General features: G+C 61.4%; 55 protein-coding genes and 3 tRNA genes (1 of these 58 only partly in view). 19 read left to right on the top strand and 39 right to left on the bottom strand.

Annotation, left to right across the window (positions count from 1 at the left end):
- Positions 1–264, top strand: a 264-nt coding sequence (locus IEV38_RS15135; protein WP_188397545.1) for a 4Fe-4S dicluster domain-containing protein, incomplete at its 5' end; no start/stop codon positions are given.
- A gap of 61 nt (positions 265–325) precedes the next feature.
- Here IEV38_RS15135 and IEV38_RS15130 read toward each other — a convergent pair.
- The 21 genes from IEV38_RS15130 to rpsO form a co-directional block, all read right to left on the bottom strand.
- A complete protein-coding gene (locus tag IEV38_RS15130) occupies positions 326–895 on the bottom strand; it encodes an NUDIX domain-containing protein (protein ID WP_229729073.1) in 570 nt (189 codons plus the stop codon).
- 17 nt (positions 896–912) lie between these two features.
- Entirely contained in the window at positions 913–1218 is a 306-nt protein-coding gene (locus IEV38_RS15125; RefSeq protein WP_188397543.1) for a DUF2818 family protein, read from the bottom strand.
- A gap of 18 nt (positions 1219–1236) precedes the next feature.
- A complete protein-coding gene (nuoN, locus tag IEV38_RS15120; RefSeq protein WP_188397541.1) occupies positions 1237–2721 on the bottom strand; it encodes an NADH-quinone oxidoreductase subunit NuoN in 1485 nt (494 codons plus the stop codon).
- 61 nt (positions 2722–2782) lie between these two features.
- The gene (locus IEV38_RS15115; RefSeq protein ID WP_188397538.1) at positions 2783–4273 is read right to left on the bottom strand and encodes an NADH-quinone oxidoreductase subunit M; all 1491 of its coding nucleotides are present in this window, start codon (positions 4271–4273) and stop codon (positions 2783–2785) included.
- 21 nt (positions 4274–4294) lie between these two features.
- Complete coding sequence (nuoL, locus tag IEV38_RS15110; protein WP_188397537.1) at positions 4295–6397, bottom strand: NADH-quinone oxidoreductase subunit L; 2103 nt, start codon at positions 6395–6397, stop codon at positions 4295–4297.
- A gap of 29 nt (positions 6398–6426) precedes the next feature.
- Positions 6427–6735 (bottom strand): NADH-quinone oxidoreductase subunit NuoK, encoded by a 309-nt coding sequence (gene nuoK / locus IEV38_RS15105; protein WP_188397585.1) that lies wholly within the window; start codon positions 6733–6735, stop codon positions 6427–6429.
- 10 nt (positions 6736–6745) lie between these two features.
- Entirely contained in the window at positions 6746–7390 is a 645-nt protein-coding gene (locus IEV38_RS15100) for an NADH-quinone oxidoreductase subunit J (protein ID WP_188397535.1), read from the bottom strand.
- 40 nt (positions 7391–7430) lie between these two features.
- Positions 7431–7919, bottom strand: a complete 489-nt coding sequence (gene nuoI / locus IEV38_RS15095; protein ID WP_188397533.1) for an NADH-quinone oxidoreductase subunit NuoI — start codon at positions 7917–7919, stop codon at positions 7431–7433.
- A 28-nt stretch (positions 7920–7947) separates the two neighbouring features.
- On the bottom strand, positions 7948–9021 hold the full coding sequence (gene nuoH / locus IEV38_RS15090) for an NADH-quinone oxidoreductase subunit NuoH (protein WP_188397531.1): 1074 nt from the start codon (positions 9019–9021) through the stop codon (positions 7948–7950).
- Positions 9021–11360, bottom strand: a complete 2340-nt coding sequence (nuoG, locus tag IEV38_RS15085; RefSeq protein ID WP_188397529.1) for an NADH-quinone oxidoreductase subunit NuoG — start codon at positions 11358–11360, stop codon at positions 9021–9023. The genes nuoH and nuoG overlap by 1 nt, the downstream gene beginning before the upstream one ends.
- Positions 11361–11417: 57 nt before the next feature.
- Entirely contained in the window at positions 11418–12713 is a 1296-nt protein-coding gene (gene nuoF / locus IEV38_RS15080; protein ID WP_188397526.1) for an NADH-quinone oxidoreductase subunit NuoF, read from the bottom strand.
- On the bottom strand, positions 12710–13189 hold the full coding sequence (gene nuoE / locus IEV38_RS15075) for an NADH-quinone oxidoreductase subunit NuoE (protein ID WP_188397524.1): 480 nt from the start codon (positions 13187–13189) through the stop codon (positions 12710–12712). The genes nuoF and nuoE overlap by 4 nt, the downstream gene beginning before the upstream one ends.
- A 27-nt stretch (positions 13190–13216) precedes the next feature.
- Entirely contained in the window at positions 13217–14470 is a 1254-nt protein-coding gene (locus IEV38_RS15070) for an NADH-quinone oxidoreductase subunit D (RefSeq protein ID WP_188397522.1), read from the bottom strand.
- Positions 14470–15066: an NADH-quinone oxidoreductase subunit C gene (locus IEV38_RS15065; protein ID WP_188397520.1), complete on the bottom strand. Its 597-nt coding sequence runs from the start codon at positions 15064–15066 to the stop codon at positions 14470–14472. The genes IEV38_RS15070 and IEV38_RS15065 overlap by 1 nt, the downstream gene beginning before the upstream one ends.
- Positions 15067–15084: 18 nt before the next feature.
- The gene (locus IEV38_RS15060) at positions 15085–15561 is read right to left on the bottom strand and encodes a NuoB/complex I 20 kDa subunit family protein (RefSeq protein WP_188397518.1); all 477 of its coding nucleotides are present in this window, start codon (positions 15559–15561) and stop codon (positions 15085–15087) included.
- A gap of 3 nt (positions 15562–15564) precedes the next feature.
- Positions 15565–15924, bottom strand: coding sequence for an NADH-quinone oxidoreductase subunit A (locus tag IEV38_RS15055; protein WP_188397516.1), 360 nt, complete (start codon positions 15922–15924; stop codon positions 15565–15567).
- 122 nt (positions 15925–16046) lie between these two features.
- Positions 16047–16131: transfer RNA gene (locus IEV38_RS15050), tRNA-Leu, on the bottom strand.
- A gap of 72 nt (positions 16132–16203) precedes the next feature.
- Positions 16204–16581 carry a preprotein translocase subunit SecG gene (gene secG, locus IEV38_RS15045; protein WP_188397514.1) on the bottom strand — a complete coding sequence of 126 codons (378 nt, stop codon included), beginning with the start codon at positions 16579–16581 and terminating at the stop codon, positions 16204–16206.
- Positions 16582–16629: 48 nt separating this feature from the next.
- Complete coding sequence (gene tpiA, locus IEV38_RS15040) at positions 16630–17376, bottom strand: triose-phosphate isomerase (protein ID WP_188397512.1); 747 nt, start codon at positions 17374–17376, stop codon at positions 16630–16632.
- A gap of 133 nt (positions 17377–17509) precedes the next feature.
- A complete protein-coding gene (gene pnp, locus IEV38_RS15035; protein ID WP_188397511.1) occupies positions 17510–19651 on the bottom strand; it encodes a polyribonucleotide nucleotidyltransferase in 2142 nt (713 codons plus the stop codon).
- 222 nt (positions 19652–19873) lie between these two features.
- Entirely contained in the window at positions 19874–20143 is a 270-nt protein-coding gene (rpsO, locus tag IEV38_RS15030; RefSeq protein WP_188397506.1) for a 30S ribosomal protein S15, read from the bottom strand.
- 168 nt (positions 20144–20311) lie between these two features.
- On the opposite strand from rpsO, the gene IEV38_RS15025 reads away from it, so the two are divergent.
- From IEV38_RS15025 to IEV38_RS15010, 4 genes are all read left to right on the top strand, one after another.
- Positions 20312–20824, top strand: coding sequence for a hypothetical protein (locus IEV38_RS15025; RefSeq protein WP_188397504.1), 513 nt, complete (start codon positions 20312–20314; stop codon positions 20822–20824).
- 119 nt (positions 20825–20943) lie between these two features.
- Positions 20944–21612, top strand: a complete 669-nt coding sequence (locus tag IEV38_RS15020) for a response regulator transcription factor (RefSeq protein WP_188397502.1) — start codon at positions 20944–20946, stop codon at positions 21610–21612.
- Positions 21609–23000 carry a sensor histidine kinase gene (locus IEV38_RS15015; protein WP_188397499.1) on the top strand — a complete coding sequence of 464 codons (1392 nt, stop codon included), beginning with the start codon at positions 21609–21611 and terminating at the stop codon, positions 22998–23000. The genes IEV38_RS15020 and IEV38_RS15015 overlap by 4 nt, the downstream gene beginning before the upstream one ends.
- 94 nt (positions 23001–23094) lie before the next feature.
- A complete protein-coding gene (locus IEV38_RS15010; protein WP_188397497.1) occupies positions 23095–23505 on the top strand; it encodes a YgiW/YdeI family stress tolerance OB fold protein in 411 nt (136 codons plus the stop codon).
- An 89-nt stretch (positions 23506–23594) separates the two neighbouring features.
- Here IEV38_RS15010 and oxlT read toward each other — a convergent pair whose 3' ends face one another.
- Positions 23595–24902, bottom strand: a complete 1308-nt coding sequence (gene oxlT / locus IEV38_RS15005; protein WP_188397495.1) for an oxalate/formate MFS antiporter — start codon at positions 24900–24902, stop codon at positions 23595–23597.
- A 166-nt stretch (positions 24903–25068) separates the two neighbouring features.
- Here oxlT and IEV38_RS15000 point away from each other — a divergent pair, with 166 nt between their 5' ends.
- A complete protein-coding gene (locus IEV38_RS15000; RefSeq protein WP_188397493.1) occupies positions 25069–25425 on the top strand; it encodes a hypothetical protein in 357 nt (118 codons plus the stop codon).
- A 284-nt stretch (positions 25426–25709) separates the two neighbouring features.
- Here the strand turns inward: IEV38_RS15000 and IEV38_RS14995 are convergent, their stop codons facing one another.
- A complete protein-coding gene (locus tag IEV38_RS14995; protein ID WP_188397491.1) occupies positions 25710–26432 on the bottom strand; it encodes a pseudouridine synthase in 723 nt (240 codons plus the stop codon).
- A 148-nt stretch (positions 26433–26580) separates the two neighbouring features.
- Between IEV38_RS14995 and hisC the strand changes: the two genes are divergently transcribed.
- The 3 genes from hisC (at position 26581) to IEV38_RS14980 (ending at position 28705) form a co-directional block, all read left to right on the top strand.
- Positions 26581–27642, top strand: coding sequence for a histidinol-phosphate transaminase (gene hisC, locus IEV38_RS14990; RefSeq protein ID WP_188397488.1), 1062 nt, complete (start codon positions 26581–26583; stop codon positions 27640–27642).
- Between the two features lie 307 nt (positions 27643–27949).
- Positions 27950–28168, top strand: coding sequence for a DUF2970 domain-containing protein (locus IEV38_RS14985; RefSeq protein WP_188397486.1), 219 nt, complete (start codon positions 27950–27952; stop codon positions 28166–28168).
- A gap of 81 nt (positions 28169–28249) precedes the next feature.
- Positions 28250–28705 carry a PPC domain-containing DNA-binding protein gene (locus IEV38_RS14980; protein WP_188397484.1) on the top strand — a complete coding sequence of 152 codons (456 nt, stop codon included), beginning with the start codon at positions 28250–28252 and terminating at the stop codon, positions 28703–28705.
- A gap of 9 nt (positions 28706–28714) precedes the next feature.
- Here IEV38_RS14980 and IEV38_RS14975 read toward each other — a convergent pair whose 3' ends face one another.
- A complete protein-coding gene (locus IEV38_RS14975) occupies positions 28715–29533 on the bottom strand; it encodes a fused MFS/spermidine synthase (protein WP_188397482.1) in 819 nt (272 codons plus the stop codon).
- 107 nt (positions 29534–29640) lie between these two features.
- Between IEV38_RS14975 and IEV38_RS14970 the strand changes: the two genes are divergently transcribed.
- The 7 genes from IEV38_RS14970 to IEV38_RS14940 all read left to right on the top strand — a co-directional run bounded on the left by IEV38_RS14970 (position 29641) and on the right by IEV38_RS14940 (position 38403).
- Positions 29641–30456 carry an MlaE family ABC transporter permease gene (locus IEV38_RS14970; protein ID WP_188397583.1) on the top strand — a complete coding sequence of 272 codons (816 nt, stop codon included), beginning with the start codon at positions 29641–29643 and terminating at the stop codon, positions 30454–30456.
- Between the two features lie 16 nt (positions 30457–30472).
- Positions 30473–31474 (top strand): MlaD family protein, encoded by a 1002-nt coding sequence (locus IEV38_RS14965; RefSeq protein WP_188397480.1) that lies wholly within the window; start codon positions 30473–30475, stop codon positions 31472–31474.
- Positions 31471–32142, top strand: a complete 672-nt coding sequence (locus tag IEV38_RS14960) for a hypothetical protein (protein ID WP_308633634.1) — start codon at positions 31471–31473, stop codon at positions 32140–32142. The genes IEV38_RS14965 and IEV38_RS14960 overlap by 4 nt, the downstream gene beginning before the upstream one ends.
- Positions 32143–32254: 112 nt before the next feature.
- Positions 32255–32788, top strand: a complete 534-nt coding sequence (locus tag IEV38_RS14955; RefSeq protein ID WP_188397478.1) for a DUF4410 domain-containing protein — start codon at positions 32255–32257, stop codon at positions 32786–32788.
- A 140-nt stretch (positions 32789–32928) separates the two neighbouring features.
- Complete coding sequence (gene imuA, locus IEV38_RS14950) at positions 32929–33708, top strand: translesion DNA synthesis-associated protein ImuA (protein WP_188397475.1); 780 nt, start codon at positions 32929–32931, stop codon at positions 33706–33708.
- Positions 33644–35125 (top strand): Y-family DNA polymerase, encoded by a 1482-nt coding sequence (locus IEV38_RS14945; protein WP_229729072.1) that lies wholly within the window; start codon positions 33644–33646, stop codon positions 35123–35125. Before imuA ends, IEV38_RS14945 begins: the two co-directional genes overlap by 65 nt.
- Positions 35126–35244: 119 nt before the next feature.
- Positions 35245–38403 (top strand): error-prone DNA polymerase, encoded by a 3159-nt coding sequence (locus IEV38_RS14940; protein WP_188397474.1) that lies wholly within the window; start codon positions 35245–35247, stop codon positions 38401–38403.
- A gap of 74 nt (positions 38404–38477) precedes the next feature.
- Here the strand turns inward: IEV38_RS14940 and gdhA are convergent, their stop codons facing one another.
- Positions 38478–39824: an NADP-specific glutamate dehydrogenase gene (gene gdhA / locus IEV38_RS14935; protein ID WP_371869897.1), complete on the bottom strand. Its 1347-nt coding sequence runs from the start codon at positions 39822–39824 to the stop codon at positions 38478–38480.
- A 447-nt stretch (positions 39825–40271) separates the two neighbouring features.
- On the opposite strand from gdhA, the gene IEV38_RS14930 reads away from it, so the two are divergent.
- On the top strand, positions 40272–43214 hold the full coding sequence (locus IEV38_RS14930; protein ID WP_188397472.1) for an MHYT domain-containing protein: 2943 nt from the start codon (positions 40272–40274) through the stop codon (positions 43212–43214).
- A 13-nt stretch (positions 43215–43227) separates the two neighbouring features.
- Positions 43228–44259, top strand: a complete 1032-nt coding sequence (locus IEV38_RS14925) for a response regulator (protein ID WP_188397471.1) — start codon at positions 43228–43230, stop codon at positions 44257–44259.
- An 80-nt stretch (positions 44260–44339) separates the two neighbouring features.
- Here the strand turns inward: IEV38_RS14925 and IEV38_RS14920 are convergent, their stop codons facing one another.
- Positions 44340–44738: a pyridoxamine 5'-phosphate oxidase family protein gene (locus IEV38_RS14920; protein ID WP_188397469.1), complete on the bottom strand. Its 399-nt coding sequence runs from the start codon at positions 44736–44738 to the stop codon at positions 44340–44342.
- A gap of 237 nt (positions 44739–44975) precedes the next feature.
- On the opposite strand from IEV38_RS14920, the gene IEV38_RS14915 reads away from it, so the two are divergent.
- A complete protein-coding gene (locus tag IEV38_RS14915; protein ID WP_188397467.1) occupies positions 44976–45458 on the top strand; it encodes a flavin reductase family protein in 483 nt (160 codons plus the stop codon).
- 148 nt (positions 45459–45606) lie between these two features.
- On the opposite strand, the gene IEV38_RS14910 is transcribed toward IEV38_RS14915, so the two are convergent.
- The 13 genes from IEV38_RS14910 to lepA all read right to left on the bottom strand — a co-directional run.
- Positions 45607–45682 (bottom strand) — tRNA-Gly (locus tag IEV38_RS14910).
- 82 nt (positions 45683–45764) lie between these two features.
- Positions 45765–45840: transfer RNA gene (locus tag IEV38_RS14905), tRNA-Gly, on the bottom strand.
- A 62-nt stretch (positions 45841–45902) separates the two neighbouring features.
- The gene (gene pgsA, locus IEV38_RS14900; protein ID WP_188397465.1) at positions 45903–46490 is read right to left on the bottom strand and encodes a CDP-diacylglycerol--glycerol-3-phosphate 3-phosphatidyltransferase; all 588 of its coding nucleotides are present in this window, start codon (positions 46488–46490) and stop codon (positions 45903–45905) included.
- A 60-nt stretch (positions 46491–46550) separates the two neighbouring features.
- Positions 46551–48416, bottom strand: a complete 1866-nt coding sequence (uvrC, locus tag IEV38_RS14895) for an excinuclease ABC subunit UvrC (RefSeq protein ID WP_188397464.1) — start codon at positions 48414–48416, stop codon at positions 46551–46553.
- A 14-nt stretch (positions 48417–48430) separates the two neighbouring features.
- Entirely contained in the window at positions 48431–49495 is a 1065-nt protein-coding gene (gene nagZ / locus IEV38_RS14890; protein ID WP_188397462.1) for a beta-N-acetylhexosaminidase, read from the bottom strand.
- Entirely contained in the window at positions 49492–49884 is a 393-nt protein-coding gene (acpS, locus tag IEV38_RS14885; protein WP_188397459.1) for a holo-ACP synthase, read from the bottom strand. Before acpS ends, nagZ begins: the two co-directional genes overlap by 4 nt.
- A complete protein-coding gene (pdxJ, locus tag IEV38_RS14880) occupies positions 49881–50657 on the bottom strand; it encodes a pyridoxine 5'-phosphate synthase (protein WP_188397457.1) in 777 nt (258 codons plus the stop codon). Before pdxJ ends, acpS begins: the two co-directional genes overlap by 4 nt.
- 10 nt (positions 50658–50667) lie before the next feature.
- Entirely contained in the window at positions 50668–51474 is an 807-nt protein-coding gene (gene recO, locus IEV38_RS14875; RefSeq protein WP_188397455.1) for a DNA repair protein RecO, read from the bottom strand.
- A gap of 10 nt (positions 51475–51484) precedes the next feature.
- The gene (era, locus tag IEV38_RS14870; protein ID WP_188397453.1) at positions 51485–52387 is read right to left on the bottom strand and encodes a GTPase Era; all 903 of its coding nucleotides are present in this window, start codon (positions 52385–52387) and stop codon (positions 51485–51487) included.
- Positions 52384–53370 (bottom strand): ribonuclease III, encoded by a 987-nt coding sequence (gene rnc, locus IEV38_RS14865; RefSeq protein ID WP_188397451.1) that lies wholly within the window; start codon positions 53368–53370, stop codon positions 52384–52386. Before rnc ends, era begins: the two co-directional genes overlap by 4 nt.
- Positions 53371–53413: 43 nt before the next feature.
- Positions 53414–53806 (bottom strand): DUF4845 domain-containing protein, encoded by a 393-nt coding sequence (locus IEV38_RS14860; protein WP_188397449.1) that lies wholly within the window; start codon positions 53804–53806, stop codon positions 53414–53416.
- Between the two features lie 22 nt (positions 53807–53828).
- On the bottom strand, positions 53829–54740 hold the full coding sequence (gene lepB, locus IEV38_RS14855) for a signal peptidase I (RefSeq protein ID WP_188397448.1): 912 nt from the start codon (positions 54738–54740) through the stop codon (positions 53829–53831).
- On the bottom strand, positions 54737–55666 hold the 3' portion of the coding sequence (gene lepA / locus IEV38_RS14850) for a translation elongation factor 4 (protein WP_188397446.1). The gene runs 864 nt beyond the window's last position; the window shows 930 of its 1794 coding nt (coding positions 865–1794); its start codon lies off the right edge, out of view — the gene reads right to left on this strand; it ends in the stop codon at positions 54737–54739. Before lepA ends, lepB begins: the two co-directional genes overlap by 4 nt.

Below are 55666 nucleotides of genomic sequence, written 5' to 3'. Positions count from 1 at the left end.
GCGGAGAACGAGCCAATCCACCTGACACTGAAGGATCCGACGATCCCGGTGACGGTGAACCTGGCAACCTATGCTGGTCCGGAGGCGCGCTACTGCCCGGCGGCGGTCTATGAGTTCGTGAAGACCGAGACCAACGAGGACAGATTGCAGATCAATGCGCAGAACTGCGTGCATTGCAAGACCTGCGACATCAAGGATCCGCTGCAGAACATCGTGTGGGTCACGCCCGAGGGCGGCGATGGGCCGAATTATCCGAATATGTAAGGTTCCGCCCCACAAACAAAAAGCCGCTGACAAGCGGCTTTTTTATTGGAATGCTCAGACATCAGGCAGGCTGCCATTCTCCCGACAGAATCTTCTCGATCCAGAATGCGCCGATGATAGTCTTCACGTCGGTGACTTCACCCTTGTTGACCCAGGTCAGCAGATCGTCGTTGGATGCGGTGAAGGTATCGAGGAATTCCTCGTCGTCGAGCTTGCGTTCGCCCGCCGTCAGACCGCGCGCCAGATAGATGTCGAGAAATTCGTCCGAGTACGCGATCGCGTTGTGGATCTTGCAGACGAACTGCCAGTCGCTCGCCGTGTAACCGGTCTCTTCCAGCAACTCCCTTTTCGCGCAGGCCAGCGGGTCTTCGCCCGGATCGATTTTCCCGGCCGGAAACTCGATGAAGACGCGTCCCAGCGGATAACGGAACTGCCGCTCCAGCAGCACCCTGCCGTCGTCGAACAGCGGCAGGATCACCACCGCACCCGGATGCGGGATGTATTCGCGCGTGGCAGATTTGCCATTCGGCAGCCGTACCGTGTCCTTGATGACTTTCAGGAAGGAGCCGTCGTAGGCAACGCCGCCGTCGATGCGACTTTCGTTGAGATGATCGTCACTGGCCATGTTCATTTCTCACTCAAGCAGATTCAGCGTCGCTTCCTGCGCAGGTAGCGCAGGACGAAACCGGGATAGGCAAATACCAGGAACAGGCAGCCGGTCACTGCATAGAACTCCCAGCCCTGCGCAAACACGCTGCCGATACGGGATTCCATCAGACGCGCAACGACGCCAACAAACAAGTAAAGCGCCAGCAATTCAAGCAGGCGCCACCAGACGGGCTTGACGGCCCGCCTGACAGGAATCACGGCGAACAGCCGCTCATTGAAGAAAGGAAGGTTGGCGCAGAACAGCGCCAACAGAATCACGAACCAGCTTGCGAGGGAAACATCCACTGCAACCGGTTATCCGGATCAGGCTGCCAGCGTACCGGCAATCGCGACCACGCAGGCGCTCATCAGCGGCCCCGGCAGCAGGCCCAGCACCAGCACCGAGATACCGTTGATGCTCAATGCCACGCGCACGTCCGGGCTGGCCTCGATGACCGTCGTATCGGCAGCCTCATCGAAGTACATGACCTTGACGATGCGCAGGTAGTAGTAGGCACCGATCAGCGAGAACAGCACCGCAAAGATCGCCAACCAGATCTGGCCGGTTGCCAGCACGCCCTGCAGGACCGACAGCTTGGCGTAGAAACCGACGACCGGTGGCACGCCAGCCAGCGAGAACATGAACAGCAGCATGACGAAGGCAAACCACGGGCTGCGCTGGTTGAGACCCTTGAAGTCGTCGATGTTCTCGGCTTCGAAACCGGCGCGCGACAGCAGCATGATCACGCCGAACACGCCCAGCGTGGTCAGCACGTACGTGATCGAATAGAACAACGCAGCGCCGTAGCCGTTGGTGACGGAACCGTCTTCCGCCGTCACCACGCCCGACAGCAGGCCCAGCAGCACGAAGCCCATCTGCGAGATCGTCGAATAGGCCAGCATGCGCTTGATGTTGGTCTGCATGATCGCGGTGACGTTACCGATTGCCATCGACAGCACGGCCAGAATGGTCAGCATCTGCTGCCAGTCGATCGACAAGGCAGGCAATGCTTCCACCAGCAGGCGGATCGTGATCGCGAACGTCGCCAGCTTGGGCGCACCGCCCAGCAACAGCGTGACGGCGGTCGGCGCGCCCTGATAGACGTCCGGTACCCACATGTGGAACGGCACCACACCCAGCTTGAAGGCCAGACCGGCAACCACGAACACCACGCCCAGTACCAGCACCGGCTTGTTGACGGCGCCGGAAGCGATGGCAGCGGCCACTTCGGTCAGGCCGAGCGAACCGGTCGCGCCGTACAGCATGGAGATACCGTAGAGCAGGAAGCCGGACGCCAGTGCACCGAGGATGAAGTACTTCATCGCGGCTTCGGTCGAGACCGCGTGATCGCGACGGATCGCCACCAGGGCGTACAGCGACAGCGACATCATCTCCAGACCGAGGTAGATGATCAGGAAATTATTGGCCGAGATCATGACCATCTGGCCCAGCAGCGAGAACAGCGCCAGCAGGTAGAACTCGCCGCCCTTGAAGCCGCCGACCATCTCGCGCTCGGCCGCATAGCGACGCGAATAGACCAGCGTCAGCGCCACGGCGAGGTAGGAGAACAGCTTCAGGATGTTCGACATCGGGTCCGACACGAACATGTTGTTGAACGAATAGGACGTCTCGCCATTGCCCAGCCCGCCGAACGTGATGAGTCCGCACACGCCCATCGCGACAATCGAGAGGACGTAGGTGACGTTGCGTTTGGCATCCTTCGCAAACAGATCGATCAGCAGGATCACGGAAATCGCAATCGCCAGAAAGATTTCGGGAAAAGCCGGTGTCAGATTCAAGTTATTCATGTTTCGCGATGGTTATGCGTTCAGTTGGCGGCCCCTGCGACCGCCGTTACTTCACCGTTCGTTAGTTGAGTTTCGAGATCGAAACGTGCTGCAACAGGTCGGAAACCGAGGTTTGCATGACATCCGTGAACGGCGCCGGCCACAGGCCCATGCCCAGCGTGCAGATGGCGAGCACGCCCAGCATCAGGAATTCGCGCTTGTTCAGGTCCGTCATCTCGGCCACGTGATGATTGGTGATTTCACCGAAGATCACGCGCTTGGCCAGCCACAGCGAATAGGCTGCGCCCAGGATCAGGGCGGTAGCCGCCAGGATGCCGATCCAGAAGTTGTACTCGACTGCGCCCAGGATCACCATGAACTCGCCGATGAAGCCCGAGGTTGCAGGCAGGCCGGCGTTGGCCATGGAGAACAGGATGAAGAACGCGGCAAAACGCGGCATCACATTGACCACACCACCGTACTGCGCGATTTCACGCGTATGCATGCGGTCGTACAGTACGCCGATGCAAAGGAACATCGCGCCGGAGACGAAGCCGTGCGAGATCATCTGCACGATGGCGCCCTGCACTGCCATGTCGTTGAACATGAAGAAGCCCAGCGTGACGAAGCCCATGTGCGCGATCGACGAATAGGCGACCAGTTTTTTCATGTCGGCCTGCACCAGCGCCACCAGACCGATGTAGATCACCGCCACCAGCGACAGCGTGATGACGAAGCCCGACAGGTAATGGCTGGCGTCCGGCGTGATCGGCAGCGAGAAACGCAGGAAACCATAGGCGCCAAGCTTCAGCATGATCGCGGCCAGCACCACGGAACCACCGGTCGGCGCTTCCACGTGGGCATCCGGCAGCCAGGTATGCACCGGCCACATCGGCACCTTGACCGCGAACGCCATCAGGAATGCCAGGAAGATCAGGATCTGCTCGTTCATCTGCAGCGGCAGGACATGCCATTTCAGGATGTCGAAGCTCTTGCCCGATGCGAAATACAGATACAGCATCGCCACCAGCATCAGCAGCGAACCCATGAAGGTATAAAGGAACAGCTTGATCGAGGCATAGACACGATTGGCACCGCCCCACACGCCGATGATGATGAACATCGGGATCAGGGTCGATTCGAAGAACACGTAGAACAGCATGCCGTCGAGCGCGCAGAACACGCCGATCATGATGCCCGACAGGATCAGGAACGAACCCAGGTACTGCGACACGCGCTTCTCGATCACTTCCCATGCCGCGATCACGACGAAGATCGTGATGAAGGCCGTCAGCACCACGAACCACATCGACAGGCCGTCAACGCCGAGCGAGTAGTTGATGTTGAAGAGTTCGATCCACTTGCTCTTCTCGACGAACTGCATGCCGTGAGCGGCCTTGTCGAAACCGCAGATCAGCGGCAGCGTAACGAGGAAGCTGACGATGGAACCGACCAGCGAAACCCAGCGCGACAGCCCCGGATTGTCATCGCGGCCGATCGCCAGAACAAGTGCGCCAAACGCAATCGGCAACCAGATCGCGAGACTCAAAATAGGAAATGTTGACTGCATCATATTTTTATTTGCTTCGCTAACTTATTTGGCGAACGATGGGAATGGCAGGAAGTAAATCAGGAAACCCAGCACACCGAGGATCATGACAAACGCGTAGTGATAGATGTAGCCCGTCTGCAGCACGCGAATGACACGCGAGAACCAGCCCACCAGCTTGGCGCTGCCGTTGACGATCAGGCCATCGATCAGCGTCTTATCGCCGACATTGGACAAGCCGCCGCCGAGCAGACGCGCACCGCCCGCCCAGAAGAACTCGTTGAACTTGTCCATGTAGTACTTGTTCTCCAGCAGCGTATGGATGGCGCGGAACTTGTTGTAGAACCAGGCCGGAACGCGCGGGTTGATCATGTAGCAGTAGTACGCGGCCACCACACCACCCAGCGCCAGCCAGAACGGTGCGGTCTGCAGGCCGTGAATCGCCATTGCCATCGCGCCGTGGAAGATCTCGTTGAGTTCGGCCATTGCGCCGTGCTTCGGATCGACGAAGATCACGTCCTTGAAGAAATCGCCGTGCAGCATCGGCTCGATCGCGAAGTAGCCGATCAGGACCGAAGGAATTGCCAGCAGGATCAGCGGCAGCGTCACCACCCACGGCGACTCGTGCGGCTTCTGGCCCGGTGCCAGACCATGGTGCTCTTCGTCATGCGCGTGATCGTCGTGCGCATCGTGGGCATGGTCGTCGTGGTGATCGGCCTTGGCATGCGCATTGTCATGATCATGCGCGTCATGGTGCGCATGTTCCTTGCCGAAACGCTCTTCGCCGTGGAACACCAGGAAATACATGCGGAACGAATAGAACGCCGTCACGAAAACGCCGGCCAGCACCGCGAAGTTGGCGAAGCCCGAACCCCAGATATGCGTTGCGTGCACCGCTTCGATGATGCTGTCCTTCGAATAGAAACCCGAGAACAGCGGCGTGCCGATCAGCGCCAGCGAACCCAGCAGCGAGGTGATCCAGGTGATCGGCATGTACTTGCGCAGGCCGCCCATGTTGCGGATGTCCTGATCGTGGTGCATGCCGATGATGACCGAACCCGCGGCCAGGAACAGCAGCGCCTTGAAGAATGCGTGGGTCATCAGGTGGAACACCGCGACCGAGTAGGCCGATGCGCCGAGCGCGACCGTCATGTAGCCGAGCTGCGACAGCGTCGAGTACGCAACCACGCGCTTGATGTCGTTCTGGATGATGCCGAGGAAGCCCATGAACAGCGCCGTGATCGAACCGATGACGAGGATGAACGACAAGGCAGTGTCCGACAGCTCGAACAGCGGCGACATGCGCGACACCATGAAGATACCCGCCGTCACCATGGTTGCGGCGTGGATCAGCGCGGAGATCGGGGTCGGACCTTCCATCGAATCCGGCAGCCAGACGTGCAGCGGGAACTGCGCCGATTTACCCATGGCGCCGATGAACAGGCAGATGCAGGCAACGGTCAGCAGCGCCCAGTCGGTGCCAGGCAGCGACAGTTGCGCGAGCTCGCCCTTCTTGGCGAACACTTCCGCGTAGTCCATCGAACCCGCATAGGCCAGCAGCAGGCCGATGCCGAGAATGAAGCCGAAGTCGCCGACACGGTTGACCAGGAACGCCTTCATGTTGGCGAAGATCGCGGTCGGCTTCTTGTACCAGAAGCCGATCAGCAGGTACGACACCAGACCCACCGCTTCCCAGCCGAAGAACAGTTGCAGGAAGTTGTTGCTCATGACGAGCATCAGCATCGAGAACGTGAACAGCGAGATGTACGAGAAGAAGCGGTTGTAGCCTTCGTCCTCTTCCATGTAACCGATCGTGTAGATGTGCACCATCAGCGACACGAAGGTCACCACGCACATCATCATCGCCGTCAGGCTGTCGACCAGGAAGCCGACTTCCATCTTCATGCCTGCCACCGTCAGCCAGGTATAGACGCTGCCGTTGTAGGTCGCGCCGTCCTGCACCAGCATGAAGGTGTGCGCCGACAGGATGAAGGCGATCAGCACGCCCATGATCGTCACGGTATGCGACGTCTTGCGGCCAATCAGATTGCCGAAAAATTTGGTACCAAACAGCCCTGCGATCATGGAGCCGACGAGCGGCGCCAGTGGTACGGCCAGAAGGAGGTGTGGGTTAAGTTGCCCCGCCATGATCAACCTTATTCGTTATTGTTCGGAAATCAGCCCTTGAGGCTATCGAGATCTTCCACATTGATGGTATCCAGCGTACGGAACAGGGACACCAGAATGGCAAGACCAATTGCAGCTTCAGCAGCAGCCACGGTCAGAATGAAGAAGACGAAAATCTGACCTGCCGCATCTCCGAGGAAATAGGAAAAAGCCACGAAATTCATGTTCACCGCCAACAGCATCAGTTCGATGGCCATCAGCAGGATGATGATGTTCTTGCGATTCAGAAAAATGCCGACGATCGAGATCGCGAACAGGATCGCGCCGAGAATCAGATAATGAACGAGCGATAACTCCACAACACTCCCCTTATTTTTGTTCTGCCGACGGGGCAGCGGATTGATTGTCGCCACTGTCGCGGTTCGACTCTGCCTTCATCTTCACGATGCGCACGCGATCGGAAGCGCGCACACGCACTGCATCACCCGGCGCGTAGTACTTGCTGTCCTTGCGCTTGCGCATGGTCAGCGCAACGGCCGCCACCATGCCCAGCAGCAGCAGCAGGCCTGCGAGTTCGAATGCGTACAGATATTCGGTATAGATGAGCTTGCCGAGTTCGCGCGTGTTGCCGATCATGTCGGCACCTGCCGGCACGGCGACGTCGGCAGTCCAGAAGGCCTGGAACAGGACGGCTGCCATTTCGAGCACGATGATCACACCCACCGTCGCCGCCAGCGGCAGATAGCCCCAGAAGCCTTCACGCAGCTTGCTGAGCTTGATATCCACCATCATCACGACGAACAGGAACAGCACCATGACGGCGCCCACATAGACGAGCACCAGCACGATCGACAGGAACTCGGCCTTGATCAGCATCCACAGGGCGGATGCCGATGCGAAGGAAAGCACCAGAAACAGTGCCGCGTGAACCGGATTGCGGTCGGTGATGACGCGAATCGCCGCGAACACCAGGATCGCTGCAAACGCGTAGAACAAGACAGTTGTAAATTCCATAGTCAGCCAGAAAGTCAGCGCAACGCCGCCAAATGATTAATCAACGATAGGCCGCGTCGGCGGCACGCGCAGCGGCGATCTCGGGTTCGAAGCGATCGCCGACGGCCAGCAGCATTTCCTTGGTGTAGTACAGATCGCCGCGCTTTTCGCCGTGGTACTCGAGAATGTGCGTCTCGACGATCGAGTCAACCGGGCACGACTCTTCGCAGAAACCGCAGAAAATGCACTTGGTCAGGTCGATGTCATAGCGCGTGGTGCGGCGGGTACCGTCGGCACGCTGGTCCGACTCGATCGAGATCGCCATTGCCGGGCAGACTGCCTCGCACAACTTGCAGGCGATGCAGCGCTCTTCTCCATTCGGATAACGGCGCAGCGCGTGCAGACCGCGAAAACGTATCGATTGCGGGGTCTTCTCTTCCGGATACTGGACAGTGACCTTGCGCGCGAACATGTAGCGGCCGGTGAGCGCCATGCCCTTGAAGAGCTCGCGCAGCATCAGGCTACCGAAAAAATCCTTAATTGCTTCCATCTTGGCTTCCTCTTTGCTCAGCCTTGCATTAGTTCCAGATGTTCCATGGCGTCTTCATCCAGATCGCGACAACCAGGAACCAGACCAGGGTCAGCGGGATGAACACTTTCCAGCCCAGACGCATGATCTGGTCATAGCGATAACGCGGGAACGAAGCACGGAACCAGACAAACAGCGTGATCACGAACAGGGTCTTCAGGCCCAGCCAGATCCATCCCGGAATCCAGGTGAACGGCGCGAATTCGAACGGCGCGGCCCAGCCACCGAGGAACATCAGCGCGGTCAGGATCGAGATCAGCCACATGTTGGCGTACTCGGCCAGGAAGAACATCGCGAACGACATGCCCGAATACTCGACCATGTGACCGGCAACGATCTCCGATTCGCCCTCCACCACGTCGAACGGGTGACGATTCAGTTCGGCGGTGCCGGACACCACGTAAATGATGAACAGCGGCAGCAGCGGCAGCCAGTTCCACGACAGGAAGTTCACGCCCATCTCGGCGAAACGGCCTGCGGTCTGCGTCATCACGACATCGGTCAGGTTCATGGAACCGGTGATCATCAGGATCGTCACCAGCACGAAGCCCATCGCGATCTCGTACGAGATCATCTGTGCCGAGGCGCGCATCGCGCCAAGGAACGCATACTTCGAGTTCGAGGCCCAGCCGGCGATGATGACGCCATAGACTTCGAGCGAGGTGATCGCCATCACGAACAGCAGCCCGGCATTGACGTTGGCCAGTGCAACCTCGGGACCGAACGGAATCACGGCCCAGGCAACCAGCGATGGCATGATGGTCATGACCGGTGCGATCACGAACAGCGCCTTGTTCGATTTGGCCGGAACGACGATTTCCTTCAGCAGCAGCTTGACGCCGTCGGCGATCGGCTGCAGCAGACCGGCCGGACCGGTACGGTTGGGGCCATGACGCACGTGCATCCAGCCGATGACTTTACGTTCCCACAAGGTCATGTAGGCAACCGCGCCCATCAGGGGAGCGACCACGGCAATGATCTTGACGAGGTTCCAGACCAGCGGCCAGTAGTAGCCGAAAATTGAGTCACCCGTTGCGTGGATGGACAGTAATACTTGATCCATTACGCTTTCTCCACGCTGATAGGACCGAACATTGCGCCGAGGCCGGCAGTGGACGGATGTCCGGCAGCCACGCGCACTACATTGACCGGCAGGGTCTTGTCGATGGCGGCCGCCAGCACCGCGCTGCCGCTACCCTGCACTACCTTGACCTGATCACCGGCCGCAACGCCCAACTTGGCAGCCAGATCGGCCGACAGCCATGCCTTCGGCTCTGCGCCGTCGCGCGTTTGCTGCAGCGGCTCGGAACGGCGCACGATGGCGTCGGTGGCATAGATAGGCACGTCCGCCACGCGCTCCAGCGCTCCAGCCGAAGCGGCCTTGACCGCCTGCGGCAGCGCCTTGCCGATGTTGTTCAGGCGCGGCTGCAGGTTGGCTTCCGCCGGTGCGTTGGCGCCGATGATTTCGTTGCGGATGGTTTCCGAGGCGTCGTAGTCGAAACCGTCGAGTTCGAGCAGGTTGCCCAGCACGCGCAGGACCTTCCAGCCCGGACGCGCATCGCCGAGCGGCTTGACGGTGCCGTTGAAGCTCTGTGCACGGCCTTCGCAGTTGACGAAGGTACCCGAGGTTTCCGAGAACGGCGTGATCGGCAGCATGACGTCGGCGAAGTCGGCGCCGTGCTTGAAGGCCGACATCACGACGACCATATCGGCCTGGTTCAGCGCGGCACGCGCAGCCTGCGGGTTGAAAGTGTCGAGTTCAGGTTCTGCGTTCAGCAACAGATAGGCCTTGCGCGGCTGTTCGAACATCTGCACCGCGTTGGCGCCATTGGCACCCGGCAAGGCGTTCGCGAGATAGCCGCCCACAGTATTGGCAGCTTCGGTCAGGAAACCGAAACGCGCATCGGTGTTCTGGGCGATCCATTGCGCCGCAGCGTGCAGCTTGGCCGCTTCCGGATGCTGGAGCACGGCATTGCCGAGCAGAACAGCCTTCGGTTCGCCCGACAGCAGGCTCGCAGCGATCTGCTTGGCTTCGGCCGAGGCGGCAACGCCTTCGAAACCGGCCGGTGCAGTCACACCGCGTGCCTCGGCAACGGCGACGATGACTTCACCCAGCGCAGCCAGCCAGTCGGATGGTGCCTTGATCATCTTGTTGGCGACCGGCATCAGCAGGTCGTCGTCGGTCGCATGCAGGATGCTGAGGCTGGCACCGCCCTTCACTGCCAGGCGCAGACGCGCAGCCAGCAGCGGGTGATCCTTGCGCAGGAAGGAACCGATCACGAATGCGCGCTTGAGCGCGGCAAACTCGTTGATCGACATGCCGAGCCATGGCTTGATCGAAGAATCGAGCGAAGCATCGGACTGACGCAGACGGAAATCGATGTTCTCGGAACCGATGCCACGCACCAGCTTGCCCAGCAGCGACAGTTCTTCCAGCGTGGAATTCGGCGTCGCCAGCGCGGCGATCGCATCGGCGCCGTGTTCGTGACGGATGTTGCGCAGGCCATGCGCCACGTATTCGAGCGCGGTCTGCCAGTCGGTTTCCTGCCACTTGCCGTCCTGCTTGATCATCGGCGCGGCCAGGCGGTCCTCGCTGTTCAGCGCTTCGTAGGCGAAACGGTCCTTGTCCGAGATCCAGCATTCGTTGACGTCTTCGTTCTCGAGCGGCAGCACGCGCATGACCTTGCCGGCCTTGACCTGGACGATCAGGTTGGCGCCGAGGCTGTCGTGCGGGCTCACCGATTTGCGACGCGACAGTTCCCAGGTACGTGCACTGTAGCGGAACGGCTTGGACGTCAGGGCACCGACCGGGCACAGGTCGATCATGTTGCCCGACAGTTCGGAGTCAACAGTCTTGCCGACGAAGGAAGTGATCTCGGAGTGTTCGCCACGGTTGAGCATGCCGAATTCCATGACGCCGGCGATTTCCTGGCCGAAACGGACGCAGCGCGTGCAGTGAATGCAGCGGCTCATTTCCTGCATGGAGATCAGCGGGCCGACATCTTTCGGCACGACGACACGTTTTTCTTCTTCGTAGCGCGAAGAAGAACCACCGTAACCCACTGCCAGATCCTGCAATTGGCATTCGCCGCCCTGATCGCAGATCGGGCAATCGAGCGGGTGGTTGATGAGCAGGAATTCCATCACGCCCTTTTGCGCCGTGATGGCTTTCTCGCTGTGCGAGCGGACGATCATGCCGGGCGTAACGGGCGTGGCGCAAGCCGGCAACGGCTTGGGCGCCTTCTCCACTTCAACCAGGCACATGCGGCAGTTGGCCGCGATGGACAGCTTCTTGTGGTAGCAAAAATGCGGAATGTATGTGCCGAGCTTGTTGGCAGCATCCATTACCATGCTGCCTTCCTGCACTTCGACCTTCTTGCCGTCTATTTCGATTTCAACCATGGCTTTGCTTTTTCTGCGTCAGTGTTCTCACTAGGTTTTGATAAACGAAGTGAGGTGCTATACGTAAGCGGGCACCAAGCAATGCTTATGCTCGATGTGATACACAAATTCTTCACGGAACTGCTGGATCATTGCACGCACCGGCATCGCGGCAGCGTCACCCAGCGCGCAGATCGTGCGTCCCTGAATGTTGTCGGCAATGGAGTTCAGCATATCGAGGTCTTCCACCCTGCCCTGACCGTTTTCGATACGCTGCACCATGCGATACAACCAGCCCGTGCCCTCGCGGCATGGCGTACATTGACCGCAGGATTCTTCAAAGTAGAAGTACGACAGACGCAGCAGCGACTTGACCATGCAGCGCGTCTCGTCCATCACGATGACAGCACCGGAACCCAGCATGGAGCCTGCCTTGGCGACCGAATCATAATCCATGTCGGTAGCCATCATGACGTCGCCGCGCACCACAGGCACCGACGAACCGCCAGGGATGACAGCCTTGAGCTTCTTGCCGTCGCGCACGCCGCCAGCCAGTTCCAGCAGGGTCGCGAATGGCGTACCCAGAGGAATCTCGTAATTACCAGGATTGGTGACGTCGCCCGACACCGAGAAAATCTTGGTGCCGCCGTTGTTCGGCTTGCCCAGTCCCGCGTATGCCTCGGCGCCCACCTGGAAGATGAACGGGACGGCTGCGAAGGTTTCGGTATTGTTGATCGTGGTCGGCTTGCCGAACAGACCGTAGCTGGCCGGGAACGGCGGCTTGAAGCGCGGCTGGCCTTTCTTGCCCTCGATCGATTCGAGCAGCGCGGTTTCCTCGCCACAGATGTAGGCACCGTAGCCATGGAAAGCGTGCAGCTGGAAGCTGTGCGACGAACCCAGGATGTTGTCGCCGAGGAAGCCTGCAGCACGCGCCTGCTCCAGCGCCTCTTCGAAGCGCTGATACACCTCGAAGATTTCGCCGTGGATATAGTTGTAGCCGACCGTGACGCCCATTGCATAGGCGGCGATGGTCATGCCTTCGATCACCGAGTGCGGATTGTAGCGCAGGATGTCGCGATCCTTGAACGTGCCCGGCTCGCCCTCGTCGGAATTGCAGACCAGGTATTTCTGGCCTTCGTAATTCTTCGGCATGAAGCTCCACTTCAGGCCGCTCGGGAAGCCCGCACCGCCACGACCGCGCAGCGTCGATGCCTTGACTTCGGCAATCACCTGCTCGGGCGTCATGCCTTCGGACAGGATGCGCTTCAGCGACGAATAGCCGCCACGCTTGACGTATTCGTCCAGACCCCAGTTGTCGCCGGTCAGATTCGCGAAAATCAGCGGCTTGATATGACGATTGTGCAGGCAGGTCATTTCTTGAGTTCCTCTACCAGTGCATCGATCTTCTCGTTCGACATGAAGCTGCACATGCGATGGTTGTTGACCAGCATGACGGGCGCGTCGCCACAGGCGCCCATGCACTCGCCTTCCTGCAGCGTGAACTGACCGTCCTCGGTCGTTTCACGGTAATCGATACCCAGCTTTTCCTTCAGGTAGTGCGCAGCGCGCTCGCCCCCCGACAGCAGGCATGGCAGATTGGTACAAACCGAAATCTTCGTCTTGCCCACCGGCTTGGTGTTGTACATGTTGTAGAAGGTCGCGACTTCCTGCACGGCGATCGCCGGCATGCGGAGGTAGTCGGCGATTTCCTGCATCACTTCAGGCGACAGCCAGTTGGTTTCTTCCTGCGCAATGGCCAATGCGGCCATGGTGGCGGACTGCCTCTGCTCGGGAGGGAATTTGGCGATCTCGCGATCGATCCTTTTGTATGCTTGCTCAGATAACAGCATCTTTATGCCTCTACTCATTGCCCGCGATCAGCGGTCAATCTCACCAAACACAATATCCTGCGTACCGATGATGGTCACGGCATCGGCCAGCATATGCCCTTTGGACATCTCGTCCATGCCTTGCAGATGCGCAAAGCCGGGAGCGCGGATCTTCATGCGATACGGCTTGTTGGCGCCATCGGAAATCAGATACACGCCGAACTCGCCCTTCGGATGTTCCACTGCCGCATACGCTTCACCAGGCGGCACATGGAAGCCCTCGGTAAAGAGTTTGAAGTGGTGAATCAGGTCTTCCATGTTCGACTTCATGCCAACGCGCGATGGCGGCGCCACCTTGTGGTTGTCGGTCATGACCGGACCCGCATTGTTGCGCAGCCATTCGATGCACTGCTTGATGATGCGGTTGGACTGACGCATTTCTTCCACGCGGACCAGATAACGGTCGTAGCAGTCACCGTTGGTGCCGACCGGGATGTCGAAATCCATCAGGTCATAAACTTCGTACGGCTGGTTCTTGCGCAGATCCCATTCGATGCCCGAACCGCGCAGCATCGGACCGGTAAAGCCCATCGCCTTGGCACGTTCCGGCGAAACCACGCCGACTCCGACCAGACGCTGCTTCCAGATACGGTTGTCGGTCAGCAGCGTTTCGTACTCGTCGACGTAGGTCGGGAAACGGTTGGTGAAGTCTTCGATGAAGTCGAGCAGCGAACCCTGACGGTTTTCGTTGAGCTGCTTGATCGCCTTGGCATTGCGCACCACCGATGCCTTGTGCTGCGGCATGGTGTCCGGCAGATCGCGATAGACGCCGCCCGGACGATAGTAGGCAGCATGCATGCGCGCGCCGGAAACGGCCTCGTAGCAGTCCATCAGGTCTTCGCGCTCGCGGAAGGCATACAGGAACACCGCCATCGCGCCAACGTCGAGCGCGTGCGCGCCGATCCACATCAAGTGATTCAGGATGCGGGTGATCTCGTCGAACATCACGCGGATGTACTGGGCGCGCAACGGCACTTCGACACCGAGCAGACGCTCGATCGCCATCACGTAGCCGTGCTCGTTGCACATCATCGACACGTAGTCGAGACGATCCATGTACGGCACGGACTGCAGATAGGTTTTTTGCTCTGCCAGCTTTTCGGTGGCACGGTGCAGCAGGCCGATATGCGGATCGGCGCGCTGAATGACCTCGCCGTCCAACTCCAGAACCAGGCGCAGCACGCCGTGCGCTGCCGGGTGCTGAGGACCGAAGTTCAGGGTGTAATTCTTGATCTCAGCCATTATTTCATCCCGTACTGTTCTTCGCGAATCACGCGCGGCACGTTTTCACGCGGCTCGATCGTGACCGGCTGGTAAATCACGCGCTTCTGTTCAGGGTCGTAGCGCATCTCGACATAGCCCGACACCGGGAAGTCCTTGCGGAACGGATGGCCGATGAAGCCGTAGTCGGTCAGGATGCGGCGCAGGTCGTTGTGACCTTCGAACAGAATGCCGTAGAAGTCGAATGCCTCGCGCTCGTACCAGTTGGCCGATGGCCAGATATCGATCACCGAGGCCACCACCGGCATATCATCGTCAGGCGCAAATACACGCACGCGCAGACGCCAGTTGTGCGAGATCGACAGCAGATGCGAGACCACGGCGAAACGCGGACCTTCCCACACGCCGTCGCCGTAGGTCGAGTAATCCACGCCGCACAGATCGATGAGTTCCTCAAAACGCAGATCGGCATGGTCGCGCAGGACGCGCATGGCAGACAAATAATCGCTGGCTTTGACGACGATGGTCACTTCACCGAGTGCCACAGTCAGGTTTTGAAGCTGATCGCCGAGCGCGTTGCGCAGGGCTGCTTCCAGAGAATCAAGTTTGGTCGTCATAATGGCTGGCCGCAATTCTTAGCGTGCAATCGTGTAGGTGCGGCGAATCTTGTTCTGCAATTGCAGAATGCCGTACAACAGCGCCTCGGCAGTTGGAGGACAGCCTGGCACATAGACATCGACCGGCACGATGCGGTCGCAACCGCGCACGACCGAATACGAATAGTGGTAGTAGCCGCCGCCGTTGGCGCACGAGCCCATCGAGATCACCCAGCGCGGCTCGGCCATCTGGTCATAGACCTTGCGCAGCGCCGGCGCCATCTTGTTGCACAGCGTGCCGGCCACGATCATCACGTCGGACTGACGCGGCGACGGCCGGAACACGATACCGAAACGGTCCAGATCGTAACGGGCAGCACCCGCATGCATCATCTCCACCGCACAGCACGCCAGACCGAATGTCATTGGCCACAGCGAGCCGGTACGGGTCCAGTTGAGCAGCTTGTCAGCCGTGGTGGTGATGAAACCTTCGTTCAATACGCCTTCAATTGCCATGACTTACTCCCAATCCAGCGCGCCTTTTTTCCATTCGAATACCAGACCGAGGGTCAGCACACCAAGGAAAATCATCATCGCCCAGAATCCCAACATACCGACATCGTGCATCGCCACAGCCCACGGAACGAGGAAGGCAACTTCAAGGTCGAACAGAATGAAAAGAATCGCAACCAGGTAATAGCGCACATCGAACTTCATGCGCGCGTCCTCGAATGCTTCGAAGCCGCATTCGTAAGGAGACAGCTTTTGAGCATCCGGATTGTAGGGAGCCAGAACACGGCCGAGGACCTGGGGCACCACACCGACACCGATGCCAACCAGTATGAAAAGCAGAACGGGGAAATAGTTTTCGAGATTCACGATGACAGTATATTGGCTAAGCGGTTGGCAAATTTCGCAAAAATACTTGTTTGACGTAACCCGTGACAGGCTCGTCGATAAAAAGCCAGCTTGGACTTACCCTTGCTGGCCCTTTAATTTTTTGGTGCCGACGGCGAGACTCGAACTCGCACAGCTTGCGCCACTACCCCCTCAAGATAGCGTGTCTACCAATTTCACCACGTCGGCAAGACTTCTATTTTAACCTGCTTTGATGCTTTTATTCAATGTGCAATCGCACCAAAATAGAAGAACACAACTTTATTTCGGGACTTCATTCGCACGGTCCGCACCGGCAGGAGCAACAGGCGCTTCGGCAGGCGCAGCCGGAACCGCAGGCACCGCCCCCGGCACCTCGGAAACAGGCGCATTTTCCATCACGCCGCCACCGCTCTGCACCGGACCATTGCTTACAAACGCCAGGCCCAAGGTGGCGCAAAAAAAGATGACGGCGGCCAGCGCGGTCATCTTCGACAGGAAATTGGAAGAACCCGTCGCACCGAACAGGCTGCCCGAGGCACCCGAGCCGAACGATGCGCCCATGTCGGCACCTTTACCATGCTGCAACAGCACCAGGCCAATGATCGCCAATGCCGACAGCACCTGCAGGACGACGATGAGGGTATGCATGCTATTCATTTAATTAATTTCCAGTTCTAGATAATCGTAAAAACTTCAGTGTTCGCTTCAGGATTTGCAGACGATCCCGAAAAAATCCGCGGCCTTCAATGCCGCACCGCCAACCAGTCCGCCGTCGATATCCGGCATCGCCAGCAACTCGGCGGCGTTATCCGGCTTCATGCTGCCGCCGTACAAGATACGTACCGTTTCGACCGCCTTCTGATCCACCGCGCGCATGCGCTGACGCAACATCGCATGGACTTCCTGCGCCATTTCCGGCGTTGCCGTGCGGCCGGTGCCGATGGCCCAAACCGGCTCGTATGCTACAACAATCCCGCTCAGACCGCCCTGCGGCAGACCGGCCAGCACCGCGTCGATCTGCGCACCGATCACGGCATCCGTCTGCCCCGCTTCGCGCTGCTCCAACGTTTCACCAACACAGACGATGGGAACAAGACCCGCCGCGACCGCGCGTGCCGCCTTGCTGGCCGTCAGCTCGTCGCTTTCGCCGAAATAGGCGCGCCGCTCGGAATGGCCGACGATCACGTAACGGCAACCGAATTCCAGCAGCATCGCCGCCGAGACTTCGCCGGTATAGGCACCCGCTGCGTGCATCGAGACATCCTGCGCACCGAGCGCCACATGGCTACCGGCGAGCAGTGCCTGGCACTGCGCGAGGTAAGGCGCCGGCACGCAGACTGCGACCTCACAGGCACTGTTTGCGCAATCGGCCTTGACCTGCTCCAGCAAGGCCGCGTTGGTGGCCAGACTGCCATTCATTTTCCAGTTGCCTGCGACGAGTTTGCGGCGCATAAGTAATCCAGAAATTCATTAACCCGCTATTCTAGCCCGCTGCACAGAGCATGGTCAAACGAAGCCATCGTTCCCGCAAAGAAAAACCGCCCTCGGCTTGCGCGTCGGGCGGTTCTGGCGAAGGACGATGCCCTTATTCCTGGGCAGGGGCAGCGGCGGGTTCCGCGCCTTCCTCGGCAGCAGCTGCCTTCATCGACAGCTTCAGGCGACCACGGTCGTCGGTTTCGAGAACCTTCACGCGCACCTGCTGGCCTTCCTTCAGGTAGTCGGCCACGGCGTTGACACGCTCGTTGGCGATCTGGCTGATGTGCAGCAGACCGTCCTTGCCCGGGATCACTTGCACGATGGCACCGAAATCGAGCAGCTTGAGCACGGTGCCTTCATAGACCTTGCCGACTTCGACCGAAGCCGTCAGTTCCTCGATGCGGCGCTTGGCTTCCTGGCCGGCGGCAGCGTCCACCGAAGCGATGGTGACCACGCCTTCGTCGCTGATGTCGATCTGGGTGCCGGTTTCCTCGGTCAGCGCGCGGATCACCGCACCGCCCTTGCCGATCACGTCACGGATCTTTTCCGGATTGATCTTGATCGTGATCAGGCGCGGCGCAAAGTCCGACAGCTCACCACGCGTGCCGCTCGGCACGGCTTTTTCCATCTCGCCGAGGATGTGCACGCGGCCTTCCTTGGCCTGCGCCAGTGCGACCTGCATGATTTCCTTGGTGATGCCCTGGATCTTGATGTCCATCTGCAGCGCGGTGATGCCGTTGGCGGTACCCGCCACCTTGAAGTCCATGTCGCCGAGATGGTCTTCATCGCCGAGAATGTCGCTCAGGACGGCGAACTTGTTGCCTTCCTTGATCAGGCCCATGGCGATGCCGGCCACATGCGATTGCATCGGCACACCGGCGTCCATCAATGCCAGGCAGCCGCCGCAGACCGAAGCCATCGACGACGAACCATTGGATTCGGTGATTTCCGACACCAGCCGCACCGAGTAGCTGAACTCTTCCGGCGTCGGCAGCGCGGCAACCAGTGCGCGCTTGGCCAGACGGCCGTGGCCGATCTCGCGGCGCTTCGGCGTGCCGACACGGCCGGTTTCGCCGGTGGCGAACGGAGGCATGTTGTAGTGCATCATGAAGCGGTCCGAATACTCGCCCATCAGCGCATCGATCTTCTGCTCGTCGCGCGCGGTGCCCAGCGTGGCAACCACCAGCGCCTGCGTTTCGCCGCGGGTGAACAGGGCCGAACCGTGGGTACGCGGCAGAACGCCGGTACGGATCGAGATCGGACGCACGGTGCGCGTGTCGCGGCCGTCGATACGCGGCTCGCCTTCGAGGATCTGCGAACGGACGATCTTGGCTTCGAGGTCGAACAGGATGTTGCCGACTTCAACGCCGTCCGGCACTTCGCCGCCAATCGATGCCGCTTCGGCTGCCAGTTCGGCATTGACCTCGGCGCTGACTTCCTTGAGCTTGGCGGTACGCGCCTGCTTGTCCTTGACCTGGTAGGCGGTGCGCAGCTTGGCTTCGGCGAAGTGGGCGACGCGCGAGATCAGCGCTTCGTTCTTAGGTGCCGGGCTCCACTGCACTTCCGGCTTGCCGCCGTCGCGCACCAGCTCATGGATGGCGTCGATGACGGCCTTCATCTGTTCGTGGCCATAGACCACGGCGCCCAGCATGACTTCTTCCGACAGTTGCTGCGCTTCGGATTCGACCATCAGCACGGCACGCTCGGTACCGGCCACGACCAGATCCATCTGCGACTTGGTCAGTTGCGAGGCGGTCGGGTTCAGCACGTACTGGCCATCGATGTAACCGACGCGCGCAGCGCCGATCGGGCCGGCGAATGGAATGCCGGACACGGCCAGCGCAGCCGAGGCACCGATCATCGAGGCGATGTCCGGATCGATCTCGGGATTGACCGACAGCACGTGCACGATGATCTGCACTTCGTTCAGATAGCCTTCCGGGAACAGCGGACGGATCGGACGATCGATCAGGCGCGAGGTCAGCGTTTCCTTCTCCGACGGACGGCCTTCGCGCTTGAAGAAACCACCGGGAATACGGCCGGCGGCATAGGCTTTTTCAACGTAATCGACGGTCAGCGGGAAGAAGTCCTGGCCCGGCTTGGCGTCCTTCTTGGCGACCACGGTTGCCAGCACGACGGTGTCTTCGATCGAGACGAGGACGGCGCCGGATGCCTGACGGGCAATCTCGCCGGTCTCGAGCGTGACCTGATGCTGACCGTACTGGAAAGTTTTGGTGACTTTATTAAACACGGATGTTCCTTTCTGATTTGCCGACAGATTTTCAGGAGCTGTCGTTCACCTCACCGCAACGATGCAAAAACCGGCATCGTTTTTATCTCCTGCTCCACTTCGATCCTGCCGTGGTGATTGTTGTGACACGTGCTGCTGATGCCAAACTGCAAAAAACAAAATGCCCGCATCAGCGGACTGACGCAGGCATTTCAGTAAAGCGGGATAGAATGCTGCAACGACTTACTTGCGCAGACCGAGCTTGGCGATCAGATCGCGGTAGCGATTCAGATCCTTGTTCTTCAGGTAGGCAAGCAGGCTCTTGCGACGATTGACCATCATGATCAGACCGCGGCGGGAGTGATGATCCTTCGAGTGTTCCTTGAAGTGACCGTTGAGGTCGTTGATGCGTGCGGTCAACAGGGCAACCTGCACTTCCGGCGAGCCGGTATCGTTCTGGCTGCGGGCGTTGTCGGCAACGATGGCTGCCTTGCTGGATTTTTCGAGCGACATGGTAAAACCTTTCACATGCGATGCGCGGAGTCGCAACCCCGGTACATCGTGAACAACAATTAAGGGATTTGGTCAAAAAATGACCAAGGCCGGAGTATAGCGGAAATGCCCGTCCCCTTCAAACATCCTGTACGGTTTCTGCCAAAAATGTTGAAAATCGATCAAAAAATGCCTGCCCTCCTTCGTTTCCTGGCAACAACCGCCCTGTTGGCGGCCGTTGGCGGCTGCGCGAGTTGGCAACCGGCGACACTGCAAATCGGCGAAACGGAACAGCAGGTCGTGGCGCAGCTCGGCACGCCAACGGCCCGTATTCCGGACAATGCCGGCTACCTGCTCGAATACAACCGCAATCCCTGGGGCCAGGCCACGCATCTGGCGCGTTTCGGCCCGGATGGAAGACTTGTTTCCTACGAACAGGTACTGACCGTCGAGAAATTTGCGCAGATTCAGGTCAATGTCGCCACCCGCGACGACGTGCTGCGCACCGTCGGCCATCCTGCCGAAACCTCGTATCTGCCACGCCAGCAACTCGAAGTCTGGAGCTATCCATACAAGGAAGCAGGTGCATGGAATTCCATCATGCACGTCCATTTCGACCATGCCGGCATCGTCCGGCTCATGCAGAATGGGCAGGACCTGCGTTTCGAACGCGATGGCCTGTTCGGATTTTTCGGAAGCTGAAGTCACGGTCGGATAAAACAGAAACCGGCTGCATGGCGCCTGCCGTCCGTATTGCAGCCAGATTTGCAGCCGGTGCCCGCATCAGTTCCGCTTCATCTTTCTGCCATAAACTCCTCCGTATGCGCATTCTCCTCATCGAAGACGACCCGTCGCTGGGCAGCTCGCTGCAATCGTGGCTGCAGATGGACGGCTATGCGGTGGACTGGCTGCAACGCGGCGATCAGGCCGCTGCCGCGCTGGCAACGCATGACTACCAGTGTGTGCTGCTGGACCGCGGGCTGCCCGGTCTCGACGGCGATGCCGTATTGACGGCCTTGCGCGCCGCCGGCGCACTCCATCCCCGTCTGCCGGTGATCGTCATCACGGCACGCGACACGCTGGCCGACCGCATCCAGGGCCTGGACCTGGGCGCCGACGACTATCTGATCAAACCCTTCGACCTGGAGGAACTGTCCGCTCGTGTACGCGCCGCATTGCGCCGCGGTACGACGCAGCACAGTCCCGAATTGCGCCACGGCGCGGTGGTACTCGACCCGGCCGCCAAACGCGTGACCCTGGACGGCGAACCGCTGCCTCTCACCGCGCGCGAATTCACCGTCCTGCAGGCCCTGATGCGCCATCCCACCCATATCCTCAGTCGCGCGCAACTGGAAGAAGCCCTGTACGGATGGGGCGAAGAAGTCGAAAGCAATGCCATCGAGGTCCACATCTACAACCTGCGCAAGAAGCTCGGCAACCGTTTCATCGTGACGGTGCGCAATCAGGGCTACGGACTGGCTCCCGCATGAAAATCCCGCAATGGCGCCCGACCGGACGCCGGTCGAAACCGGCCGACTCGCCTGCGTCACGTGCGAACTGGTCGCTGCGGCGGCGCCTGCTGCTGGCGGTGATGGGCACCAGCATCGGGCTCTGGCTGATCAGCCTTTCCATCGTGGTCGGCGTGGCCTGGTTTGCCACCAGCGATGTCTTCGACGATGCGCTGGAAGAAGGTTCGCACCTCGTGTTGCAGTTGACCGCGCAGGGCGAATCCGTCGCCGGCGAGGCGCTCAGCCCGCGCGCCGGGCGTGGCGACGCATTGAGGCTGCGCATGTACTACCAGATCGTGGCGCCCGACGGCCGCGTGCTCGCGCGCGGCGACGACACGCCGGAGGCCGCCTTCCTGTCCGGCGTGCAACACGAAAAAACAGTCACGGTCTGGGCCGCGGACGAATTCTGGCGCGTGCACGTGCGTCCTGCGCCGGGCGGCATCACGGCGCAGGTGGCGCAGCCGATGGAAGAGCGCATGGAACTACTGGAGGATATGGCGGAGAAGCTGGTCTGGCCCGCGCTGGGCCTGCTGGTGATGCTGGGACTACTGAGCTGGCTCCTTATCCGGCGCCTGCTGCAACCGCTCGAAGATGCCGTGCGCCGCATCAATGCAAAGTCGCCGCACGACCTGATGCCGGTACAGACGCCGGACGCTCCGCGCGAACTTCAGACGATTCTCGATGCGCTCAATGCGCTGCTGGCACGACTCGCCATCGCGCTCGACAGCGAACGCCGCTTCACGGCCGACGCCGCGCACGAACTGCGCACTCCGCTGGCCGCCCTGCGCATGCGTGTGCAACTCATCGAGCGCGAACTGACACTGCCGACCGCCCACCTGCAGCAGCTGCGCGCCGACCTGGATCGCTGCACCACGCTGGTGGAAAGCCTGCTGGCGCTGGCCCGACTGGAACCCCAGGCCGCTGCACCCGCGCAGGAGACAGTGGACCTGAACGCCGTGCTCGACGAACTGGACCTGGAAACCCTCGCCCCGCACATGCGCATCGAACGCGCGCTCGCAGTGCCGCAGATGAAAGCCGCACCGGCGTTGCTGTCCAGCGCGCTGCGCAACCTGATCGACAATGCCGTGCGCTACGGTCACAGAAACGGCCGGGTGCGCATCGAGTCCGCGCCCCTGCCGCAAGGCGGCACGCGCCTGGCGATTCGCGACGACGGCATGGGCGTCCCATCCGAGCAAAGAGCTCGTCTTGGCGAACGCTTCTTCCGGGTGCTGGGAACCGGACAGACCGGCAATGGCCTGGGATTGTCCATCGTCGCGCGTATTGCAGCGCTGCATGGCGCTTCCTTGCACTTCGAAGACGGCCTCGACGGTCGCGGGCTGAGCGTGGTACTGGACTTTCCCGCCAATTGAAGACGCATCAGATTGTCTTCAGATTCAAGTTGTCCAATGCAATTGTTCCGCATCGTTGCGGAGCTTCTTTCGCAAACAAAAAAGGAGTCAAATCATGCGCCATACCGCAACTACCCTGGCTGCCGTCGCCCTTCTGGCACTGGGCAGCACTGTCGCCGTTGCTCAATCTTCCGGCTATGTCGGCCCCAGCAGCGCGCCCAAGGCGGCAGCACAGAATGCCTATTCGGGTCCCAGCAGCGTGCCGCTGATGACGGTCAAGCAGTTGCTCGACGACGGCCGCGACGATCAGCCGGCCCGCCTGCAAGGCCGCATCGTCTCGCACGACGGCGGCGAACGCTACACCTTCGAGGACGCCACCGGCCGCATTACCGCGGAGATCGACAACGAGGATTTCCCGAGCAGCCAGACCGTGAATGCCGAAACCCGCGTGGAACTGCTGGGCGAGTTCGACAAGGGCCTGCGCAAGAGCGAGTTCGAAGTCGATCGCGTGACCGTGCTGCCTTGAACAGAAGCCTGAATGAAAAAAGCGAGCCGATGGCTCGCTTTTTTGTTAGCCTCCCCGCCTTTCCTGCGGCGGGAAGATGACGACAACGATCAGGCCGTGACGCGCTTGGCCTCTTCCTGAACGTCCAGCATGCCGGCTTCCTTCGTCAGCAGACGCTTGCGCATCGGACCCAGGATCAGCTTGGCCGACACACCGGCGAAGATCGTGATGACAGCCGCCACCACGAATACACGGCTCCATCCACCGTCAACTGCCAGCAGCGACGCCAGCGGCACCAGCAAGGCAGCCGTACCTTTTGCCGTATAGAGCGTACCCGAGTTACCGGCCGCGAACTTGGAGCCGAAGATATCGGCACAGGTCGCAGGAAAGATCGAAAAGATCTCGCCCCAGAACAGGAAGATCAGCGCCGCGAATACCATGAAGGCATACATGTTGTGGCCCCACATCATCAGACCGAGCAGCGACAGACCTTCGCCGATAAAGACGATGAACATCGTGTTCTCACGGCCGATCTTGTCGGACACGAAGCCGCACAGCGGACGTGTGATGCCGTTGGCCACATTGTCGATTGACAGCGTCATCGTCAGCAGCGGCAGCGTCACGCCGAACAGCGTCACCGGCAGCGAAGCCAGACCGTAGTCGGTCGCGATCGGACCGAGCTGCGCGGTTGCCATCAGGCCACCCGACGCCACCAGCACGAACATCACGTACAGCACCCAGAACACCGGCATCTTCAGCATCTGACCGGTCGTGTAGTCAACCTTGGTCGCGGTACCTGCCTTGGCAATCGCCGCTTTCGGCGCAACCGGTTTGACCAGCAGCATCGACAGCACGAAGATCGCCACGCCCTGGATGATGCCGAAGGTGAACAGGGTTTTCTCGTAACCGGCCGACTGGATCATGTTGGCGATCGGGATCACCGTGATCGCAGCACCGGCGCCGAAGCCGGCAGCCGTCAGACCGGCAGCCAGACCGCGGCGGTCCGGGAACCATTTCAGCGCATTGCCCACGCAGGTGCCATAGACACAGCCTGCGCCGATACCCGACACGATCGCTCCCGCATACAGCACCGGCAGCGTCGAGGCAAAGCTGTAGATGATCCAGCCGAGACCAGCGCAGATCGCGCCACCAGCCACCACCGGACGCGGACCGAATTTATCGACCAGATAGCCTTCGATCGGTACCAGCCAGGTTTCGGTCACGATGAAGATCGAAAAAGCGAGCTGGATCGCGGCCTTGCCCCAGTGATGGGCGTTGTCCATCGGCGTGACGAAAAGCGTCCAGCCATATTGCAGGTTGGCGACGAAGCCCATGCAGATGATGCCGATGACCAGCTGCATCCAGCGGTTTTTGTAGCCCTTGCCGGTTTGCACGGGCGTGGTTTGATTGCTGCTCATATCAACTACCTCTCAAGAAGTCGTGAACTGAAGAACACAGGGCAGAAGCGCCCGGTTCGATTCGTTTTACGAGGGGCAGATATCCGTGCAGGGAGCACTACGAACAATCATTCAACGATCTTGCATGCCGCTTTGACGATGATCTGATTCGCAAGGCGTGGCGCGCATGCGCGGCAACGCCGGATACCCGTCAGGCGAGAGGCGGAGCGCGGGAGAAATAATGCGGCGAAGCGATCCGGAAGAACTGGTCGCATGCCACGGCGACGGATTGCGCCGCAAGGGAAGGAGCGGGAGGAATGACGAAGGCGGACAGCGGAGCATCGTCATACTCGTCGATCAGCAGGTGCTTGGAAAGCTCGCCATCGGCGGCGTCGCCCTCCTCGACCGAACATTGATGATCGAAAACGGTTTGCTGCACATGATCCAGCGCACCCGCGAACGCGAACTGCTGCGCAAACAGCAGCAGAAGCGAAAGACACAGATGAATGAAGGGACGCGATTTCATGGCATCGATGAATGTTGAAAGGATGAAAACAACTGCCTTTTCGCCCTCTCGAAACATTTCAAAACAATTTCATTAATGGATATCTGTCATGGCAGCGAATTCATTATAGGACGATTTCGGAAGAAATGTCGGAAGATATTCAATTGGCGACTGACAGGTATTCAGAAAGTCACGGATCATCGTCACGACTATTTGATGGCTGCGGCGAACCGCAATAGGGAAAGCGCGCCGGATGACCCGGCGCAGCGCAATAACCAAGGGGAAGGAAGACCGATGCCTGACCCGCGCATCGGCATGAAAAACTAGTCGGATGATGGCCGCAGCAGCGCGAGTTTTTCCGGCTCCAGATAAGCCCACTCACCCTCCTCCAGCCCCAGCGATTCCAGCGTCAGTTCGCCGATGGCGACGCGCCGCAATGCCGCGCAATGGTTGCCGGCAGCCGCCAGCATGCGCTTGACCTGATGGTATTTGCCCTGCTCGAGCACGATCTCCAGTTCATGCGGTGCCAGCATGCGGCAGGTCTGTGCTGCCAATGGCGCGGGTTCGTCGTGCAGTTGCACGCCGCCGAGTAGCTGCGCCACCAGTTCCGGCGTAACCGGATCGTGGGTGGCGGCGACATAGACCTTGGGAATGTGGCGCTTGGGCGAGGTTTGCGCGTGGATGAAGGGGCCGTCGTCCGACATCAGAAGCATGCCGGTGGTGTCATGGTCGAGACGACCAACCGGTTGCAGATCGCGCCAGGTGAACTGCTCGGGCAGCAGCGTGAGCACGCCCGGATGATGGCTGGGCTTGCGCGAACATTCGAAGTTGGCCGGCTTGTTGAGCACGATATAGACGTGCTCGCGATAGCGCCAGGTTTCGTCGAAGATGGTGAATTCCAGACCGTCGGTATCGAAGGTGGCGCGATAGTTGTCGATGACTTCGTCGCCGATGGCGACTTCGCCATCCTCGATCAGGCTGCGGCAGTATTTGCGGGTACCGAATCCCTGCGATTGCAGGATGCGGTCGAGGGACAGTTTGCTCATGGCCCGCACTCTACCAGAAGGCCCGTATGCAGTCATGGCGCATCTGCCGACGACAGCTGCGTCAGTCGTCACATCGATCGTCACGTCAGCCGGCGCATTCCCGTGCGGACTCGCTATAGAATGGCGGTCTGTCTTTAAAGGAACCTGCATGAGTCAATTCTGGAGCCCGCTGGTGCGTACGCTGACGCCCTATGTGCCGGGAGAACAGCCCAAGGTCACCAACCTGATCAAGCTCAATACCAACGAGAATCCCTACCCGCCTTCGCCCGCCGTGACGGCCGCCATGCAGGCCGTCAGCGCAGCGTCCCTGCGGCTCTATCCCGATCCCGATTCCTCGCAGCTCAAGCAAACGCTGGCCGATTACCATGGCGTCAAACCCAATGAAATCTTCGTCGGCAACGGTTCCGACGAGGTGCTGGCCTTCGTCTTCATGGCGCTGCTCAAGCACGAATCGCCGCTGTTGTTCCCGGACATCACCTACAGCTTCTATCCCGTCTATTGCCGGCTGTTCGGCATTGATTACGTCGAAGTGCCGCTGAACGACGAGATGAAGATCGACATCGGCGACTACACCGGCCGCGAATGCGGCGCCATCATCTTCCCCAACCCGAACGCGCCGACCGGCATTCCGCTGCCGCTGTCGGCCATCGAACAACTGCTGCAGGCGCAGCCGCAGGCGGTGGTGGTGGTCGATGAGGCGTATGTGGATTTCGGCGGCGAAACGGCGCTGCCGCTCATGCAACGTTATCCGAACCTGCTGGTGGTGCGGACCTTCTCCAAGTCGCGCTCGCTGGCCGGCCTGCGCGTGGGCTTCGCCGTCGGCCATCCGGCGCTGATCGAGGGCATGGAGCGCGTCAAGAACAGTTTCAATTCCTATCCGATGGATCGCCTGGCGACGGCCGGTGCGGTCGCCAGCTACCAGGACGACGCCTACTTCCGCCAGACCGTGCAGGCCGTCATCGACAGCCGCGAGGAAATGACGCGCGCGCTGCAGGAACTCGGTTTCACCGTGCTGCCGTCGAGCGCCAACTTCGTCTTTGCACGCCATCCGGCCTTCTCGGCGGAAAGCCTGGCGGCCGGCCTGCGCGAACGCGCGATCATCGTGCGGCATTTCAAGCATCCGCGCATCGACCAGTACCTGCGCATCAGCATCGGCACGCCCGAAGAGTGCCAACAACTGGTCGCCGCGCTGACGCTGCTGACCGCCTGATTCCAGCAGAAAGCGGCTTGTCCGCCGGGACGTCTATGATCCTGGAAACAGCAGTTGACCGCTGGCCTTCCTTTGCCAGGCGGCATGAACACAGACTTTGCGGCGTCGGTCACTTTCACCTGCAAGGGGAACACGCTATGCACCCGCCAGCACCGTGCTCGACACGCCAGGCGGCGTTGCTCCTCCTTGCGCACGACAGTGCGCCGCGTCGTCTCGTCTTGCCTGGCACGCCGATCACGGCACTGGCGGATGCATCCAACTACCGTTTCCAGGATAATCAACCTTCCATCCTCTTGCGGAGGCAGGCATGCAGAACGTACCCGACGACAAGCCGCAGAAGACGTCCTTCTTCGCCACGCTGGGCGCCGTGTTCTGGTCCTTCATCGGACTGCGGCGGCGCAGCGACTACGAAAAGGACGTGACCGGGCTCAATCCGGTCTACGTGATCATCGCCGCGCTGATCGGCGCAGCCCTTTTCATCGCTATTCTTCTGGGCGTCGTGTCGCTGGTGCTGAAACAGGCCTGAACCTGCGATGCCGCAGGGTCTCCGCGACCGGGCATGCGGTGTGCCGCCATGCCTCCCGACATTGAACAGGAAAGGAATCCAATGCGCAGCAAACTCATCAACGACGGTTCGGAAAAAACCTATGCCCTGATCTTCGAAAGCGGCGAGGAAGCGATCTCGCTGCTGCAACGTTTCGCCAAGGACCACGCACTGGCCGCCAGCCGCTTCACGGCGATCGGCGCTTTCAGCAGCGCCACGCTCGGCTATTTCGACTGGGAACAGAAGGACTACGAAAAGATCGCCGTCAACGAACAGGTCGAGGTGCTGTCGCTGATCGGCGACATCTCGCTCGAGGATGGCGAACCCAAGATCCATGTGCATGCCGTGTTCGGCAAGCGCGACGGCACGGCCCACGGCGGGCATTTGCTGCAGGCCTACGTGCGACCCACGCTGGAAATCATCCTGACCGAGTCCCCGGGTTACCTGCGGCGCAGCTTCGATGCGGAAAGCGGGTTGGCGCTGATCGACATCGGCCGCAGCGAAGGCGACCGGACCTGATAACGCAACTCACCGCGCCGGCGGCTGATTGGCCGCCAACTGTCGTTCCGACGGCGTCAACTGCGGGCACGGATAGACGAGCTGCAATCCGTGTTCGCTGCGCAGGTGTTCCAGGCCGGCCTGCACCGCCGCCGCATGGGCGCCGTTGCCATCCTCCTGCGCCGCGCTGTCCTTGACCGCCACCAGCAGGTGGCTGTTTTCCTGTCCGACCTTGAACCAGCCGATGCAGGCCAGGCCGAAATGCGCCTGCGCTTCGCGCACCATGCCGGCAATCGTGTTTTCCTCGTCGGCCATGTTCGCCACCAGCACGCCGCCTTCCGGCAGCACGCGCCGACAATGCACAAAGAAGTCGGCCGAACACAGCGTCGGCGGGCCGCCTTCCTGATCGAAGCCGTCGAGCAGGATGACTTCGGCCGTCGCATTGTCCTGGGTAGCGATGAAATCCGCCGCGTCCGCATGCAGCACACGCAGGCGCGCGTCGTCAGGAGGCAGCATGAACTGCTCGCGCAGCGCGATGACGTCGGCATCGTTCTCGAGTACGGTAAGGCGCGTGTGCGGCAACTGGCGATAGCAGAACTTGGCGAGCGAACCGCCGCCGAGGCCGACCATCAACACGTGCGCCGGCTGCGGCTGAAACACGCCGAAGCCGGTCATGGCCTGCGTATAGGGAATCACGAGCGCGTACGGATCGGAAATGCGCATTGCGCTTTGCACCACGTATTCGTCGAAATGCAGGGTGCGCAAGTCGCCATCGTCGAACACGAAAGGCCGTCCGCCCCGCGTGAGTGTGCGCAGCCGCTCGAAGCGCTCGGGCGTGAAGAAATCCATGAAGGGACAAGCCTGACAAAACATGCAGTGTGCGACCATGACGCGGCAAAGTCAAAATGCCATGCCCCGCCGTGCCGGCCCGCCGCAATCGCTGCTACCATGCGCACATGATCGTCAAGGCAATGCCCCACAATCCGCTCTCCCGCCTGGGCCGCGCGATCCAGCGCTGGCTGCTGGGCAGCTGGCGCACGCTGCTGTTCGGCGTGATGATGATCTCGCTGCTGTTTTCGCCGGCCAGCTACCGGCGCGAAAACCGCCGCGCCGCCGCCTACCAGATCGTGCTCGGCACCAGCGGCAACCTGATCTGGTTTTCGGTGCTGAGCGCGCTGGTCAGCCTGATTCTGATCCGCATCGTGGTGGTTACCGCATTGAGTTACGGGCTGTCGCGCTATGCGCTGGAAATGGTGGTGCGCGTGCTGGTGCTGGAACTGATTCCGCTGACGGCAGCGCTGTTCGTCGCGCTGCGGCGCACCCTGCCCGACGGCGTGGAGCTGTCCGAAATGCGCTCGCGCGGCGAACTGCATGCGATGCGGCAGCGCGGACTCGATCCGGTGCGGCTCGAATTCTTCCCGCGCGCGGTGGCCGGCGTGTTCTCGGTGCTGATGCTGGCGGCATTGAGCTGCATCCTGTCGCTGGTGCTGACCTATCTGTCGATCTACGGCTTCAACCATTGGGCGCTGCCCGGCTATACGCGCGTGGTCGGGCAGATCTTCAATCCGGCCGTGACCATGATCTTCGTGCTCAAGACTCTGTTCTTCAGCCTCGCGGTGTCGCTGATCCCGATGGCGTCGGCGCTCTATGCCGCAGCGGGCGCACCGCTGCACAGCCGTTCCAAGGCCGCCAACGAACTGGCGGCGATGGTGCGGCTGTTCGCCGTCCTGCTGCTGATCGAGGCCGCCTCGCTGATGGGCAACTACTATTAACCTCTGTCGATAACCCATGCCTGAACAACCGCCGCTTCCGCTGCCTTCTCCCGAGCCGCCATCCGCGTCCGTGCCGCCGTCGGTCGCCGCGCCGCTGGCGCAGGGCAATCTCGAATTCAAGGCGGCCATCCTGCTCGCCTTCCTGGTCGCGCTGATCTGCAGCGCCGCCGGCTACCTGATGTATGCGCGCGGCGCCTTCGAATCGACGCAGGACCTGGTGCTGCTGGCCGACGACGCGGAAGGCGTGGCGGTCGGCATGGACCTGACCTTCTCCGGCTTTCCGATCGGACGCGTGTCCCGCATCGAACTCGGCAAGGACGGCAAGGCGCGCATGATCGTTGCCGTTGCCGAGAAGGATGCGCACTGGCTGCGCACTTCCAGCGTGTTCACGATGGAACGGCCGATCGTCGGCAGCACGCGCCTGCGCGCCTTTACCGGCATTCCCGAAGACCCGCCGCTGGAAGCAGGCGCCGAACGCACGCTGCTGGTCGGCGACGTGGCGGCCGAGATTCCGCTGCTGGTGGCCTCCGCCAAGCAACTGATCGAAAACCTCAACGGCCTGAGCGATGCGCAATCGGCACTATCGACCACGCTTGCCAACGTGCAGGCCCTGACCGACAAGCTCAACGGCCCGCACGGTGCGCTTGGTGCCTTGCTCGGCAATGAGACGGATGCGAAGAAACTGGTGGCGACCGTGGAACGCGCCAACAGCATGCTGGCGCGTGTCGATGGCGTGCTCGCCAAGGCCGACGCGCAGTTGTTCGGCAAGGATGGCAACAGTCAGGCCACCATCGTCCAGCTCAATGCCATGCTCGGCGAGGCGCGCCAGAGCCTGCAAAAACTCGATGCCGTGCTGACCGATGCGCAAGCCATCAGCGGCAATGCGCGCGCCGCCACCGGCGACCTCGACGTGCTGCGCGGCGATGTTGACCGCAGCGTGCGCAAGGTCGAACAACTGGTCGATGAACTCAACCGCAAATGGCCGTTTGCACGCGATACGGAATTGAAGCTGCCATGATGAAACTATCGCTCACCACCACCGCCTCGCTGCTTGCCGCCATCCTGCTGGCCGCTTGCGCCGGCAATCCCGCTCCGGGCTGGCAGATGGATGCCAGCAATGCGCTGGATCGCGCCAATATCGCTTGGCTCGAAGGCCGCGACCGCGTCGCGCAGCAGGAATACGCGCTGGCCCGCAGCGAAGTCGCGCGCACCGGCAAGATCGAGATGATCGCGCGCGTCGAACTGACGCGCTGTGCAGCGCAGGTCGCCAGCCTCGTGCTGGAGGAATGCGCGGGCTTCGCGCCGCTGCGGCAGGATGCGGAAGCGGCCGAACGTGCCTATGCCGATTATCTGGACGGCAGGCTGCAACCGCAGGACGTCGCCCTGCTGCCGGCCGCGCAGCGCGGCGTGGCCGGCGCGAGCAGCGACAGCGCAGCGGCGGCTGCCCTGCCCGCGGTTGCCGATCCCTTCTCGCGCCTGATCGCCGCCGGCGTGCTGTTCCGCAGCAACCGCGCCACGCCCGCCGTGATCCAGAACGCAGTCGATACCGCTTCGGCGCAAGGCTGGAAACGGCCGCTGCTGGCCTGGCTCAATGTGCAGGCGCTGCGCGCCGAACAGGCCGGCGCCACGGAAGAGGCGCAACGCGTGCGGCGGCGCATGGCGCTGATCGAAGCCCCGACCAGGTAAACGACGGTCTTCGCCAGCAAAATCCATCGTACCGGCAGCATCCTGAAGAAATGAGATAACATGCGCAAAAGATAATCTTTTGTCATCATTCTTTTTCTTCAGGAGACCATGCATGAAGTTTGTCCTGCTCCCGATCACCGTGACCAGCATGCTGCTGGCAGGCTGCGCCGCCACCGTCAATACGACTACTGCAAGCGCACCACCTCTCAAGACCAGCGCCGCCTCCGCCAAGAACATCGTCCTCAATCTGGAAGGCGACCCGCAGCACACCGCCGGTGAAGACTGGACCAAGCTGAAAACGGCCTGGCAGAGCGGCATGAAGACCGCCGCCACAGAAATCGGTGCCGGCTATGCCGAACAGGATGACAAACCGCGCGCCACCGGCCGCGATGGCACTGTGGTGGCAGTACACATCAAGGATTATCGTTACCTGGGCACGGGCACACGCTACGGCCTGGGTGCCTTCGCCGGCAATGCCTTCGTCGATGCAAACGTCAGCTTCATCGATGCCCGCAGCGGCAAGCTCCTCGGCGAACGTGCCTACAACACCTCATCGTCGGCCTGGCAGGGCATCTTCTCGGCCATGACCGATAAACAGGTCGAAGCACTCAGCAGGGAAATCGTCGGGGAATTACAGAAAAAATAGACGACCAACGCCAGTCGTCTCTCCTCCAGAAAAATCGGGCATCGTAAAAAAACCGCTTTTATACTGTATGTTTATACAGTATATTTGACGTGTGCCCGCATCCGGGTCCCGTTACCGATTTGCACTTCTGGAGGTTTTCAATGGCTGCCGTTCCATCCGCGCTCTCATTTGCCCATTCGTCCATTCTTTCCACCCTGCCCGACTCGGTCTGGCGCGGCGATCAGATGGGCAGTTGCAAGGTGGCAGGCATCGCCTCCGGTCACCGTGCACTGGACCGCGAACTGCCGAACGGCGGCTGGCCGCCTTCCGTACTGATCGAGCTGCTGCTGGCCAATCCCGGCATTGGCGAACTGCGGCTGCTGGCACCTACCCTGTCGCAGCTGACGCGCGCCGGCAAGAGCGTGATCCTGCTGGCGCCGCCGCACATTCCGTTTGCCGCAGCGCTGACCGAACTGGGCATCGATCTCAAGTACGTCCTGCTGATCGAGGCAGACAAACCCACCGATCGCATCTGGGCGGTCGAACAGGCACTCAAGAGCGCCAGCTTCGGCGCCCTGCTGTGCTGGCTGCCGCAGGCGCGTGCCGACCATCTGCGCCGCCTGCAACTGGCGGCTGCGGCCGGCGATGGCCTGACCTTCGTGTTCCGTCCGCGCGAAGCGCGCGAGCAATCCTCGCCCGCCCCTTTGCGCATGGTGTGCGAACCGGCAGCAGCCGGACGCATGTCGGTCGAGATCATCAAGCGACGCGGCCCCGTGCATGCCGCCCCCATCTTCCTGCCGCTCGCTATCCCGGACGTCCTGATCAAGCCATTTGCCCGACGCGCCATGGCCGAACCCATCCTGCCCTTTTCTTCCCATGCTGTGGATCGCCCTGCACTTGCCGCAACTGCCGCTCGACACCGCGCTACGCTCTCGGCATAACCCGGAAAGCGACGAACACACCACACCGCTGGCCATCGCCGAAAACAAACGCATCGGCTGGTACGACCGGCAGGCAGGCGAAGCCGGCATCCGTGCCGGCATGTCCGAAAGCAATGCACGCGCCCTGTCGGCCAGTCTGCAGATCGTCGCACGCGACATGCAGGCCGAAAACCGTGCCTTGCAGGAGGCAGCGCTCTGGGCACTGCATTTCACGCCCCATGTCGCGCTGCGCCCATGCGGGCTGCTGATGGAAATCGCCGCCAGCCTGCGCCTGTTCGGCGGAGGCGAACGTATCGCGTCCAAACTGCTGGACGGCATGGACACGCTGGGATTGCAGGCCAGTCTGGCATTCGCTCCTACCGCCACAGGCGCATGGCTGCAGGCGCAATGTCCGCAGAGCGGGATAGCCGACACCAGCAAGACCGGTGCACTCGATCGCCTGCCGGTGCGCACGCTCGAGCATGCCGCGCCTCATCTCGAAACCTTGAACGACATCGGCTGCCATACCATCGGCCAGTTGCGCCGTCTGCCGCGCGGCGGCCTGACACGCCGCTTCGGCCGGCAGCTGCTGGGCGAACTGGACCGTGCCTACGGGCAGGAAGCGGAAGCCCATGCCTGGTTCGAAGCGCCCACCGTCTTCCACGCCGCCCTGGAACTGCCTTCGCGCATCGAGCATGCGGAATCCCTGCTGTTTGCCGCACGCCGCCTGCTGCTGCAATTGACGGGCTGGCTGACGGCACGACATGCCGCCGTTGCCGGCATCACCTTGTGGCTGCATCATGAATCCCGGCGCCGGCGCGATCACCGCAGTACACCGCTGCCCATCCTGCTCGGCATGGCCAGCCGCGATCCGGAGCACCTGACCCTGTTGCTGCGCGAACGGCTGGCACGGCTCACCCTGATCGCACCGGTCATCGAACTCTCGCTGGAAGCAGACCGCATCGTCGAGCAGGCTGCTGCGAATACCGAACTGTTTCCGACGCCCGCCGCGCAGGCGGAGACTACGAGCCGTCTGATCGAACGCCTGCAAAGCCGTCTCGGCGTTCACGCCGTGCGTCAGCTCGCCCTGTTTGACGATCATCGTCCGGAACGCAGCGTCATCACACCCGCCTTGACCAGCGCCCCGCGCCGTGGCGGCCAGTCCTCGCAGCCCCGGCATGCGACTGCGCGCCCCGCCTGGCTGCTGCCCCGGCCGCTGCCGCTCTCCACCCAGGGACACAAACCGTTCTATCAAAGTCCGCTGACCCTGCTGAGCGGACCGGAGCGCATCGAAACCGGCTGGTGGGACGACAAGCCTGCTACGCGCGACTACTTCATCGCGCAGAACGAAGCGCATTGCCTGCTGTGGATATTCCGCGCACGCGTGCCGAAGGAAGCCGAAAGCGGTGGCTGGTTTCTGCATGGGCTGTTCGGATAAAAATTGAACGATCACTCCATTTCAGAAAATATCTTTTTGCATCAATCACTCGCCAATCACAATAAAAATCATGATTTTCACATGAATGAACATTCAGAATATCTAGCCAAATCGATCACATGTCCGACCTGCTTCCTGCCTATGCCGAACTCCATTGCCAGTCGAACTTCACGTTCCTGCATGGCGCCTCGCATCCGGAAGAACTGGTGGCGCGCGCCCATCGACTCGGATACCGCGGCCTGGCGATCACCGACGAATGCTCCCTGGCGGGCGTGGTGCGCGCGCATGTGGAAGCGGCAAAACGGAAGCTGCATCTGCTCATCGGCAGCGAAATCGGGTTGGCCTGCGGCACCCGGCTGGTATTCCTGGCAACCAACCTGAACGGCTACGGCAATTTGTCGGAACTGATTACGTTGGGGCGAAGGCGTGCCGCCAAGGGCAGCTATCTGCTGCATCGCCAGGACCTCGATGTTGCGGCAGCCGATGCCTCGCCAATGGTCGCAGTCGAACCGGGCTTTGCGCATCTCGCCGGCCTGCCCGACTGCATCGCCCTGTTGATTCCGCAGCGCGGCGCCGGCACCGACATCCTCGCCGAACAGGCCGGCTGGCTGGTCCGTACCTTCGGCGACCGCGCACGCATTGCGGTGGAACTTCTGTGTGGCGCCGAAGACGAAACCTGGCTGACCTGCCTGCGCACCATCGCCGCTGCCCATGCCCTGTCCCTGACCGCGGCGGGCAATGTGCTGATGCACGTGCGTTCGCGCAAACCCCTGCAGGACACGCTGACCGCCATTCGTCTGGGCAAGCCGGTGGCCGAATGCGGATTCGCGCTGCAGCCCAATGCCGAACAGCACTTGCGCTCCCGTCTGCGGCTGGCACAGCTGTATCCTGCCGATCTGCTGGAAGAAAGCGTGCGCATCGCGGAAACGTGCGCGTTTTCCCTCACGGAAATCAGCTATCAGTACCCCAGGGAAATCGTGCCGGAAGGAGAAACGCTGTCCGGCTACCTGCGCCGCCTGACTTATGAAGGCGCCACGCAGCGACGCTTCAGACAGGGCATTCCGCCCGCCATCACGCAACAGATCGATCGCGAACTGGAGATGATCGCCGAGCTGCAGTACGAACCGTTCTTTCTGACCGTATACGACATCGTCCGCTTTGCGCGCAGCAAGAACATTCTGTGCCAGGGCCGCGGCTCGGCCGCCAATTCCATCGTCTGCTACTGCCTTGGCATCACCGAGGTCGATCCGCAGCGCAGCAATGTCCTGTTCGAACGCTTCATCTCGCGCGAACGCAACGAGCCACCTGATATCGATGTCGATTTCGAGCACCAGCGGCGCGAAGAAGTGATTCAGTACATCTATGAAAAATACGGCCGCCATCGTGCCGCCCTTGCCGCTTCGCTGATCACCTACCGGCCGCGTTCGGCCATGAAGGATGTAGGCAAGGCGCTCGGTCTCGATTTCGACCAGGTCAACCGCCTGTCCGCCTCGCACAAATGGTGGGACGGCCGCACCGTGCGCGAGGAACGCCTGCGCGAATGCGGCTTCGATCCTCGCTCTCCCATCGTGCACAAGCTGGTGGAACTGAGCGAGACGCTGATCGGCTTTCCGCGCCATCTGTCGCAGCATGTGGGCGGCTTCGTCATCGCGCGCGACAACCTGGCGCGGCTGGTACCGATAGAGAATGCCGCCATGGAGGGACGCAGCGTGATCGAATGGGACAAGGACGACCTCGAGGCGCTGCGCCTGATCAAGGTCGATGTGCTGGCGCTGGGCATGCTGTCGGCAATACACCGCGCCATCGACATGCTGCGCGTGCAACGCAACGACCCTGCATTCACCATGCAGGACATCAAGGAAGGCGATACCAAAACCTACGACATGATCTGCGCGGCCGATACCATCGGCGTCTTCCAGGTCGAATCGCGCGCGCAGATGTCCATGCTGCCGCGTCTGCAGCCGCGTGAATACTACGATCTGGTGGTGCAGGTCGCGATCGTGCGGCCGGGACCGATACAGGGCGGCATGGTACATCCCTATCTGACGCAGCGGCGCATGCCCAAGGATCAAATCGTGCTGCGCGATGAGCTCAAGGAAGCGCTCACGCGCACTTACGGCGTACCCATCTTCCAGGAACAGGTGATGCAGATCGCGATCAGTGCCGCCGGCTTCACGCCCGGTCAGGCGGACGAACTGCGGCGTGCCATGGGGGCATGGAAGCGCAAGGGCACGCTCGAGCAATACAACGACAAGCTCAAGCGCGGCCTTGCGGCAAACGGATTCGAACCCGAATTTGCCGAACGGCTGATCAGGCAGATCGAAGGCTTCGGCGAGTACGGTTTTCCCGAATCCCATGCCGCCAGCTTTGCCCTGCTGGTCTATGTATCGGCCTGGATCAAGCGGCATTATCCGGCGACCTTTCTGGCCGCCCTGCTCAATGCGCAACCGATGGGCTTCTATTCCGCCTCGCAACTGGTGCAGGATGCCAAGCGGCACGGCGTGCGCGTACATCCGGTCGATATCGCCGCCAGCGATACCGATACCACGCTCGAAGACATTCACGCTGCCGAACCGACTGTGCGGCTTGGCCTGCACATGGTCAAGGGATTGTCCGCCGACGCGGCCGAACGCATCGTCGCGGCACGCGCTGCGCATTCCTTCCGCAGCATCGACGATCTGGCACGCCGCGCCGTGCTGGATCAATTCGAACTCGGTGCACTGGCACGCGCCAATGCCCTGCTGCCCCTGACCGGCCATCGCCGCCAGGCCAAATGGGAAGTTGCCGCCATGCAGCCACCGCCGCGACTGCTGCGCGACGCGCCCATCGCGGAAACCCCGCTCGTCCTGCCCGCCGCCAGCGAAGGGCAGGAAATCGTCGCCGACTACGCCAGCGTCGGCCTCACGCTCAAGCGCCATCCACTTGCCTTGCTGCGCCCTCGCCTCAGGCAGATGAATCTCTCCACTTCACTGGAAATGCGCGGCTTTGCCGACCGCAAGATCGCCCGCACCACCGGCATCGTCACCATGCGGCAGCGCCCTCCCACGGCCAAGGGCACCATGTTCGTCACCCTCGAGGATGAAACCGGCATCACCAATGTCATCATCTGGCCCGCCCTCGTGGAAAAGCAACGCAGCGAAATCCTCAATGCGCAGTTGATGACGGTATTCGGCATCTGGCAAACCAAGGATGGCGTCCACCACCTGGTCGCCAAGCGCATCGTCGATCACACGCATCTGCTCGGTACGCTCCGGGTGCACAGCCGCGACTTCCAGTAAGCGATCTGCCGCACTCGCGCATAAAAAAAGCCGATCCACATGGATCGGCTTGTCGTTGAGTCGGCATGATCGACTCAATACACGCCCTGTGCAACGATCGCATCGGCCAGCTTGACGAAGCCGGCGATGTTGGCGCCATCGACATAGTTGATCGAACCGTCGGCGCGCTTGCCGTGGTGGGCGCAATTGGCATGGATTTCCTTCATGATGCCGTGCAGACGCTCATCGACTTCCGCATGGTGCCACGACAGACGCAGCGCGTTCTGCGACATCTCGAGGCCCGAGGTCGACACGCCGCCGGCGTTGCTCGCCTTGCCCGGCGCATACAGCGTACGCGCCTCGAGGAACACATCGACCGCTTCCAGCGTGGCCGGCATGTTGGCGCCTTCGGCCACGCAGATCGCGCCGTTGGCAACCAGCTTGCGCGCGTCGTCGCCGTCGAGTTCGTTCTGCGTCGCGCATGGCAGCGCGATGTCGACCGGGATGTGCCACGGACGCTTGCCGGCTTCGAACTGCAGGCCGCGCACCTTGGCGAATTCGTCAAGGCGACCGCGCTGGACGTTCTTCCATTCCTTCAGCTCTTCCAGCAGTTCATCGGTGAAGCCTTCCTTGACGTACAGCGTACCGCCCGAATCGGACACGGTCACGACCTTGGCATTGAGCTCCATCGCCTTCTCGGCCGCGAACTGCGCGACGTTGCCGGAGCCCGAAATCGATACCGTCAGGCCATCGAAGGACTTGCCGGCGCGGCGCAGCATCTCTTCCGCAAAATAGACGGTGCCGTAACCGGTCGCCTCGGGACGCATCAGGCTGCCGCCGTAGGCGATGCCCTTGCCGGTGAAGATGCCCGAAGTGTCGTTGGAGAGCTTCTTCATCATGCCGGCCATGAAGCCGATCTCGCGCGCGCCCACGCCGATGTCGCCGGCCGGCACGTCGGTGTCAGAACCAAGGTGGCGATACAGTTCGAAGATCAGCGCCTGGCAGAAGCGCATGACTTCACCGTCGCTCTTGCCCTTGGGATCGAAGTCCGAACCGCCCTTGCCGCCGCCCATCGGCAGCGTGGTCAGCGCATTCTTGAAGGTCTGCTCGAAGGCGAGGAACTTAAGGATCGACAGGTTGACCGACGGGTGGAAACGCATGCCGCCCTTGAACGGGCCGATGGCGGAATTGTGCTGGATACGGAAGGCGCGATTGACCTGGACCTGGCCGCTGTCATCGACCCACGACACGCGGAACTGGATCACGCGCTCGGGTTCCACCAGACGTTCGAGCAGACCTGCCTTGGCGTACTGCGGATTATTCTGGACGAAGGGCCAGAGGCTGGTCATCACCTCACGCACGGCCTGCAGGAATTCGGGCTGGTGCGGATCGCGCTTGGCGATCATGGCCATGAAATCATCGACGCTGCTATAACTCAAGATCACTCCTCACATGGATGGGTAGAAAGCCGACTTTTCGGAAATTTCGTTCAACCCGGAGAGCAGTCCCTATGGCTATCCACAGCCGAATCAATGAAACAATGAAAGTCAGAGGGCCGTAATATAAATGAGAAAGCACGTAAATAGTGCATTAAGCACCGTAAAAGTGCGGTTAATTGAAATATTTTGGTGCATTTTTGACATATCAGGCAATTTGGAAAAACGCTGTTTCCCCTATTTATTGCTTTCAATCCACCACGGCACGATTCGGCATCTTGTCTTTTATGCACTCAAAACGTGCAAAGAAATTCACATTCCTTCACATTCAGACAACTAAAGAAACCCCTCCTTTCTACCGATATGAATGGAATACCGCTACCCACAAACGGATAGCACAATGCCATGCGCGGCAGGTGGCGCCAGAATCAATCAGAACCGGGAATCAGGCGGATGGGGATCTTCGAACACTTTTTCATCACCGCAGCAGCGGCTGATGCCTCCTATCTGCATGGTAGCCATCATCCGGGACTGGTGCTGCTGTCGCTGTTCGTATCGATCTTCTCCGCCACCATGGCGTTGCAGACGGCCCAGATTGCGCGCCGCAGCGAAAACACCGTATATCGGCACATTGCCATCGGCACCGGCACCATCGCACTGGGCGGCGGCATCTGGACCATGCACTTCATCGGCATGCTGGCCTTCGAACTGCCCACGCATGTGCATTACGCCACCAGCCTGACCCTGCTGTCCCTGCTACCGGCCTGCATCGCCTCGTGGCTCGCGCTGCGCATGCTGTCGCGCCCGCATGTCAACCTGCAGCAACTGCTGATGAGCGGCACGCTGGTCGGCCTTGGCATCGGCACCATGCACTACAGCGGCATGGCGGCCATGCAGGCGCCGGTCCTCATGCGCTACGAACCGCTGACCTTCCTGCTGTCCATCGCAGTGGCCGTGCTGCTTGCCATTTTCGCGCTATGGGTGCGCTACGGATTGCGCCGCACGGCGCTGGGTCCTTTCCAACGCTTTCTGGCCAGCGGCACCATCATGGGCCTGGCCATCGCCGGCATGCATTACACCGGCATGGCCGCCGTGCGCTTCATCGGCGAAGCCGGCCCCGCCAGTTCCGGCCTGCTGCTGAACAACACCTATGCGTCGCTGGCACTCTCGACCTTCACCATCACGGTCACGGTCATGGTGGCGGCCGTCAACGGCCTGATCCGGACCCGGGAGCTGTACGTCAGAATGGAAGACAGCCAGTCGCGCCTGCGTGCCACGCTCGATACGGCAGTTGACGGCATCATCACCATCAATAGCCGCGGCCTGATCCAGAGCTTCAATCATTCGGCCGAACGCCTGTTCGGCTGGCAGGCGGAGGAAGTACTCGGACGCAACATCAAGATGCTGATGCCCGAACCCGACCAGTCGCGGCATGACGGCTACCTGCGCAACTATCTCGAATCCGGCGAGGCACGCATCATCGGCACCGGACGCGAGGTCATGGGCTTGCGCAAGGATGGCAGCCTGATGCCGATGCGACTGGGCGTGGGGCGCGTCGATCTGCCGGGAGAACCGATGTTCGTCGGCTTCGTCACCGACATCAGCGAACGCCACGCCCTGGAAGCATCGCTGCGCGAAACGGCGGAACGCGCCGAGCGCGCGGCCGCTGCCAAGAGCACCTTCCTCGCCAACATGAGTCATGAAATCCGCACGCCGATGAACTCCATCATCGGCTTCACCGAACTGCTGCTGCAGAGCGATCTCAGCAATTCCCAGCGCAATCACCTGAACATCATCCGCCAATCGTCGCGCTCGCTGCTTGGACTGATCAACGACATTCTCGATACCACGCGCATGGAAAAAGGCGGACTTTCGCTGGAAACCATCGACTTCTCGCTCAAGGGGCTGGCACTGCAGGTCGAATCCTCGCTGCGGCTGGGCGCGCATGCCAAACGGCTTGCGCTGACCACGCACTATCCGCCCGACATGCACGAATACTTTCGTGGCGACCCGCTGCGCATGCTGCAAATTCTGACCAACCTGGTCGGCAATGCTATCAAGTTCACCGAGCGCGGCGGAATCGACGTGATCTTCTCCCACGAGGAAGACATGGTCCATGTCCAGGTGCGCGATACCGGCATCGGCATGACACCGCAGCAGGTGCAATCGATCTTTGCGCCATTCACGCAGGCCGATGCCTCGATCAGCCGCCGCTTCGGCGGTACCGGGCTCGGCACCACCATTGCGCGCCAACTGGTCGACCTGATGGGCGGCAGCATCGAGGTCGAAAGCGAAGTCGGCCGCGGCAGCACCTTCCACGTGCGCCTGCCGTTGCCGCGTGGCCAGAAACCGGACACGGCGCGCCTCGACACCGTGCACCAGATGCTGCCGCCGCTGCGTATCCTGATCGCCGATGACGTGGCACAGAACCTGGAACTGCTGACACTGACACTGGAAGACGGCAACCATCTTGTCGTCACCGCAGGCGACGGTGCCGAGGCCGTCGAGAAATTCACGGCAGGCAGCTTCGACGTCGTGCTGATGGATGTCCACATGCCGGGCACCGACGGCCTGCAGGCCACGCGCCTGATCCGCCAGCACGAACGACAGACGGGCCGCCCACACACTCCCGTCATCGCGCTGACGGCCAGCGTGATGGCGGAAGATCGACGTGCCGCGCGCCAGGCCGGCATGGATGGCTTCGCCGTCAAACCGCTCGACGTGCCGCACCTGTTCGAAGAGATCGCCCAGGTGCTCAACATCCATGCCGCCATGCCCGCAACAGACAACGGAGGCGAGCAGCAACACGCGCCGTCGATCGACTGGACCACGGGCATCGCGCTGTGGGGAAGCGAGGCCCGGCTGATCAAGGAGATGACAAGCTTCCTGCATGCGATTGCAGCCGACCATCCACTGCCTGCCGCCGATGCCGACATCGACTGGGAACTGCTGCAGGCGAATCTGCACCGCATTCGCGGCGCCGCCGGCAATCTCGCGCTGCCCGAAGTGTCGCATCGCGCGGCAGCGCTGGAAGACATGCTGCGCGCCGGCGGGCGCGACGAACTTCGTCCCCTTGTCGCGAAACTGCAGGCAGCCCTCGAAACTGCCCAGCGCGAGCTTCAGGCAAGCGGTGCCGGGTTGGCTGCATCACCTGCCGTTGTCGCAGCGACGCAACCATCCGACCTGCAGCCGCACATCCAGCGACTGCTGGCATGCATGGCACGCAGCGAACTCGACGACACCGCACTGGAAGCCGTCTGTGCCGGACTCGAGGCCATCGACCAGCGCGCCCAGGCCCAAGCCCTGCGCACCGCGATCGATAACTTCGAATTCGCCCAGGCGCACGTCCTGCTGCAAGAACTGGCCGCAACACATACCGCCGCAACCCCGACATGAACAGGACCATGGCATGCAACGAATGAAAGACCCTCGCCGTACCCTGCTGCTGGTCGATGACGAGCCGGTCAATCTGCAGGTCCTGCGCCATACCCTGCAAGACGATTACCGCCTGCTGTTCGCCAAGGACGGCTACAAGGCGCTGGAACTCGTGCGTACGGAGCACCCGGACCTGATCCTGCTCGACATCATGATGCCGGGGCTTTCCGGCTACGAAGTCTGCCGCGTCCTGAAGCAGGATCTCTCGCTGGCCTCGATTCCGGTCATCTTCGTGACGGCACTGGCCGAAGCGGCCAACGAACAGCAGGGCCTCGAACTCGGCGCAGTCGATTACATCAGCAAACCGTTCAACCCGCACATCGTGCAGGCTCGCGTGCGCACCCATCTGTCACTAGTGCAGGCCAGCGAAGTGCTGCAAACCCGCCTGCAGATCGTGCAATGCCTGGGCGCAGCCGCTGAATTCAAGGACAACGAGACCGGTCTGCACGTGATTCGCATGAGCCACTATGCACGCACCCTGGCGCTGGCGGTCGGCTACAGCAACTGCGCCGCCGACGACCTGCTCCACGCGGCGCCGATGCACGACGTCGGCAAGATCGGCATCCCTGACGCCATCCTGCAAAAGCCGGGCAAGCTGACCGAGGACGAATGGACGATCATGCGGCAGCACACCGTGATCGGCGCGCGCATCATCGGCGAACATCCGTCCGGCCTGCTGCGCATGGCGTCCGTCATCGCCCTCAACCATCACGAGAAGTGGGATGGCAGCGGCTACCCGCACGGGCTCGGCGGCGACGACATTCCCCATGTTGCGCGCATCGTCGCCCTCGCTGATGTGTTCGATGCACTCACCAGTGTGCGTCCCTACAAGCGCGCATGGACGGTCGATGAAGCCCTGGCCCTGATCCGCGAGGAAAGCGGACGGCACTTCGATCCGGAACTCGTCACGGCTTTTCTCGACTGCATCCCGGACGTCCTGCGCATACGCGATCAATGGGCCGACACGCAGGAAAACACCGTGCCGCAGCCACTGTCCGCCGCGTGATCGCTTCGCGCAAAGAAAAAAGGCCGGAAACCGGCCTTTTTTCTTTGCATCTCTTGCCGCCGCAACAGGCGGCACGACGATTACAACTGCTTGCCCGCATCCGGTCCCGAACGCAGCGTGTAGATGTTGTCGATGTGGATCAGCACCGCGAACTTCGGCTGCTTCATGTTGTTGCCGGCCGCAAATTCCAGCGCATTCTCGTAAGGCTTGCTGCCTTCGGTAAAGATTTCCGGCGTCCCGACGAAACGGTAGCCGTCGAGCGCCTCGCGGTCGATGACGGCAATCGCCATCTTGGAGCCGTCGCGGATGTTCTGCAGCGTCTGGCCGCCGGTGTTCTCGTTGTAGATCAGGGTGTTGTCGTCATAGAAGCGCAGCGAGCGCTTGGGGCCGATATCGGGCAGGCCGTCCTTGCTGGTGGTGGCCTGGATCGGCAACTGCTTGGCCAGCATGGCCTTCATGGCGTCGTTCAGTACAGTCATTCGTTTACTCCGGTCGGTTGGGAATGCGCAAATCCTTGACGGAGTGAAGATTCGACTGCCGGCAATGCATTTGCTCCGGAGCCAGATTCTAAACGAAATAAGTATTATTTGTATAATGAGAATCTTTTACAAAAAGATTTCTCCTCATTTCACGGCGTTTTCGGCCCTTTCATGCGCAATACATCGCTTTCTCCCGCCCCGGCCACCGCCTCGCCAGACGCAACCGATTCTTCTTCCATGGCTCCGGATATCCTGCTGAAACAGGCCATGCGCGGCGTCGCATCGACCGTGGTCATCGTCACCACCGGCGACGTGCACGGCGAGCGTCATGCCATGACGGCCAACTCCTTCACTTCCGTCTCGCTGCAGCCACCGACCGTACTGGTCTGCATCAACCTTCAGGCCAGCCTGTACGAACCCGTGCGCAGGCTGGATCGGTTCTGCATCAACATACTGGGGCAGGAACATGAAGACGTCGCCAGGATGTGCAGCGGCCGTGCCGCCGACCGCTTTGTGCATCCTGAATGGCGCTTCAATGGAACGGGCCTGCCCTATCTGGCAAAGGCACAGGCCGTATTGTTCTGCGAGACATCGGGACACCACCTGACACAGACACATGCCGTCGTACTGGGAGAAGTGTCCGGCGGCCTGCAGCAGGCGGCAGCACCTGCACCGCTGCTGTATCTGGACGGGCGCTTCCTGTGCGCGCCAAAATCATGACGGCTATCGCTCATGCGTGACCGAGAAACGATCTGCGCCCGGGGACTCAAAGGGATGGAATGGAAGATAGTGCAGAAAAGAAAAAAGGGACTTGCGTCCCTTTTTTCCTGAAAAGGCTGCAGCATGATCGTGATGCTGCAAACCGTATTGGAGCGGGAGAAGAGTCTCGAACTCTCGACCTATACCTTGGCAAGGTATCGCTCTACCAACTGAGCTACTCCCGCATGTTTTTTACTTCGTGCCGATGGGATCATGCGCACCCATCTATCAAAAAAGGAAGCCTTGTTGAGCTTCCTTTCAAGAAACTGGAGCGGGAGAAGAGTCTCGAACTCTCGACCTATACCTTGGCAAGGTATCGCTCTACCAACTGAGCTACTCCCGCATCGACAACAGGGGTGCATCTTAAAGGCATTGCCTTGCCCTGTCAAGCAATCTTGCACGAAATCAAAGCAGATTTCCGCCCTTTTCCTTGATCAGCGGCCATGCCTTGCGCAGGTAGTAGAACATCGACCACACGGTCAGCACCGCGGCGATCCACAGCAGCTTGTCGCCCCAGAACTGCAGGTTGATGCCGAACAGGTCTTCGTAGTACAGCAGCATCGGAATCGCGGTCATCTGCGCCGCGGTCTTGATCTTGCCGAGCGAGCTGACGGCCACCGACTTGGACGCACCGATGCGCGCCATCCATTCGCGCAGCGCCGAGATCGTGATCTCGCGGCCGATGATGATGAAGGCGATGATGGCATCAACTCTCTGCAGTTCGATCAGCACCAGCAAGGCGCCGGCGACCATCAGCTTGTCGGCCACCGGATCGAGGAAGGCGCCGAACGCCGAGGTCTGGTTCCAGCGCCGTGCGAGGAAGCCGTCGATCCAGTCGGTCAGCGCCGCCACGATGAAGATCACGGTCGCGATCAGGCCCTGGGTCTTGTTGAACGAGCCGAGCCAGGCGTCCGGGATGTAAAGCACGCCGACCATCAGCGGGATCAGCGCGACGCGCAGCCAGGTCAGGAGAATGGGAATATTGAAAGGCATGACAAAAAACGTGTTCTTTCCATTCGGTACCGCGACGCCCGATGACGCCGCCCCCGTAATCTAATGCAATTGCCTGTAAATGTCTTCAGCCAATTGCCGCGAAATGCCTTCCACCGACGACAAATCCTCGATGCTTGCGTCCATCACGCCGCGCAGACCACCGAATCGCGCCAGCAGTTTCTGCCTGCGCTTGGCGCCGATGCCCTCGATTTCCTCGAGGCGCGAGGTCTGGCGCGCCTTGGCGCGCTTGGCACGCATGCCGGTGATCGCGAAGCGGTGCGCCTCGTCGCGGATCTGCGCGATCAGCATCAGCGCGCCCGACTCCTTGCCAAGTTCCTGCGGCGCACGCCCGTCAACGAACACCAGGGTCTCGAGCCCGACCTTGCGCCCTTCTCCCTTGGCGACGCCGACGATCAGGCTGATGTCGAGCCCGAGTTCGGTGAACACCTGGCGCGCCATCTCGACCTGCCCCTTGCCGCCGTCGATCAGCACCACGTCCGGCATCACGCCGTCGCCGTTGGCGACCTTTTCGTAGCGGCGCATCAGCACCTGGCGCATCGCCGCATAGTCATCGCCGGGCGTGATGTCGTTGATGTTGTAGCGGCGGTATTCGCCGTTCTGCATCGCATGGTGATGAAACACCACGCACGACGCCTGCGTTGCCTCGCCCTGCGTATGGCTGATGTCGAAGCATTCGACGCGGAACGCTTCGATGTCTTCCACTTCGATGCCAAGCGCCTCGATCAACAGCCGCGTGCGCGTCTGCTGCGACCCCTGCTCCGACAACAGGCGCGCCAGCGAAATCTCGGCCCCCTTCTGTGCCATTTCCAGCCACTGGCGGCGCGCGCCCTGCGGCTGGAAGATCAGGTTGATGCGGTGCCCGCACTGCGCCATCAACGCCAGCATCAGTTCCGGATCGTCGAAGTCGGTATTCAGGATCAGTGCCGACGGCACGAACTTGTCGATGTAGTGCTGCGCGATGAAGGCCTTGATGACTTCACCCTCGAGCGTCTCGCCTTCGCCGGCCGGCGCCTGATCGACGTGCGTCGGAAAATAGGCGCGGTCGCCGAGATGGCGGCCGCCGCGCACCATCGCCAGGTTGACGCAGGCGCGACCGCCCTGCACCACCACCGCGATGATGTCGATGTCGGCCTCGCTGCCGGTTTCCATGCTCTGCTGATGCAGCACGCGCGACAGTGCCGTGATCTGGTTGCGCACCACCGCAGCCTGCTCGAAATTCAACTCCTCGGCATGCGCCTGCATCTTGGCCTGCAAGGTATCGAGCACCTCGCTCTGGCGGCCGCGCAGGAACATCGCGGCGTTCTCGACGTCGAGCGCGTAGTCTTCCCTGCTGATGAAATCCACGCATGGCGCGCTGCAGCGATTGATCTGATGCAGCAGGCAGGGTCGCGTACGGTTGGCGAACACCGAATCCTCGCAGGTGCGCAGCAGAAAGACCTTCTGCAGAATCTGCATCGATTCCTTGACCGCCCAGCCGCTCGGAAACGGGCCGAAGTACTGGTTTTTCTTGTCGACTGCGCCGCGGTAGTAGGCCATGCGCGGAAAGGCGCCGCCAGTAATCTTCAGGTAGGGATACGATTTGTCGTCGCGGAACAGGATGTTGTAGCGCGGCTGCAGCGTCTTGATCAGGTTGTTCTCGAGCAGCAGCGCCTCGGCCTCGCTGCGCGTGACGGTGGTCTCGAGCCGCGCAATGCGCTCGACCATCAGCGCCGTGCGCGGACTCGCGATGTTCTTCTGGAAATAGCTCGAAACGCGCTTCTTGAGATCGCGTGCCTTGCCGACGTAGAGCAGATTGTCGTCGGCGTCGAAGTAGCGATAGACGCCCGGCAGGTTCGGCAGCTTCGCTACCGTTTCGAGCAGCAACGCACGTATTTCCTGCGCGCCAGTTTCCGGTCGATCGGACATGTGCGTCCCCTGCGTCATCCCGCGCCGGCTGCCAGGTCGAGCGCCGTCTTGCGCGCGGACTGGTAGCGTGCATCCTGCTGCAATTCGTCCCAGCCGAGCGCCGGCGTGCGCGGCATCAGTTCGGCGATGCGCGCCGCCGATTCGGCGGCGGCGCGGCCCGGCTTGATGCGCAGCCCCGCCAGCAGTTGGTCCGCGCGTTCCGGCGAATTGCAGACCAGCACCATGTCGCAGCCGGCGTCCAGCGCGGCGTGCGCGCCGTCCACCACGGTGCCGGCAAAGCGCGCACCTTCCATGCTGAGATCGTCGCTGAAGATGATGCCCTTGAAGCCGAAGCGCTGGCGCAGCATGGTCAGCCACTTGTGCGAAAAGCCGGCCGGATTCCGGTCCACCTTGGGATAGATCACGTGCGCCGGCATCACGCCGGCCAGGCTCAGGCCGAGCCAGCCATACGGTGCGGCGTCTTCGGCAAGAATGGCATCGAGCGTGCGTTCGTCAACCGGAATCTCGAGGTGCGAGTCGGCCTTCACATAGCCGTGCCCCGGAAAGTGCTTGCCGCAGTTGCGCATGCCGGCCAGCGCAAGACCATGGTTGAGGCTCTTCGCCAGCAGCGTGACCACGCGCGCATCGCGATGGAAGGAACGGTCGCCGATCACGCCCGACTCGCCGTAGTCGAGATCGAGCACCGGCGTAAACGACAGATCGACGCCGCAGGCACGCAGCTCGCTCGCCAGCACGTAGCCGACGTCGGTCGCGGCCTTGGTCGCCGCCAGCACGTCGCGATCCCACAACTGACCCAGCTTGCGCATGGACGGCAGGTGCGTGAAGCCGTCCGTACGGAAGCGCTGCACGCGGCCGCCTTCGTGATCAACCGCGATCACGATGCCGGGACGCGCCTCGTGAATGGCGGCCGTCAGCGCCGTCAGCTGCGCGCGGTCGCGATAGTTGCGTGCGAACAGGATCACGCCGCCCGTCAGCGGATCGCGGATGCGGCGGATATCGTTCTCGTCGAGTTCGGTGCCGACCACGTCGAGCATCACGGGGCCGAAGGCGCCCGGCAGGTTGGCGTGTACTGCGTTCATGTCTTCTCCACAATCACGAAGGCGACCGCGTAATCGACTTCGTCGGTAATCGTCACCTGCGCGCTCAGACCGTTTTCGCGCATGAATCGTTCGAGCGCGCCGCTGGTCACGACGACCGGCTTGCCGCTCGGCGCGTTCAAGGTCTGCATCGCGCGCCAGGTCATCGGCATGTGCATGCCGAGTCCGATCGCCTTGGAAAACGCTTCCTTGGCCGCGAAGCGCGTCGCCAGGAAGCGCAGGCCGCGCGCCTCGACCTTGGCCTTGCGGCGATGATATTTCTCCAGCTCCTGGTCGCCGAGCACGCGTTCCGCAAAACGGTCGCCGTGGCGGCCGAGCGCCGCTTCCACGCGCGAGATCTGGATGATGTCGGTGCCGATGCCGTAGATCATGCGCGCTCCGCCATGTGCCCGGACAGGCGCGCCGCCACCATGATGGCCTTCATCTCGCGCACCGCGTTCTGCCAGCCGGCGAACACCGCGTGCGCGACGATCGCGTGGCCGATGTTGAGTTCGGCGATATCGGCAATCGCGGCGATCGCCTGCACGTTGGTGTAATGCAGGCCGTGGCCGGCATTGACCTTGAGGCCATGGCGCACGCCTTCGGTCACGGCATCGCGGATGCGCGCCAGTTCGCGCTGCTGTTCGGCATCGTCGTGCGCGTCCGCGTAGCGGCCGGTGTGCAGTTCGATCACGCGCGCGCCGGTTTCCTCGGCGGCCGCGATCTGTTCGGCATCGGGATCGATGAACAGGCTCACGCGAATGTCCTGCGCGTGCAGTTGCCGCACGGCGGCGCTGACCTCGGTGAAATGACGCACCACGTCGAGCCCGCCTTCGGTCGTCACTTCCTCGCGCCGCTCGGGCACCAGACAGACGTCCTGCGGGCGGATGCGGCAGGCGAAGTCGATCATTTCCGACGTCACCGCCGATTCGAGATTCATGCGCGTGCGCAATTGCGGACGGATCAGTTCGACATCGGCATCCTTGATGTGGCGGCGATCCTCGCGCAGGTGCAGCGTGATTGCATCCGCGCCCGCCTCTTCGGCCAGCAGCGCGGCCTGCAGCGGATCGGGATAGGACGTGCCGCGCGCATTGCGCAGCGTGGCGACGTGGTCGATGTTGATGCCGAGCTCGATGCCCGGATGATTGGGTTGCAGGAAGCTCATGAATGTTCCGTCAAAGCTGCAGCAGATCGATCAGGATCTGACGCGTGTTCAGGGTGGCGCCATGCAGATGATGCGCAAGCAGGAAGCGCATCAGGAACTTGCTTTGCGTCTGCGTGGTGGCGTCCGCATAGTCTTCATTATCCATATCCAGCAGCGTCTTGCCGAGGACCTTGGGCGCGGTGTCGGCGACGTGCGCGGGACGCGGTCCCGCTTCCGGATCGATCACGTACAGCAGATCGGCGATCACCGTCTCGCGACTGACCGTACAGCGCGTCCAGTCGCCGGCCACGCCGCTTTCCTTGAGCAGCGCGCGCTCGAACTTGCGCAGCACGATGGCCGGTGGCTCGTCGTGCGCAAGCTGGTTGAGCGCGCTCGTATAGTGGGAGAACAGTGCCGGATGCGGATCGTCGCGCACCAGCAACTTGACCAGCAGTTCGTTCAGGTAGAAGCCGCACAGCAGCGCCGATTTCTCGAGCGGCAGCAGGCCACCGACCCACTCGGCCGCCGTCAGCGTGCGCACTTCCGATTTGCCGCTCCAGCTCAGCGACAGTGGCTGGAAAGTCTGCAGCACGCCGCGCAACCTGGAATGCGGGCGCTTGGCGCCCTTGGCCACCAGCGCGACACGGCCGTGATCGCGCGACAGCACATCGACGATCAGGCTGGTTTCCTTGTAGGGATAGCTGTGCAGCACGAAGGCCGGCTGGTCGGCGATGCGCAATTCCTTCTCGGCCGGACGTGCACGCCGCGCCGGCGCTTTCGCCGGTTCCTTGGCGTCGGAAGACAGGGAAGAAATGTTGTCGGCGGAAATGACGGCCATCGGCGTCCGCTTATTCGTAGCCGTAGGCGCGCAGACCGGCTTCGTTGTCGGCCCAGCCGGATTTGACCTTGACCCAGATCTCGAGATAGACGGGACCGCCGAACAGGCGCTCCATGTCGAGCCGCGCCTGGGTCGAGATGTCCTTCAGGCGCGCGCCCTTGTTGCCGATCACCATTGCCTTGTGCGTGTCGCGCTCGACCAGGATGGCGGCAAACACACGGCGCAGATCGCCTTCCTGCTGAAACTGTTCGATCAGCACGGTGCTGGTGTAGGGCAGCTCGTCGCCGACGAAGCGGAACACCTTCTCGCGCACGATCTCGGCCGCCAGGAATTTCTCGCTGCGGTCGGTGATGTCGTCTTCGCCGAACACCGGCGGATTCTCCGGCAGATGCGTGCGAATCTCGCTCTGCAGGTTGTCGAGCTGAAAGCGCAGCTTGGCCGAGACCGGCACCACGGCCGTGAAGTCGCGCCTGGCGGCGACCTGCTGCGCAAACGGCATTAGCCCCGCCTTGTCCTTGATACGGTCCGACTTGTTGATGACGAGGATGCACGGCACATCGGCCGGGATCAGGTCCAGCACCTGCTGGTCGGCCTGGCCGAAGGTGCCGGCCTCGATCACGTAGAGGATCACGTCGGACGCGGTCAGCGTATTGGTGACGGTGCGGTTCAGCGTCTTGTTCAGCGCGTTCGAATGGCGGGTCTGGAAACCCGGCGTATCGACATAGACGAACTGCGCGTCGTCCGTGGTCTGGATGCCGGTGATGCGGTGCCGCGTGGTCTGTGCCTTGCGCGAGGTGATGCTGACCTTGGCGCCGATCAGCTGGTTCATGAGCGTCGATTTACCGACATTGGGGCGGCCGACGATGGCGATGTAACCGCATCGAAAGTCGGGCTGCGCGTGGGATTCAGTCATGCAATCTTTGTCTGGGAAGAAGTGGTGGCGGCCGCGGTTTCCGCCTCGCCGTCATGGTGGGCGGCCGGCGCGATCAGGCTCTGCTGGCGATCGTCGTTGACGGCCGCCGGTTCGTCGGTCGCGACCGGTGGATTGCCGGCGATACGGCTATCGGCACCGGCTTCGGATTTAGCCTTGCCTTCGCCGCGCGATTTGGGCACCGGCTTGGCGCGTTCCTCGGCCGGATGATCGCCCTGCACGGTGGCGATGCCGGCCAGCTTCAACTGCGCCGTACGCGGGCGGCTCTTGCGCGCGGTAGCCGGCGTCTTCGCCAGCGCTACCTGCACCGCTTCCAGCGCCAGCTTGGCCGCGGCCTGCTCGCCCGCGCGGCGGCTGCCGCCGGTGCCGAACACCTGGATGTCGAGCTTGGGCACCAGGCATTCGACCTCGAATTCCTGGTTGTGCGCGGCACCATGCGTGGCGACCACGTTGTACTGCGGCAGCGGAATCTTCTTGCCCTGCAGGTATTCCTGCAGCAGGGTCTTGGCATCCTTGCCGAGCGTCTTGGGATCGACGGTGTCGAGGATCGGGATGTAAAGCGCGCGGATCACGTCGCGCGCGGCGTCGAAGCCGGCGTCAAGGTAGATTGCGCCGAACAGGGCTTCCAGCGTATCGGCCAGGATCGATGGCCGGCGGAAGCCGCCTGACTTGAGTTCACCCTCGCCCAACCGCAGGAACTGCGAGAGTTCGAGGCGCTGCGCGATCTCGTACAGCGACTGCTGCTTGACGAGATTGGCACGCAGGCGCGAGAGGTCGCCTTCGTCGATCTTGGTATAGCGGTCGAACAGCAGCGACGCCACCACGCAGTTCAGGATGGAGTCGCCAAGGAACTCCAGACGCTCGTTATGCACCCCGCTGTGGCTGCGATGCGTCAGGGCCTGCTGCAGCAAGACAACATCCCTGAATGTATGGCCCAGCCGGGTCTGCAATAACATCAAATCCATCGTTTCATCGCTTCACGCTTGCGCGCGTCCTTTTTTCATCCGTTCATGGTACCGCAGGTTGGGCCGTTCGACTGTCGCCAGTGGAGGCTTCGTAGTCGATCAACAGGCTGACCGGCCCTGCCAAAGGAATGACTTTCTGATAAGCAAAAGAAAGCTCGGTCTGGTCGCCCTGGCGCACGATATCGAGATCGCTGCCCTTGAGCGAAGTGATATAGCCCACCTCGGCCTGCCGGTTGAAAGCCGCCCGCATTTCCTGCGGCGAGCCGCCTGCGGCCTTGATGCTCTGGATGGCCTTCTTGGCCGACAGGTACTCTGTCACCGTCGGCACCACCTTCATTGCCAGAACGGCAATGCCTCCGATAATTGCCAGAAAAATAATTAAATTCAAGAGCGAAACACCTTGCTGCCTGCTACGCGGAAACAATGACGATGCCATGCAACACTCCCTGAATGTTTTCTTATTGGAAACGTCCAATCCGGCCCAGATCGCCCAGGTTCAGCCAGATGAAGAAGGCGCGGCCGACGATGTTCTGGTCGGGCACGAAGCCCCAGTAGCGGCTGTCCAGACTGTTGTCGCGATTATCCCCCATCATGAAGTATTGTCCAGCGGGGACCTTGCAGACGAAGCCTTCGCTGTCGTAGGTGCAGTTTTCGCGATGCGGGAAATCATGCGGGTTCGGCACATAGGCCGGCACGCGCGGATTGTTGAGGATGCGGTGGTCGGTCTCGCCCAGTTTTTCCTTGAACTGGCGCGAATAACTGAGCGTTTCCTCGTCCAGATAATCGCGCAGCGGTTCATAGCTCACCGGCGTGCCGTTGACGATCAACTTCTTGTTCTTGTAGGCCACGGTGTCGCCAGGCACCCCGACCACGCGCTTGATATAGTCGAGCGCCAGGTTTTCGGGGTACTTGAACACCATGACATCGCCGCGCTGCGGCTCGCCGATTTCGATGATCTTCTTGTTGATGATCGGCAGTCGAATGCCGTACTCATACTTGTTGACCAGGATCAGGTCGCCCACTTCCAGCGTCGGCAGCATGGAGGTTGACGGAATCTTGAACGGTTCGTAGAGAAACGAGCGCAGAAAGAACACCAGCGCAATCACCGGGAAAAAGCTGCCCGAATACTCGATCCAGGTCGGCTGGCGCAGCAGCGAAGCCTTGAGCGCGGCGCGGCCGTTGTCGTCCGGCTTGACGCCCTCGCCCGCCAGACGCGCATTGCGCGCATCGAATTCGGCCAGCACGGCTTCGGCCTTTTCCTCGCGCTTGCGAGACAGATAGAAACGGTCCAGCACCCAGATGACGCCCGTGCCGATGGTCAGCACGAACAGGATCAGCGAAAAATTGCCCAGTATGTCTTGCAATGTCATTTGTCTTCCACTTGTAGAATGGCCAGGAATGCTTCCTGCGGAATCTCGACCGATCCCACCTGCTTCATGCGCTTCTTGCCGGCCTTCTGTTTCTCGAGCAGCTTGCGTTTGCGGCTGATATCGCCGCCATAGCACTTGGCCAGCACGTTCTTGCGCATGGCCTTGACGTTCTCGCGCGAAATGATGTTGGCACCGATGGCAGCCTGGATCGCAACGTCGAACATCTGGCGCGGAATCAGCTCGCGCATCTTGGCCGCCACCGCGCGGCCGCGGAACTGCGCCGCGGTACGGTGCACGATGATGGCCAGTGCATCGACCTTCTCGCTGTTGATCAGCATATCGACCTTGACCACGTCGGACGCGCGGTTCTCCTTGAACTCGTAATCCATCGACGCATAGCCGCGCGAGGTCGATTTGAGCTTGTCGAAGAAGTCGAGCACGATCTCGGCCATCGGCATCTCATAGACCAGCTTGACCTGCTTGCCGTGATAATTCATGTCCATCTGCACGCCGCGCTTCTGCGTGCACAGCGTGATGACCGAACCCACGTATTCCTGCGGCATGTAGAGATTGACGGTGACGATCGGCTCGCGGATTTCCTCGATCCTGGACGGCTCGGGCATCTTGGACGGGTTGTCGACCATGATGGTGCTGCCATCGCGCTGGATGACCTCGTAGATCACGGTCGGCGCGGTCGTGATCAGGTCCATGTCGAACTCGCGCTCGAGACGTTCCTGCACGATCTCCATATGCAGCAGTCCCAGGAAGCCGCAACGGAAGCCGAAGCCCAGCGCCTGCGAGACTTCCGGTTCGTACATCAGCGCCGCGTCGTTGAGCTTGAGCTTCTCGAGCGAATCGCGCAGCGCATCGTACTGGTTGGCCTCGACCGGAAACAGGCCGGCGAACACCTGCGGCTGCACTTCCTT

The organism is Oxalicibacterium flavum, from assembly GCF_014635065.1.
GTDB lineage: Bacteria > Pseudomonadota > Gammaproteobacteria > Burkholderiales > Burkholderiaceae_D > Oxalicibacterium > Oxalicibacterium flavum.
Note: the sequence above shows the minus strand (reverse complement) of the source record. Positions and strands in the feature narration are given on the sequence as shown.

Coding starts and splice junctions, on each gene's coding strand:
- IEV38_RS15130 (WP_229729073.1), bottom strand. CDS start 895: ATGAACATGGCCAGTGACGATCATCTCAACGAAAGTCGCATCGACGGC.
- nuoN (WP_188397541.1), bottom strand. CDS start 2,721: ATGAATAACTTGAATCTGACACCGGCTTTTCCCGAAATCTTTCTGGCG.
- IEV38_RS15115 (WP_188397538.1), bottom strand. CDS start 4,273: ATGATGCAGTCAACATTTCCTATTTTGAGTCTCGCGATCTGGTTGCCG.
- nuoL (WP_188397537.1), bottom strand. CDS start 6,397: ATGGCGGGGCAACTTAACCCACACCTCCTTCTGGCCGTACCACTGGCG.
- IEV38_RS15100 (WP_188397535.1), bottom strand. CDS start 7,390: ATGGAATTTACAACTGTCTTGTTCTACGCGTTTGCAGCGATCCTGGTG.
- nuoI (WP_188397533.1), bottom strand. CDS start 7,919: ATGGAAGCAATTAAGGATTTTTTCGGTAGCCTGATGCTGCGCGAGCTC.
- nuoH (WP_188397531.1), bottom strand. CDS start 9,021: ATGGATCAAGTATTACTGTCCATCCACGCAACGGGTGACTCAATTTTC.
- nuoG (WP_188397529.1), bottom strand. CDS start 11,360: ATGGTTGAAATCGAAATAGACGGCAAGAAGGTCGAAGTGCAGGAAGGC.
- nuoF (WP_188397526.1), bottom strand. CDS start 12,713: ATGACCTGCCTGCACAATCGTCATATCAAGCCGCTGATTTTCGCGAAT.
- nuoE (WP_188397524.1), bottom strand. CDS start 13,189: ATGCTGTTATCTGAGCAAGCATACAAAAGGATCGATCGCGAGATCGCC.
- IEV38_RS15070 (WP_188397522.1), bottom strand. CDS start 14,470: ATGGCTGAGATCAAGAATTACACCCTGAACTTCGGTCCTCAGCACCCG.
- IEV38_RS15065 (WP_188397520.1), bottom strand. CDS start 15,066: ATGACGACCAAACTTGATTCTCTGGAAGCAGCCCTGCGCAACGCGCTC.
- IEV38_RS15060 (WP_188397518.1), bottom strand. CDS start 15,561: ATGGCAATTGAAGGCGTATTGAACGAAGGTTTCATCACCACCACGGCT.
- secG (WP_188397514.1), bottom strand. CDS start 16,581: ATGAATAGCATGCATACCCTCATCGTCGTCCTGCAGGTGCTGTCGGCA.
- tpiA (WP_188397512.1), bottom strand. CDS start 17,376: ATGCGCCGCAAACTCGTCGCAGGCAACTGGAAAATGAATGGCAGTCTG.
- rpsO (WP_188397506.1), bottom strand. CDS start 20,143: ATGTCGCTCGAAAAATCCAGCAAGGCAGCCATCGTTGCCGACAACGCC.
- IEV38_RS15025 (WP_188397504.1), top strand. CDS start 20,312: ATGCCTGCCCTCCTTCGTTTCCTGGCAACAACCGCCCTGTTGGCGGCC.
- IEV38_RS15020 (WP_188397502.1), top strand. CDS start 20,944: ATGCGCATTCTCCTCATCGAAGACGACCCGTCGCTGGGCAGCTCGCTG.
- IEV38_RS15015 (WP_188397499.1), top strand. CDS start 21,609: ATGAAAATCCCGCAATGGCGCCCGACCGGACGCCGGTCGAAACCGGCC.
- IEV38_RS15010 (WP_188397497.1), top strand. CDS start 23,095: ATGCGCCATACCGCAACTACCCTGGCTGCCGTCGCCCTTCTGGCACTG.
- oxlT (WP_188397495.1), bottom strand. CDS start 24,902: ATGAGCAGCAATCAAACCACGCCCGTGCAAACCGGCAAGGGCTACAAA.
- IEV38_RS15000 (WP_188397493.1), top strand. CDS start 25,069: ATGCGCGGCAACGCCGGATACCCGTCAGGCGAGAGGCGGAGCGCGGGA.
- IEV38_RS14995 (WP_188397491.1), bottom strand. CDS start 26,432: ATGAGCAAACTGTCCCTCGACCGCATCCTGCAATCGCAGGGATTCGGT.
- hisC (WP_188397488.1), top strand. CDS start 26,581: ATGAGTCAATTCTGGAGCCCGCTGGTGCGTACGCTGACGCCCTATGTG.
- IEV38_RS14985 (WP_188397486.1), top strand. CDS start 27,950: ATGCAGAACGTACCCGACGACAAGCCGCAGAAGACGTCCTTCTTCGCC.
- IEV38_RS14980 (WP_188397484.1), top strand. CDS start 28,250: ATGCGCAGCAAACTCATCAACGACGGTTCGGAAAAAACCTATGCCCTG.
- IEV38_RS14975 (WP_188397482.1), bottom strand. CDS start 29,533: ATGGATTTCTTCACGCCCGAGCGCTTCGAGCGGCTGCGCACACTCACG.
- IEV38_RS14970 (WP_188397583.1), top strand. CDS start 29,641: ATGATCGTCAAGGCAATGCCCCACAATCCGCTCTCCCGCCTGGGCCGC.
- IEV38_RS14965 (WP_188397480.1), top strand. CDS start 30,473: ATGCCTGAACAACCGCCGCTTCCGCTGCCTTCTCCCGAGCCGCCATCC.
- IEV38_RS14960 (WP_308633634.1), top strand. CDS start 31,471: ATGATGAAACTATCGCTCACCACCACCGCCTCGCTGCTTGCCGCCATC.
- IEV38_RS14955 (WP_188397478.1), top strand. CDS start 32,255: ATGAAGTTTGTCCTGCTCCCGATCACCGTGACCAGCATGCTGCTGGCA.
- imuA (WP_188397475.1), top strand. CDS start 32,929: ATGGCTGCCGTTCCATCCGCGCTCTCATTTGCCCATTCGTCCATTCTT.
- IEV38_RS14945 (WP_229729072.1), top strand. CDS start 33,644: ATGCTGTGGATCGCCCTGCACTTGCCGCAACTGCCGCTCGACACCGCG.
- IEV38_RS14940 (WP_188397474.1), top strand. CDS start 35,245: ATGTCCGACCTGCTTCCTGCCTATGCCGAACTCCATTGCCAGTCGAAC.
- IEV38_RS14930 (WP_188397472.1), top strand. CDS start 40,272: ATGGGGATCTTCGAACACTTTTTCATCACCGCAGCAGCGGCTGATGCC.
- IEV38_RS14925 (WP_188397471.1), top strand. CDS start 43,228: ATGCAACGAATGAAAGACCCTCGCCGTACCCTGCTGCTGGTCGATGAC.
- IEV38_RS14920 (WP_188397469.1), bottom strand. CDS start 44,738: ATGACTGTACTGAACGACGCCATGAAGGCCATGCTGGCCAAGCAGTTG.
- IEV38_RS14915 (WP_188397467.1), top strand. CDS start 44,976: ATGGCTCCGGATATCCTGCTGAAACAGGCCATGCGCGGCGTCGCATCG.
- pgsA (WP_188397465.1), bottom strand. CDS start 46,490: ATGCCTTTCAATATTCCCATTCTCCTGACCTGGCTGCGCGTCGCGCTG.
- uvrC (WP_188397464.1), bottom strand. CDS start 48,416: ATGTCCGATCGACCGGAAACTGGCGCGCAGGAAATACGTGCGTTGCTG.
- nagZ (WP_188397462.1), bottom strand. CDS start 49,495: ATGAACGCAGTACACGCCAACCTGCCGGGCGCCTTCGGCCCCGTGATG.
- acpS (WP_188397459.1), bottom strand. CDS start 49,884: ATGATCTACGGCATCGGCACCGACATCATCCAGATCTCGCGCGTGGAA.
- pdxJ (WP_188397457.1), bottom strand. CDS start 50,657: ATGAGCTTCCTGCAACCCAATCATCCGGGCATCGAGCTCGGCATCAAC.
- recO (WP_188397455.1), bottom strand. CDS start 51,474: ATGGCCGTCATTTCCGCCGACAACATTTCTTCCCTGTCTTCCGACGCC.
- era (WP_188397453.1), bottom strand. CDS start 52,387: ATGACTGAATCCCACGCGCAGCCCGACTTTCGATGCGGTTACATCGCC.
- rnc (WP_188397451.1), bottom strand. CDS start 53,370: ATGGATTTGATGTTATTGCAGACCCGGCTGGGCCATACATTCAGGGAT.
- IEV38_RS14860 (WP_188397449.1), bottom strand. CDS start 53,806: ATGGCATCGTCATTGTTTCCGCGTAGCAGGCAGCAAGGTGTTTCGCTC.
- lepB (WP_188397448.1), bottom strand. CDS start 54,740: ATGACATTGCAAGACATACTGGGCAATTTTTCGCTGATCCTGTTCGTG.